A 57,112-nucleotide genomic window follows, 5' to 3' on the forward strand; every position below is an offset into this window, starting at 1 on the left:
CAAAGTGGGCTTCTATATTTTGTTCTATCAATCGAGGCATAAAGGCCCTGATGGTGTTTATCACGCCCCAGACATTAACGTTCAAAGCCCAGCTCCAGTCGTTATCGTGGTAGTCCCAGAGATTGCCAACTTCACCGGCACCTATACCGGCGTTGGCAAATACCAAGTGAATATCGCCATATGCCTCGATGCTTTTCTTAGCTAGTGCACACATGCTATCGGCTTTACTTACATCCGCCACGATACCCAGAGCGTCGCCGCCGATGGCCTTAGCGTCGGCAACAGTTTTTTCGATAGCGCCCATCTCAACATCGGCAATAACAATCTTGGCGCCTTCGCGGGCCAACGCTAAGCCGATGCTACGCCCCACGCCTGAGGCCCCACCAGTAATAACGGCAACTTTATCTTTAAAATGTTCCAAATTCTCACCACTCGTATTGATCTAGAGTTATTGCGACCTAGGCGTAATCACTATATTTAAAATGATTTTTCATTTAAGTAGTAACCTTCCAAATAACCCCTGTGAATACCGGTCTAAAAGATTGTGCTATCAGGCCGCGCGCACCTATCTCTCTCGGACTTAGGGAATAGAAAGTAGAATAATGTTCCGTTTCCCTTTACAAGCGCAACGGAACATTACTTTTTACTCCGGTATCAAACCTGGCCAGCGCGAGCCGGAAATAACATCCACGTACGGCTCAAATGCGACAGGATCCAGCGCCCCTGCCAGTTTGATTTCTCGTTCCTTGAAAATTGGCCACTCGAGGTGCGCTGACAGTTGCTCGCGCATGGGCAGTAGTCTAGCGATGGGGTCCCAAGGGCTGTCCATTAATTTGAGCTGGCCTTTCACTTCTTCGCGGTGCTGGGTACCCTGTCGGGTGCGGACGTCGACAACATGGGGAGGAAAGTCGTAGCCACCTGATACTGCATCTACACTCACAGCACGAGAAACTTTGATCCACCACTCGTGGTTATCAGACTCGGGGACGTGCTCAGCCACTGCTGTCGCCTCACCGGTAAATTCTAAGAAGGTATAACCCTGGTGTGAACAGCGCGCTACCACTTTGTTGCCCAAGCGATAAAAGGTGGTTTTACAGAGATACTTAGGCTGGCCGTTCATGTTCTGACTGATTAAAACGACTGACTCCTGGTCGATGCCGTAGCCCAGTGCGTATTCGCCATCAACGCCGTTATAACTGGCATTAACTGTCACCAATACACCGTACTCGGGTAGGTCAAACGTAGGGACATTGAAGAATGTGACATGTACATTAGGCTCGTCGGTCACTTCGATACCCGGCGGTAACAACTGGGCAATTTTGTCCGCGTCTGTTTTGTAAATAACTTTTAACAACGGCCAGTTAGCAATATCGCCGGTGTTCCCTTGCGGACCTCCTAGAGGTAGTTGTTCGGTCATAATGTACTCCTATTAGATAATTATATCAAATACTACCCGCATCGCGGGTGGCATCATGAAAGCCCCCGGAGGGGCTATTGTCAGAGTCCCGCCAAATTCATTTGCTCCTGGCGATTATCTTCCCTTTCTTGGTTCATAATGTACTCCCGTAAAACTCCGCCGATATCTCTTCTCAAAGTCCCATAGGTCGACTTTTTTCGATATTTGGGCACAAATACAACGTGAATTTGCAATAATGTCTAACGTGAGCTTGGCTTTGCCAGTCTCTCATAACGGCCTCCTTATAGAACTTGCTGGTTCAAAGGAGGCCATTTTCCACTCTGCACACCGTTTTGGCAGAGCCTATTCGTGTTTCACCGCCAGAGGCGGTGGTTTACCAAGATTTAATTACTACTGAAGATACTGATAGCAGCACCTTGGTTGGCTGAAAGGTCATTGACTTAGTGTAAAACTGGGCATCAATAGAAGGCTTGTGAATACAGGCCCAAAGGCATGTGAAAACAGGCCACACCTACCTATCTCATGATATATTCCATAGCACGCTCTAGGATCTTCTTCTGGCTGCCGCACAATCTTTCTGCTTGATATTCGAAGTACAGCCTCATTGAAAGGTGCGACCGGCAAAGTCGCTTTTGATTCTGTTTTACAAACTGGAGTTTTGATGAAACCCGTTATTCCACTAACGGTCCCCCACCCGAACATGCGGTGCTGGTAACGGCGCGGTGTGAAGCTTCAGGGACAATGTACCCACTGGTAATCAGTACGCCGAACCACGAGGAACGGCAGAAACTGCTAGCATCAAGGCGGTGAGGGGCTAGGGACGAGTAGGAACCACCAACACATGTGAATTCCCGGCTTAGGCATCGTCATGAGGAACAAGCCAAAGATGCTAACAGGCTTGTACCAAAAGGTGTGAGATCTGAACGGGGGTCCTATCATACCCCGTCGTGGATAAATAGATCTCCGGCGCAAAGGAAAGGTCCGCCCCTTTCTGAATCAACTGCGAAACAGGGTAAGTCCGTAGAGTCGCCAGAAATGGCAGGCGTGATGTAAAGATCGTTGAGGGTTCTGCGGGTAAAGGAGAGCGGAGAAACAGGTTAAACGCCTACAATTCCGTATCCCGAAGGCAACTCGGGAAGGTAGATGGAATGAGGTTAAGTGTCTACAACGTCTTCTGACCCGCTCGTTCGCCGCCAAAGCTTTGGCGGTCAGGCGAGTTACACGGAATCGTGGAAAGCGTACTTCTGGTGTTGATGGCCGCTTGTGGTCAACACCGAAATCCCGGTGGAATGCCGTTTCACAGCTAAGACACCATGGGTATAAACCCATGACTCTGAGACGGATACACATTTCCAAATCGAACGCCCAAAAACGCCCGCTCGGAATACCTACTATGCTCGACCGAGCGATGGAGGCACTCGAAGAGCAAGCAAGCTAAGCAGATAAACCTCATCCATGTGCTCAACCCAATCATTCGTGGCTGGGCGAACTACCACATGCATGGGGTTTCCAAAGATACACTCAGTCGAGTGGATAACATTATCTGGGAAAGCCTACGTCGGTGGGGCGAACGCAGACACCCTAATAAGGGGGCCAGATGGGTCATTGATCGATATTTTAGGGCCGCCAGAGACGACCGTATGGTCTTCTCTCATGGCCAGATGATTAACAATCACTTTGTTGAAATCAACTTTTCCTGGCTTCGTACCTACCCATCAAACGCTACGTGAAAATTATCAGCGAAGCTACCGCCTTTCACCCGCAATGGGTCTCCCACCTTAATAAACGCAATATGAAACATTCCGTCTTGGAGTTGCCCGGCTTCGTTAGAGACTGTTGAAAGGCTTGAGCTGTATGCATGGTGACAGGCACGTACAGTTCTTAGGGGGGCAGCGGCGGTAACGCCGTTGTCTTACCCGACCGCCATTGCAAATATATCGAAATCACTTACAACTCGAGGAAGCGCTGGAAATTAACACAAATGAGTCAAACGATTCTTAATTAAAAGTCCGGGCGTCTAGGTAAAATCAAAAAAAACCTGCCGATATTGAGAACGCGATAAGACCCATCCCAATGCCGCAGGAAAGCATAATGTTACCACTTCAACTTAACACTCCTCTGAAGGCCACGCCTGGCGTGGGCTACAGAGGAGTTTGTCTTTTTAGGACAGAAAATCCCCAGACCCCCTTCTTCCGCCATCTCGGCAATGAGACGAGTTACGATTTCTCGGTCGAATCGAGATGGTGCTGCAGCTTTTTTCGAAACTTCAACTGCAACATGGTCTCGCCATAGACTTCCTTCAGTTCGCTTAGCTGCTTCTCGTATTGTTCAGCGATACCTTTGGGATTGGCTTCCAGGGCGTTTTCCATACCAGCCTCGGCATCGTCCATCCAGCTCTCGATCTCCGCCTGGGTGAGATCGTTCACCCTGGCCGCCTCCGGAACCGTCGTCGGTACACGATAGATCTTTTTAATCAATTCAGCCTTGCGTTTCGCTCTCCATCGTTTGTTTTTTTGTTCTTGCATCATGGTGAGGCCTTCCGCAATTGCGGCGACTATAGCATGTGCAGTTATTCACTGGGTCATTACAATCTCGTACCGCACAGTTTTGATGAAGTGGCTAGTTGGAATCATTTCGAATGATCGGCCTTCAAGCCTCGCTTGAGCGCGGCGAGCGTGTCGCGCATCTCGCGCACATGAACTTCCGCGTGCGGCGCAAGAAATCCAGAACCATGAAACGCGCCCGGGTAAGTATGTAGCTCAACCGATACACCAGCTTCTAACATGCGCAATGCATAGATAATGGCCTCATCACGCAGTGGATCAAATTCCAGGGCTGATACGTACGTAGGCGGCAAATTGGAGAGATCTTTCGCCCTGCCGGGTGCCGCATAATAGGGAACCGCATCCCCCCCTGGTTGAAGCTTATCCCCCAGATAGAACTTCCAACTATTGACGGCAGAAGGAAGGTTCCAGCCAGGGGTATCGACAAAGCGTTTCATGCTCTTCGTCTCTAAACGATCATCAAGCTCTGGAAAGCCCAAAAACTGAAAGCAAAGAGTTGGACCGCCAAGGTCCCTGGCCATCAAAGTAGTACCTGCGGCCAGCCCGCCACCAGCGCTTGCCCCCATGATACCAATGCGCTCAATGTCAACCTTTAGACTACCGGCATTCTCCGCTAGCCAGACCAGACTGGAGTAGCAATCCTCCAACGGAGCTGGATATGGGTGTTCCGGTGCCAGCCTGTAATCAACAGATATAACGACGACACCAAGCTCCTCTACAATTCTCACACATCCGGAATGCTCTTGATCGAGATCACCAACAGCAAACCCACCACCATGTATATACAACAGACCAGGAACGTCAGACTCCTGTTGTTTTGGACGGTAGACGCGAACTCGGATATCCGGCGCAGTATCCAGTGCTGGTATATATATATCCTCGAATTCCACCGCGTTGGTATCAACTTCAGCCATGTACTCCTTTGCAATATACGCCGTCGCTCTGCGAATTTCTACCGGGTCTGAAAAATCGGTAAATGGAAAAAGATCGACTATGGTCGCAATGTCCGGGTCGTAGTGATAAGTCATAACAGTTCCTCTTTGTCTTAAATGTACCTTTAATGCTGTACTGATCACTTTAGCAGGTGCTCAGCGATTCCCTTTTAGTAACCATACTGGGCACATTCCTGGCCCTGAAACTAGTTGTATTTCCGGTGAGTTTACTAACCGAACACTGTGACTAGCTTTTTTTACCTAATCTATCCGGTATAATACCCAGCAACTAACCCAGCGCAACAATTGATAGCGGGGTACGCTGTATGATGGCTTCATTGCGGTCTTTAATTGCGTTTTCTAAAACTTCCGTCAGAGGAAGTATCCAGAACTTATCGTCGCGAATATCCTGCAATGCAGTTTCGGCGAATTCATCCGGCGAGGTAAATTCAAGCTTGACACCAGTTTTTTCCATGAGTTTCTGCATATCTTCAGCAGATCTAATTGCTGTATCAGTAGGCTTGGCGGGATCATCCGGCAGCTCCGCCGGACGATTCCGAGCAGAGTTATAGATGCCCGTACTCACCGGGTGAGGGCCCGGGAACAGCGCATTAATTTTTACCGGTGAATCCATCATCTGCATCTGAAAATAGAGCTGCTCTGTAATCGATTGTACGGCGGCTTTGGTGACGGAGTAGATCGGAGAGGCAGGAATGTTAATCATTCCGCCGTTGGTTGAGCCAGTGATTACAAAGTGGGCTTCTATATTTTGTTCTATCAATCGAGGCATAAAGGCCCTGATGGTGTTTATCACGCCCCAGACATTAACGTTCAAAGCCCAGCTCCAGTCGTTATCGTGGTAGTCCCAGAGATTGCCGACTTCACCGGCACCTACACCGGCGTTGGCAAATACCAAGTGAATATCGCCATATGCCTCGATGCTTTTCTTAGCTAGTGCACACATGCTATCGGCTTTGCTTACATCCGCCACGATACCCAGAGCGTCGCCTCCGATGGCCTTAGCGTCGGCAACAGTTTTTTCGATGGCACTCATCTCAACATCGGCAATAACAATCTTGGCGCCTTCACGGGCCAGCGCTAAGCCGATGCTACGCCCCACGCCTGAGGCCCCACCAGTAATAACGGCAACTTTATCTTTAAAATGTTCCAAATTCTCACCACTCGTATTGATCTGGAGTTATTGCGACCTAGGCGTGATCACTATATTTAAAATGATATTTCATTAAGTAGTAACCTTCCAAATAACCCCTATGAATACCGGTCTAAAAGATTGTGCTATCAGGCCGCGCGCACCTATCTCTCTCGGGCTTAGGGAATAGCAAGTAGAATAATGTTCCGTTTCCCTTTACAAGCGCAACGGAACATTACTTTCTACTCCGGTATCAAACCTGGCCAGCGCGAGCCGGAAATAACATCCACGTACGGCTCAAATGCGACAGGATCCAGCGCCCCTGCCAGTTTGATTTCTCGTTCCTTGAAAATTGGCCACTCGAGGTGCGCTGACAGTTGCTCGCGCATGGGCAGTAGTCTAGCGATGGGGTCCCAAGGGCTGTCCATTAATTTGAGCTGGCCTTTCACTTCTTCGCGGTGCTGGGTACCCTGTCGGGTGCGGACGTCGACAACATGGGGAGGAAAGTCGTAGCCACCTGATACTGCATCTACACTCACAGCACGAGAAACTTTGATCCACCACTCGTGGTTATCAGACTCGGGGACGTGCTCAGCCACTGCTGTCGCCTCACCGGTAAATTCTAAGAAGGTATAACCCTGGTGTGAACTGCGCGCTACCACTTTGTTGCCCAAGCGATAAAAGGTGGTTTTACAGAGATACTTAGGCTGGCCGTTCATGTTCTGACTGATTAAAACGACTGACTCCTGGTCGATGCCATAGCCCAGTGCGTATTCGCCATCAACGCCGTTATAACTGGCATTAACTGTCACCAATACACCGTACTCGGGTAAGTCAAGCGTAGGGACATTGAAGAATGTGACATGTACATTAGGCTCGTCGGTCACTTCGATACCCGGCGGTAACAACTGGGCAACTTTGTCCGCGTCTGTTTTGTAAATAATTTTTAACAACGGCCAGTTAGCAATATCGCCGGTGTTCCCTTGCGGACCTCCTAGAGGTAGTTGTTCGGTCATAATGTACTCCTATTAATTAGATTACTACTGAAGATACTGATAGCAGTATCTTGGTTTTCTGAAAAGCTATCGTCTTAAAAACACGGCTGATTATAAGATAGTGCAGCAATAGAACTCTGGTGAATACAGGCCCAAAGGCATGTGCAAACAGGCCGCAACTACCTATCTCATGATATATTCCATAGCACGCTCTAGTGTACTGACCCAGAAGTTCGTTGACAAAATCGAGCAATGCTCTCCAAGATCTCATCCGCTGATTTTGTCCAAACAAATGGCTTCGGTTCATCGTTGTACATTTTTAGATATTCTCTGATGGATTTCTCTAATGTTTGTGTTGAACGGTGAGTTCCACGTCTTATCTGTTTCTGAGTAAGAGTTGCAAACCACTGTTCAACTTGGTTTAGCCAAGATGCAGAAGTTGACGTAAAGTGAACATGAAATCGGAGAAGGTGACGGTTAAGCCAATTCTTCACCTTCTCGGTTTTATGTGTACCGTAGTTATCCATTATCAGGCGTAAATCCATTTCCGGCGGCGCGTTCTTGTCGATTGTCCTCAGAAACTTCAGAAACTCGTTGCTTCTGTGTCTTCGGTGAAGCTCACCAATTACCTTTCCTGTTACAATATCCAGCGCCGCGAATAACGTAGTCGTGCCATGGCGCATACAGGCAAGAACGCTATGGTCACCCTGTCTACTGCCTGGAGACCTTTGTGGAGCGAGACCGCTTTGAAGGCACGTGTTACAAAGTCGCCAACTGGTAGTATGTTGGGAAAGCACAGGGGCGCAGCCGCAACGATCGAGACAATTGTCTGTCGGTGTCCGTGAAGGACATTTGTCTTTATCCCTTGCATCGCCGCTATCGCCAACGGTTGTGCGCCTAACTCACTGAACCTGGGACCGTCATGACAACGGACGTCGATTACGCCGACTCTCAGGCCTATTTGTCTCACTTTCGCCAGATGGGGTGCGACCGGGACATTGTCGATAACACCGAAGGACTGTTCAATTTGTTCTGGTACATGCACTAAGGTCGTGTAACCTATTGTTTTTGGATCATCCTATAAATTAGTGGGTCGCAGCTTCAAGTAATAGCTGCAATTTGGCTTGTTCTTTACTTTGTGCGTACCAGCCATTCATGAATATCCCTTTGATTTTCACCATCAATGATCTTCACGAGTAAATCGCACAACTTTCTGGCATCTTCCAGAGAAAGAGGACAAGTGAGTGGAATCCCATCGATACATAAATGATGTAACTCACTATTCTGGTCTGAAATAATTGTAACCCGCATTAGGGGTTTACCTCGAAATTTGCACTAATAAGCGCGATTTCGTTATGCATCGAGCAAGTCCGCTCGTTGTCCCATAGGCAACTCGTTTGGTGATCGACAACCTCTTGTCCTTCTTGGACGGTTGTTCAAGCGATCCATCACCGCTTCAATCTCATCATCCGTGATTTCGTTGAAGTCGGTGCCTTTCGGAAAATACTGCCGGATAAGCCCGTTGGTATTTTCATTGATACCTCGCTCCCAGGAAGCGTATGGGTGAGTGAAGTAAATATCAGCATCAAGACCGACGGCGATCTTCTCGTGCTCAACAAACTCTAATCCGTTATCGAAGGTAATAGTCTTTACCTTCGATTTCAGTGTACCCATGCCCTCTATTGCGGCATTCGCTAGCAAATCGGCTCTCTTGCCGGTTAACCTCACGATCACCGTATATAGTGTTCTCCGTTCCACCATGGTCAACGAAGCGCTCTTGCGGCCCCTGCCCATGACCGTATCACCTTCCCAGTCTCCGATTCGACTACAGCTGTCCACCACCGGCGGGCGATCATCGAACCACTTAATTGAGGCTGATTATGAATTTGAGCAACACACGATTAAAATACCTTTATGAAGCCGCACAGCTAGGCACCATGCGCACCACCAGTGAGAAACTCAATGTTGCCACCTCCTCAATCAGTCGTCAGCTCGTCGAATTGGAAAAAGAGATCAGCTTACCTTTATTTTAAAAAGGTCGCCGCCATTTAAAACTGACTGAGGTCGGTGAATTAGCCTGCCGCTATTACCGGGTAAAACAATCTCAACAGGAGGCGTTTCTACCCCAGATAAAATCACTTCAAAGCATCAATACCGGGAATATATGTATAGCTGTCGGCGAAGCCTATATTTCAGAAAGTTTTAACGATAGGCTGCAGCACTTCATGCATCAATTCCCCGGTATTATTGTTCGCGTTATAGTTTCCGATACCAACAAAGTCGTTAATCTGGTCGGTGACGATCAAGATCATCTGGGTCTAATCTTCGATAAGGCACGCGACCCCAATATTCGATCAAAACTTTCACTACCTCAACCATTAAAGGTAATCGTGCACAGAAATCACCCGCTTGCTGAGCAAAAGAATCATCCACCTAAAATAGCTGTGCGATCACAATATTGGCTTGCCAGAGGGCGGCTACCGTATACGTCAAATTCTCGAAAGAGCCGAGCATGACAGCGGGATATTCATTGAGCCACACCTGACCACCAACTCACTGGCGCTATTGACCGGCTTTGTAAAGTCTGGACATGGTGTTTTGCTCCTGCCCGAGCTGGTAGTCCAGCAACAACTATTATCTGGAGAGCTGCTGGCTATTCCGACCGATAACGATGCACTCAATACAACTGAAATAGGCCTAATTACACGCGTGGGGCACCAGCTACCCACTGCCGCCTATAAACTCATGCTGCACATTGAAAGCTATTTCAATAGCCTGATACGCTAGACCAACAAGTCCCGTTCAATTAGTCAATAACAGCAGTCACTTCAACCTCAATCAGAAACTCAGGCATAGCCAAAGACTGAACACCCAGCAAGGTGTTCGCCGGAGGTAATTCATCACCATAAAACTCGGCAATGGCCTTACCAATAGGCTCTAAACAAGCTGGAGAGTAGTCCACCACATAGGTCCGCATTCTAACCACGTCGGCCGAACTCGCACCAGCCTCTTCGAGGACCGCCTTTAAGTTTTGCATAACTTGACGGGCCTGAGCACCTAAGTCGCTGCCCCCTATGACTTCGCACTGCTTATCCCAAGCCACTTGGCCCGAGCAATGAATCGTTGTTCCGCCCACTGACCGCGTCGCCTGAGAAAACCCAAAGGGTACACTGGTATACATCGAATCAGGGTTAATTGTATCGCGCGGCATATAAACTCCCCTTTACTAAGCATCTATTTAAATTGAACAGTAAATAATAGTATTCGATCAACGATATGAGCTACTAACCGTAACCACTCCTTTGCAGAGATACAGTGCCTTCTGCTTTTTCCAACCACTAAAGCAAAACATACGCTCTCGCGTTTTGTGCTAAAAATCAGAGGTATTCAACCAACTCTAACTGATTATCAAATGGATCAAGCACATACCAGGATTTAGAATCTGGACACGGGGCACCCTGCATTAGAATGGGGGCCGACATCGCCGTACAGCCGTTGCGGGAAAGATACGCAACCACCTCTTCGAGATTATTCACTTCCAGGCACAGGTGCCGGCTTCCAACATCATAATTTTCTGCTGGCTGTTGCCTGCCAACCGGGTTTTCGTATTGAATCATCTCCATCGAGAGGTTATCGGTTATCTTCAGCATCGCAATCTGCAGGCGGGCGCCCGACACATTGATGTGCGCCTCGCTCCAGTCTCGACCATCTTCTTCAGCAGGCATTTCTGCCGCATCAAAAGGCCCCATACGATATTCGAGCTCAGCGCCCATAACGCTTGTATAGAAATCAATAGCCTTCTCTATATCAGAAACTGTCAAAGACACGTGATCAACCCGTTTAAATAAATTTTCATATGCCCCCCTCATAGACCACCTCCAAATAAATGCTGCATTCTAGTCACCAAACTTTCCAAAACTATTCATTTCATCACCAATTTCATTCTCTCAACCAAGCGGACCTTCGGTTATCCAGATGTCAACCATTCGCGCAGTAACATTGATATAGTATTGGGTCTCTCTAGCGTAGAAAGATGCCCACAACGCTCCAAAATAGTCAGTTTTGATTGTGGGATGAGAGAGGCGATTTGTTCATGTTCTTCCGGAGGAGTTAAAACATCGTTCTGTGCACCTATCACCAAGGTGGCGTTTTTAATTTGTGGTAACAATGAAAGAGAATCCGGTCTAGAGATCACTGCCGAAATCTGCCGTTCCAAGGCTTCGTAGCCGACGGAGTCTGCCATTCTAATAACAATTTCTTCGAGTTCAGGATCGTCTTGTTTTTCTTCACTGAAAAGGGCGGGAACAAGGTCCTTCGCTACTTTAGCAAGGCCATCTCCACTCTTCAGCCTTTCCAACATCCCTCGACATGATGGAATTTCATTCACAGGGTCTGCTTCATGTGCATTGGTATTGAGCAGTGCCAGTTTCTCGATCCTATCCGGCGCCTGCCTGAAAAGCTCAAGCGCGACATAACCACCCATCGACAAACCTGCTACTGAGAAGGTAGGAGGAGCACTGGCAAGGATACCGGTAGCCATCGAATGCAAATCACTATGTTTGGTAAGATCGGCAACGATAATATTGGCGCTGCTTTCCAGTGCGCAGATTTGTGGCTCCCACATTAACCCATTGCAGAGCATACCAGGTATCAATACCAGATTTTGTTTCAATTGAACCATAACTTACCTCTTCGCCTCAAAAAAAATCGCGTTTCTTTAACACAATGTCGCGCAGTGGTGCGGCGAAGTCTTCTTGCACAAAACTTCGCCCATCAGAAACAAAACATGTCATTCCAGCTGGACTGAAATTAGTCGAGATTATAGGTAAATTGCACACCGGCCCAACGAGGGCGTCCATAAAACCGTTGTACCTGTCCAAGTCCTGACGGAAAACTGGCATTGTTAGAAATCGAAGTAATGTATTCCTTGTCAGAGACATTCTTGACATACAGGGCTACACCCCATTTTTCATCACTGGACGTATAGGAAAGCCTGGCATTTCCCACTGTGTAGCTATCAATTGTTGTGGCAGGATTATTAAAAATATCAAAGTGATTTTCACTCTGATAATTGAAATCGCCCTGAATTGCCATAGTGCCATCCAACGCCGACCAGCTGTAACGGAGTAGTCCGGTCACTTGAGCTGTGGGTGCATTGGGTAGATCCGTATCTCTTACGATACCTGCGGGGTTTCCTATATCCTCTGCCTTGGTATCCAATATATTGACTCCTAGCATAAAATCCAGTCCATCAATTGGAGAAATTCGTAATTCGGAATCAATACCGGTGACCGCGGCATCGGTATTGAATCCCAGTTGTTCCAACGCCAGGAATGCAAATGCCTGAAAGTCCTGATAGTCATAGTAGTAGACAGAGGTATTCCATTGAGCCTTCCCGTCAAGGAGTGTCGACTTAAAGCCAGCCTCGTAAGCAATGGGTTTTTCTGCACCAAAGGCGATGTTTTCAAATGTAGGGCTGATGCCGGGAGCGCCGAATGGACCATTAAAACCACCGGCTTTGTAGCCGCGAGATATCCCAGCGTAGAGCATCCAGTCCCCATTCACAATCCAATTTAATTGAATTTTCCCTGCGAAATCGTCGTCGTCTATACGGGCATAGGGTGAAATGTCTGGATTGAATGACGTAGTCAGTGGAGCGCCACCAGTAATTACTGAGCCGTAAGTACCTATAGAATCGAGCTCCTTCTCTTCGTCAATGTAGCGCAAACCTGTGATGATGGTTAAATCGTCACTTATATCGTATTCAGCTTGTCCGAATACACTCCAATTGCCGGTCTGTTGGATGTTGTCCGTGAAAAACTGATCCGGAGCAAAAAAATCAACATCCAATACAGTAATCACTTCGTAATCAAGATAGTAAGCGCCGGCCACCCAACGCATATTGTCCGTTTGCCCAGCCAGTCTGATTTCCTGGCTGAATTGCTCGGTATGTGTATCCGTTCCAAAGAAGATCAGTGGCAAAGGTGTGCCGTCTGACTCCTGGTTAAAAGCCTTTTCATGTTCGCTGTAGGCAGTTATTGAAGTAAGAGTCATATCATTGTCCAATGTCAAATCAACTCTTAGAGAACTACTAGCAGACTCACGTTTTAGGCCGATGGGCGCCGCGCCTCGCGCGGCAACATTACCAGTTGCATCTCTGTTTACGGTAAAGGGGTCGCCATCGGCCAGATCATTAAAATCGCCGGGTATGCCAAAGGCCGATGCCGTTATCGGTTGATCGGGATGCAAGACCGCCTTACCGGACCCATCGACAGAAGCGGCTACTGCTTCAAAGTTCCATTGGTTGATCTCTGTCTCGGCTGCTTCAACCTTTAGTAAAATGTCCAGATTATCGGTGGGTTTGAATAGTAACTGACCACGCACAGCCTGGGTGTCAGCCTCGTTGCCATCTTCACCACCAATATTTTTAACAAACGGATCATGTTTGTTGCTAAATCCTGATAGACGCCCATAAACTCGATCAGTAATAGGCCCACCTATCCCGCCTTCAAACCGAACATGAGATTCCTCACCGAGTGACAAGTTCAAATTAGCCGCGAATTCCTCATCGGGCTTTTTTGAAATATAGTGGACCAGGCCACCACTGGCATTACGTCCAAAAAGAGTACCCTGCGGCCCACGCAAAACCTCAACTCGTTCCAAATCAAATATCGCAGTGTTGGCTGCCCCCATGTAGGCGTTGTAAACCTCATCATTATAAGACGCTATCGGTGACTCTTGAATATCCTGGAAATCACCCTGCCCGATACCTCGCATTGACAATGAAGTGATATTGCCTTCACCCCCCGGATTCCCCAGTGACAACCCCGGCGTCAGATAGACTATTTCATTACTGTTATTTAATCCAAATTCCTCCAATTGCTTCTCAGAAAACGCGGTTATCGAAATACCAACGTCCTGAAGGCTTTGCTCACGCTTTTGGGCAGTTACAATTACCTCCTGCAAAATCACTGACTCCTGCCAAAGCTCTGACTCCCCTTGCGCTTGCTGCAACCACAGTAGACCCATCGAAGAGACCAGAATCTGCCGGAGGACCCGTCTTTCACTATGCACTAATATGTTCATGGTTAAGCCTCTCAATATATTATTTTACAACCGTTTTTTAATAATTATGTAAAGGGCAACAACATGTTGGTTTCCAGTACAGCCGACCTTCAAGTTGGCTCCTTATATCTTGTTTCGCACTACGTTTTGTCTAGATCGGCATCAAGAATAACATCTAGACACACTCTATGCTTCACAACAACAATCTAATTTTGTTGCTTTTTTAGCAATATAAGTCAAAAAATGGTGCAGGAAGATCAGAGCCCTGCCCCTGTAACGTGCTAATCCCTAGTTTCATCAAATTGATGAATATACGTTGGTTCTGTCGCAATTCGCGTACTGTGATAACATCACAGCCCTTTTAGGGATGACCGATGAGCACAATATCATTCAAAGGCAGGCTTTTTCGCCGTGAGATGATCCTTCAATGTGTTCGTTGGTACCTCGCCTATGGCCTGAGTTATCGTGATCTTGAAGAAATCATGGAAGAGCGAGGGTTTTCTGTGGATCATAGCACCATTCATCGATGGGTAAATCACTATTCGCCTTTGCTCTTAGCAAAATTTCTGAAAAAAAAGCGTACGCCAGGGGTCCGCTGGCGGATGGACGAGACCTACCTCAAGGTTTGAGGAGAGTGGAAGTATTATTATCGCGCAGTTGATCGCAACGGTGATACCATCGATTTTCTATTAACTGCTAAGCGCGACAAAAAGGCAGCATTACGGTTTCTCTCTAAAGCCATCGGCAATAACGGCAAGTCAAGTCTAATCAATATCGACAAGAGTGGCGCTAATACAGCGGCGATCAAACAGGATAGAAATCTTTTTCCTTCAAGGCTGGATGCGACAGAACCACCGTTAGAGATACATAATCAACCTTGTCAAAAACTGGCCTGGAAATACCACTCGTTATAGTCATACCTTCGATACTTACTTGGAATTGCCCGGAGAGGTGTTATGCCAAATTTACGATAAACACAGCACCGACACTTAATGGAACCACATAGCGAACGAGAAAGTACCAAACTTCAAAAAAGACGGTTGATCCTAAGTTCAACTCATCGACAACGGTCTCTCGAGAGAGGGACCACCCTGCCAGAACAGTCACCATGATGCCTCCCAACGGCATCATGATATTGGAAACTAAATAATCAATTAGATCAAAGAACGTCTTGTCCTTGAATAGTGTGATCATTGAAAGTGGTTTGACTTCTGACCAGATATTGAAGGAAAAGACGGTTGCCAACCCCGCCAACCACAGCGCCAGTCCCGTAAAGAGCGCCAGCTTATTTCGAGACAGAACGGTCACTTCCTCCAGCCAGGCAATAACCGCTTCTAACAGAGTAATGGAAGAGGTCAAGGCTGCCAAAGCCAAAAGCAAAAAAAACAAGGGGCCAAAGATGCTTCCAGCCGGCATCTGGCCAAAGGCTATTGGTAGAGTGGTAAAAATAAGCCCGGGGCCACCAGCGGGTGATAGGCCATAGCTAAACACGATGGGAAATATGGCTAAGCCCGCCAAAATGGCAACACCTCCGTCGGCAGATGCGATAATAATGGCTGCTCTGCCAATTGGAATATCCTTGTCCATATAGGCGCCGATTGTCATCAACACGCCTAAGCCTACGCCAAGCGAGAAAAACGCCTGCCCCACAGCCATAAGGATCACTTGGGGGCTGATCTTACTGAAGTCCGCCTCAAACATAAACGTAAGACCTTTGGAGAACTCGGCCGCTACCATTGCATAGCCAACCAGTAACAACAGAATAATAAAGAGTCCCGGGGTGAGCCAGCGCAGCACTTTCTCCAGCCCACCCCGGACACCTGAGGCTACGATATAGGCAGTAATACCGATAAACAGGATTTGACTACAAATGATGCGTATCGGATCTTTTTGCAAGGCGCCGAAAATGTTCTCAGCCTCATTGGAAGATATGTTCTCGAATGCACCCGTTGTAGCCAGGACAATGTAGTCCACCGTCCATCCCGCAATTACACAGTAAAAACTCAAAGCCAGGAAAACCCCCACTGCGGCCATCACACCATAGTAGTGCCAATTCTTGCTAACAGCCTCGCGTTCCGTTAGAACCTTCATGGTGCCGACGACACTGCGGCCACCGCATCTGCCAATAAGCAACTCGGCTATCAGTGCAGGAACCGAGATGACGGCCAATGACAGAATGTAAATAAGAACAAAAGCTCCCCCGCCGTTCTCCCCCGCCACATAGGTGAACTTCCAGATATTTGAAATTCCCACCGCACTACCGATTGCAGCGGCGAAGAACACAAATTGAGATGACCATTGTCTGGACTCGACTTTCACGTCCACTGCATATCTCCTAACCTTCCATCATTGTTTCCGCCCAAGCAGGATGATCAACCAGTTCAAACGAGTTTAGCTGGCCGAGCACCTTGAAAAGGTACTAAAACTCAAAAGAACTTTTTGTTAAAGCTCAAAATAGCGGATCGTGGCTGATTGGGGATAAATCCATTGGGATAGACTCCCGGAATAATTCTATAAACATCGGTCACCGTATTATCGTCAAACACGTTATTGACTGATAACGAGACTGACCAACCCTCTCCTTTGATTCCCCCCCTCATGTTGGTCAAACTGTAGCTGTCCAGTTCCACATTCAAAGAATTGTCCGGCCGGAATTCCGTGCTGCGTTCATCCACATACATGACATCGGCACCAACGAACGCCGTCATATTGTCACTGGATACCACCCATTCATAGTCGGCACTGAGCGACAAGGTCATTTCCGGAGTATAGGGTATGTCATCGCCACCCATGCCACTTGACGCTATAGGATTATCCTCCACCAACTCCGCATTGGTGAAATTGGCGCTTGCTATCATCTCCAGGCCATCGATGGGATAAGCCGTCAGATCAAACTCCATCCCCTTGATTTCCGCTGCGCCACCATTCCCTCTGAAGGGGAAGGAAACACTGCCGCTGGTCGCCTGGTCTTGAAGCTGAATGTCGCTCCAGTCGATATAGTAAAAGGCCGCATTTGCTACTACTTTTCCTTCAGCCAATGTGGTCTTAATCCCCAATTCGAAGTTCTCAAGGGAGTCCGAACCGAAACCGGCCGGGATATTGACATTGGCGATTGCCGCGGCTGTTTGGTCGTTGGCTCCACCGGCCCTGTAACCCTCCGCCCACTGAAAATAGGTTAATACATCCTCGTTGAGCTGATAGGAAATGTTGAACTTGCCAATGATGTCACTTTCACCAAATGCCAGAGCGGGACCAACACCGGCTCCATCGCCACCGCCGAATCCCGTGACTGAGGTTCCGACTTCATTGATTTCAAAGTCAAACCAACGCAAACCGGCAGTGATGTTCAGTGAACCCGTTATATCCATGCTCACTTCGGTAAATACCGCAACTTCCTCTACCGAGGTCTCTACATTTCTGTCCAGATAAGCCGTTGGATTCCCAGAAACGCGGCCTCCCATCTCGGCGCTGAGAATAGCGCTTCGGAAGTAGCGCTCTTCGTCTTGCATAAATACACCTGCCAATACCTGAACTCGGCTGTCCCAATCAGAAGAAAACCTCACCTCGTAGGACTCCAACTCTCTGTACTTGGGTTGAGTAATCGTACTACGGCCCTCGCCGTCAAACGGAAGACCCAGGAACCTGTCCAGGGCGAGAGACGAATCCCGATTTAGAACCGAATCTCTCTCCAGTTTTGAAGCCGTAGCCGTAATGGTTCCCGAAGCTGTCGAATAGTTCAAGGTCGCATTGTAAATCTTCATATCGTCTTCAAAAGGGTTGCGACTGGCATCCGCCTGCTCGTTTTTCGGAAGGGGCTCCCCGTTATAATTCACTTCATTGAAGTAAGCACCGCCATTCGTTTCCGTATCCTGAGTCGTAGCCATCAGGTAGAGACTCAGTTCATCAGTCGGTTGGTAGGCGAGTGATACTCTGGCGGCAACGGTTGAATCGTTATTAACACCATCGTCGAAGTTGTTGTCAATAAACCCGCCCTTTTCCAGATGGTAGCCTGCAGCTCTGAGGGCCAACTTCCCCTCTACAAGGGGTAGATTCCCTATAACTTCCAGCTCATGACCGAAGTCAGCACTGTCAGTGTCCCTCAGGCTAACCGTCGCCTCCAGTTCAGACTCATAAACATTGGGTTTATTCGTGATATAACGAATGGTCCCAGACAATGAACTGGATCCGAAAGTCGTACCCTGAGGACCTTTCAAAACTTCAACCCGATCAATATCGAAGAGTTTTATATCTGGCTGACGGCCACCGCCGTCCTGGGCATTTTCTCCGGTAATGATCACTTCGTCCAAATACAATCCAACTGTACCCCCACCGGTGGAATTGACCCCCCGAATGATGTAGCGTTTATCTCCAGGACCTTGGTCGAATGTAGCTAACCCCGGAACCATACGAAAAAAGTCACCAAAATCAGAGGCACCCATAGAGTCGAGTTTACTACCACCAAGCGCTTGAACTGAAAAAGGTATATCTTGAATAGCGGCTGCCCCACGCTTTGTTGCCGTCACTACAATTTCTTCGATTGCAAAGTCTGCATCAGCACTTGCGGACCCACTGAAATAAAATGTCGTTGCCGCAACTGCAACCGATAGAGCTGTACGAGTTTTCTTATGAGCTTTCATTACTCTCTCCAGAATTTTGTATATTGTTGTAGCCGTTGGTTAGTCACGTGATTTCTCCTCGGATTCATCGTCTTTCAGATCAAATCCACGCCAAAGAGTTATTGAACATCTTTGATGGCTTCACATTAACAAAGCAGGAAATTTCATCAATAACACTAAACATCTAAACTTGTTGCGTTTGACGCAATTATCTGGCCAATTTACGCCGGCTCATCAGGCTTGTGGGTGATTTTTTTAATCAGAACGGGCTTTACCGGAAACTGTGCCGTAAATGGTCCGACCTCATTTTCAGATGCCTCCCTGTACTCGGCGATAGCTTTAGTCAGCGGGTAATTGCAGTAACGGCCCTGGCATAGCCCCATTCCCGTTCGGCTGATCAGTTTAACCGCGCTCCCTGAGCTGATGCAGGAGTTTTCCGCAAGCGCCTTTTTAATATCGCCAGCTGTGATTCCCTCGCACTTACAGATGTTTGTCTCATCCGACAGCAATTGGTTTAGCAGGTTTCCCGGATAAGACAACTCTCTCAGCAGTCCGGCAAAAGCATTGATATTCGAAAGGCGTCTTCTTACCGGTTCCGCCAGCCTGGCTGCCGCGGTCGAACCCAACACGCCTTTTTTCAACAATACTCCCAGCGCCGCCAATCGCCCCTCTTCGAGCGCTGCATCGGCTCCAGCAACACCCGTGACTTCTCCAGCAACACTGATGCCCGGCACACTGGATTGCATCCACTGATTGTGTCTGACAATCCAGCCTCCTGCTTGTGAGGACCACTCACATTCTGCCCCCGATTGACGAGCCAACTCTGAAGAAACCAGAAAGTTATAACACACGCCCAATCGATCAGCTTCAACCCGTCGAGACTCGTTTTTTTGAACAATACCGTCGAGGCTAATCGACGCAATATCGATACTGGATACCTGCAGGTCGCCATTCGCCCGCACCAGCGACTCCTGAAAGGATACAGGTACTCCGGCATTCCTTAATCGATACAACGTTTTAGCCAGGAACAGAAATTTGCCACTGAATCTGAGCATGGTGAATGGATTTCGTATGATCGATAGCATCCGTTTGAATTGTTGAGCAAAAACCACCCCAACCACATGGCCACCAGCCTGACACACCTGATCGGCGACGATGAGCTGCAAGGGATGCGTACCCACAAAAAGAAAACGTTCCCCAGGTACGATTTGCTGACTCTTTACAAAGGCTTGAATTCCCCCCGTTGCCATCACACCGGGAAGATTCCAGCCGGGGAAAGCTGCCGCCATGTCATGGCAACCCGTAGCGAAAATCAGGTGTTCCGTCTGTATCTCTTCGATCAACACGCCTGTATCCACAACAACCTTGATTCGATTGCTGTTTTCCCCGTTACTACCGGCAGCAAACGTGCCCAAAACCGTGGAACCTAACAACCATCGTATGTTTTTACGCGTTGATGCAGAAGCCAGGACCGATTTTCCTTCGCGATAAATACTGTCCGGCATCCAGCTGTGAACCCTGAACCCTTCCGGGGGTTGACGGAAAATTTGCCCGCCCGGTTTGGTCTGTTCATCGAGCACAATAACATTCAAGCCATGAACCGAAGCAATCTCCGCTGCCGCAAGTCCGGCCGGACCAGCACCCACTATGACCAACTCAGCGTCCATGCCTGCCTCTGATACTCGAGTTATTGAGGGTGTCCACGGAGTCGCCCACCACGACGCTTAACCCCTCTGTCACTGGCGTCATACAAGCGCGAACCCATTGAACCTTCTCAACTCTCTCGTCTTTCTCGGCTTTCTCAGTTTTCTCCTCTCCTGGCCGCGACTGCTGAATACCAACCAGGCACTCGAAGCATGTCCCCATATTGCAGTAAGGACCTCTGCAGTCTCCTTGTCGGTTGCGATTAAACACGGTTATTCCGAATGCCAATAGTGCTGTCGCCAGGCTCTCATTGAGATAAGTCTCAGTGAGATCACCGTTAATCTCAATGGGAACCTTTGCGGGGCGCTCGACCCCGATAAATATTCGTTTATTCATGATAGGCTAGTTTCCCATATACATATTGACATGGCCGAAGCGGGCCGGCGAATAGGGTTGCAATGCTTCAGAAGGTAGACCGGTCAGTATTTCTTCGCTCAACAGGCGGGCGTAGAGAGGGCCAAAAGTAAATCCCGACCCACCAGCAGCCACGTAAAAACCCGGCGTCTGATCCACCTGACCGACGATCGGCAATTGATCGGCTGTGACACCCGTGATTCCCGTCCAGGTTCTGAGCAAGTGTAGTTGATTGACAGCTGGTACAATCTCACTCGCAACACCAAGATTGCTTTTCAGGGCATCCAGGCTTAATTTTGCCGGGGCATTGCTTATCCACTTTCCTGCATGTTGCTGTAACCTGGCCGACCAGCCGCCTCCAATCAGGAGATTGCCATCCTCAACTTGCTTTAAAGACAACTTTCTACCGACATGCTGCACCATGTGCTTTAGGAAAACCGGAACAGGTTCCGTCACGCTCATCATCAATGCAACTGGAAATATGGGTAAATGTATATTGGCCATGGCCGCTATTTCATGGGCCCAGGCGCCTGAAGCGTTCAATACCTTCTCGGCCCGTATCTCAAGGCGCTCACTGGCTTTCTCTCCTGGTCGAATCCGGCTTGATACGTTCCATCCCGCCCCAACTTTGTCCAATCCCATTACCGCAGTATCGGTAAAAAAATCAGCCCCCAATGCTTCCGCTTTTCTGGCAAAAGCCGGCGTCAACAAACGCGGATTACAATGTCCCTCTTCCCTGCAATATAAGGCGGCCTGTACGGTTTCGCCAAGATAAGGCGCACGCGCTAAAGTTTCTTCAGCACTTAACAATTCAACGGCCAACCCGTACCTGTTCTCCAACTTCGCTTTGCGCTCGAGGAGTCTAATTTGCTCACTGGTTTCCGCTACCATCACACCACCAGACATGGATAAACCAATATCGCAAGACAGTTCGTCTTCTAGAGTATTCCATTGCTCGATGGCTGCAAGTGTCAGGGGAATAAGATGCGGCAATTGCGCCTTGAGATGAGTCTCGTTATGAATCAGCCGGTGCTCCAGTTGAAAATGCAGTGAGCCGGCATTTCTACCCGACGCTCCGGCGTTTAGCTGGCCCCGCTCGATAATCGCGACAGAAACGCCGGCTTTCGCCAGGAAATAGGCGCTCGCGCACCCAATAACGCCGCCGCCAATGATGGCTACGTCATAATTCCTCATTCGGTAATCTTCCGACTGCCAGCAGGGTTTTCCTGACTTCATCCACACCGCGTTCATCGAGTGGCAAAATTGGACTACGCGGATAGCCGCCCGGTAACCCCTGCTGATTCAGAGCTTCCTTGAAAATAGCCTGGGCCGATCCGAATTTTCCGGTGTAGTCCGAGTTAAACCAGGCCTGCATTAAGGTGGTGTCCTTTTTGGCAATTATTCTGGCTGTTTCGATGTCGCCGGCCCAAATTGCATTAAAAAAATCAGGATGATCTCGACCCAGAATAGCTCCTGCTCCCATCATTCCATCCGCGTTGTCCTGCTGTACCAAGGTGATTCCAAGATCACTCATCGGGATGCCAAACACGCGAACCTTATCCTTCAGCGCATAAAATACATTCAGAAAGTGCCTTTGGTCCGGCGTGGAGTTTTTTATGGCAACCACTTTGTCCAGTTCTGCCAATTTTTGCAACAACTCCAAAGACATATCCACATTTGTACCTGGAGGCCAGTTGTAAACGCAGATTGGTAAGGAAATTTCCCCACTGACCTCAGCATAAAATTCATAGATTTCATTGTCCGTTAGCTTCATATAGGGAGGAGCTGACAAAAGGATGCCATCGAAGCCAAACCCCTGGGCAAGTTCAGAATTTCTGATCACCTCTGCTGCAGTGTACCCATTGCAGCCGGCAATAATCGTGCACTTGCCTCTCAGTTCGCTACTGACGGTTTCCAGAAGATATCGCTTTTCCTCGAAGGACAAAGTAAACCACTCACCCTGTGTCCCCGCCGTTATTACGCCGTGCATTCCTTCCCTATTGAGCCAGCTGAGCAGCTTTCTCAGGGACTCGCAATCTAATTCACCTTCTTTGGTAAATGGCGTTGTTATAGCAGGAATGTAGCCTCGCCACTGCACCGAATTTCTATCCATTCTTACTTCCTCAATGGAATTACATAAATCCAATCAGCCCGCTATGTTCTCTGCCGACTGACCTTCCACACCGATTTGTTTTCTTCAATAACGCCTTAGACTAAACCCTACCCCCCTCTCTCACAATAGCAAAGGATATTGAAGTTTGTTGCGGTAAGCGCAAATTTGCCTTAACTTAGGACCCAGTGGACCGGATGAAGCAATTCCGTTCATTCTCGCTGGCTGGGTAATATTCAGTTCAACACTCTAATACATTGAAAAGCATGATGTTTTTCGAGGCAACCTGCAAGATCATGAAAGTTAACAACACTCGACTTATGTATCTATACGAAGCTCAGCGCTGCGGTACGATGAATGCCGCTAGCGAAGCACTTGATGTGGCCCCTTCCTCTGTGACGCGCCAGTTGGCGGCATTGGAAAAAGAGCTGGGGATCGCACTGTTTGAAAAAGGTCGCCGAGGGATCAAGCTAACGGAGGCGGGAGAACTTGCCTGTGAACATTACCGCGAGCGATGCTCACATGAGGAAGCCTTTCTTTCACAGCTCGATAAACTCAAAAGTCTGAAAACGGGTACGATAAAAGTGGCTATCGGAGAAGCTTTCCTGTCCGATGAGTTTAGCCGGCTTATTAGTCAATTTATGGCCGACAACCCCGGTATTACCGTGGAAATAAGCATCGGTAAAACCAATCACGTGGTCGAACTTGTCAAAGAAGACGACGTTCACTTCGGTCTTATTTTTGATATACCACGAGATCCGAAAATCCGGATTAAATTAGCTTTGCCACAGCCACTAAAAGTTATTCTACACCCGAGTCATCCGCTGATCAAAAGCAGGATTATCACGCTGTCAGAAGCTGCACAGCACAGAACGGCTTTACCGGATAAAACCTATCGTATGCGTCAAATAGTGCATATGGCTGAGGATGAAAATCAAACATTTATCGACCCGGAACTTACTTCAAACTCTTTGCTGTTATTGAAGGATTATGTAAAAACCGGAAAGGGAATCAGCTTTATGCCTGAGATCGCGGTAAAACATGAACTGTTGACAAATCAGCTTATTAGCAAGCCAACTGACAGCTCTCTGTTCAACGGTACCAAAATAAGTGTCGTTTCACGGCTGGGAAGACAGCTCCCCAACAGCGCCGATTTACTGATGCGGAGAATTCAAGTCTATTTGAATGAATCCATTGATGTATTAAGTGCGTTAAATACATCGGGATAGGCATTTTCCCGGGCTAACTCACAAACTCAGGTTGTGTTGCCAACTCTCGTCAATTCGGAAGAATACCATGGGCGAACCGGTGCTGAGTGTGAGCTGGGATGGGATGGAATCTTGACAGAATTCGTCAAAACCCGCTTAACTGTCTGAATTTCTTACCATTATTCGGAACGACTTAAGTCAGTGGCCTTAGGCCCATAATCCACTCCCAGCTTCTCAAATATCGGATCCTTCACGGTCAGTTCGGCTCTGAGCGTCGCCAGTTCGACTTCAGTTTGTTGTTTCGCCGCTTCTGCATCAGCAAGCTTCGCCTCCATTGCCGATAGGAGGTTCGCTTGTTTGTCAGCCGAAGACTGTTGATCTTTGAGCTGTGCGGTTGCTGAAGCTGACAGCGCTTCAACCTCTTTCAACTGAACATCCAAGTCCATCAATTTCCGGTCGGAGACGACCAATTGTTTTCTCGATCCCTCAATAAGACGCCGGCAATCGTTCGCAAGCGCTTTACGGCTGTTTTAGCGCTTGCGCGCTTTTTGGCGTGACGAAAGAAACGCAGGTTTAGACGCATCTCCTTAACTTCCTTGGCATAAGTCCGTCACTGCTGAATGCCGTGGTGTTTAGCCAGTTTGTTGAAGCGATTAATGATTTTGACCGCTAGCTTCCCATCAGTTGGGTAAGTGATGTACTTTTCTTGAACCGTGGAGTCAATATTGACGGTTTTGTCTTCAATGACATCGCCATGAATTTGAGCCGACATTTTGAAGATTTTCTCTACACCCGCCGCGCCAATTCGTTTACGAAAATGCACCAATTCCGTTGGGTGACATGGTGCCTTGTTCTGAAAGGATTTTAGGCACAGAATGCCTGATAGTAGGGATTTCTTTTCCACTGGAGAACAACATTCTCGTCGCTCAGATTCTCCAGCTGCTTGAGAATCAACAGGCCGACCAAGACGCGAATTGGGATGCTTGGACGGCCTTTCTTGTCAGCGTATGTTGTTCAAAGGTCCGCTCGAAGTCTTCCCAGGGGATCACTTTGGTGAGCATGAGCAATGGGTCAGCGGCATCAAGTTGATCGAGGAGATCAGCGCCAAAGAAGCTCGTTTGCTGGTACTGATCGGTGTCCATTAGCATAGTTATCCTTGAGCATTTCGACCAGAAATTTAGCCCCCAAACCCAGAGCTCATAAGGCCTGGCGGGCTTTTTCAGGGTCGACTATTTAAGCGCCTGAGAAAAACGCTGGGGAAATAGGTTGTAAAAACAACGGCTTATGGGGTACGAACGCGAGATATCGTCCCCTTATGCCAGCGAACTCAATATATCAGTACCCCAAATTAGCCAATGCTGATCAGTGCAGAAGTTGCTGTTTGCGGTAGGTTGAAGGTGAGCAGCCTTCCCAACGTTTAAAGGCAGAGGAAAAGTTACTCTGATCATGAAATCTCAATAACTGGGCGATATCACAAACCGTCAGATTGGCTTGCAGCAGGTATTTTTTCGCCAGCTCGTGGCGTGCGTCCTGTAATAGTCGAGCATAACTGGTACCAGACTGCTGCAGCTTACGACGCAACTGCCGTGCAGATAAATTCATGGATTTAGCAATTTCTTCCTGACTGGGTTCGCCCCGATTAATATTATGGATGATCTGTAACTGAATTTCTGAAATAATTTTATCCTTTTCGGCGTTTTCCAGACTGTGTTTCAGGATCTGTTCGCTAATTTTCGCCAACGCAGGGTTGCAGGTGACTAACGGTTGGGTGAGAACGTTGTAATCGAATTCCAGCTTGTAACAATCTTGGCTATAACGAATGGGCGCCTGAAATAAATCGTCAAAAGCCTGAAAATTCACCGGTTTATGGTGTTTAAAGTAGACACATTTAACCCTGAACTTTGGATCCAGTGCATTGCATACATTGCCCACCATGCCAGCAATAGCGGCATCGAAAGCTACAGCTAAACTATGCTGATCTACATCTGACAGTAATTGTTTTTCGATACTCTGAGAAATTTCGCATTCTATAAAGACTAGCTCCCCTGCACAAGTCATCTTGTACTCCATCACATCGCTGACCAACCGCTGATAGAGGCACATGGCTTCAAAAGCGCGCAACAGGTTTTCACTGCTAGCAAAAAGCATGCCCATGCTCGGCAAGAAAGTAGTAGGGAGAAAAGGGGGGATTCTCAAGCCGAAGGCATCATCGCCAGTAATTTCCACCGCACGGCGCAGCAGCGCAAAAACCTTTACAGCGGGATGGTGGGCGTTGGGATCAAAACTCAGGCGGCTATCGAGGCCCTGTTCATCAAAGAGCGGCTGGCTGCTGAAGCCATAGGATTCAATAGCGTTTGCTATGGCTAGCCCGTATGTAGCAACAACGGTTAGTTTTTCAGGGTTCTTCACTAACTTTGATACCATGGGTAACCTGCACCGATCAGGAATTACCTCTCTCTATAATATTCTGGACGTCGAGAAAAAACCAGCACTGCACCCGATAGCATATGAAAACAGTTGTTTCGCAAATCACGCCGTATACTGTCAGAGCAAGAATGCCTCATCTTCCAGTCCGATCAAGTTATCTGCCCTAGCGGTGTGGCATCGTCTGGCCCTGGCGCAGACAGCATTCGACGGATGAAATCGGTGAAATACAATAAAATAACTTTATTGCATTATGTAATATTATGTCAAGCCGCCTACTTCCCTACTTTCTAAGGCCGGATAAATAATACTTATCCGACCTTGACTAATTTTTGAAGTCTCGTAGAGGGAGGGCAGACATTCGTTATGAATTCGCCATACACGCCGAATATTATGATAGATATATAGACTAGCCGTGGCTTTGACTTCTCTTTGAGCTTTTTCCAATTCCAGACACCGCTACAAGTCTCGATTTCGACAAAAATGAAGAATGGGATGCTACATCATACTTCACCCAAACAAGAGCGCGGCGCAGGGAGCACCCTGGTAAGCGTGGCACAAACCTGGGGAACCTCCCCGCGACCGGAGGCCCCCTCTTGGCGGGGTGCCCAGACTTTATCAACACCCCACCGCTGGTGTAAGTCACTACAATCAACGATAAGCTTGAATCAAGATTTCTTCTCAGGCCAAGGATCTCGCACAGTACCCTTGGTCACTATACGGCCATTGCATTTTTCCTGAATCTTCAAAGCCTCTTCTCGTGGATCATAAAACTGTTTGTACCAACGTCGCACTTGCCCAAAAGGGCCATCACCAATTACTTTTAGCAATTGGAAACAGGGGTTCTTGTTTGCCCAAATTTCATAATCCTGCATCAACGCCAGACGACTCACTTCCTGATATTCGCGCGCGTAGGCAATGCCCTTATCCGGGTTACTGGCATCGGCCGATTTCACTAGCAAAGCGTGCCAAACCCGCACCTGACCGTCCTCAACCGGTGTATGACAAATTTGAATGATAGACTCATAATCCCCCCCCATACGAGACATCAAAATGCCGGGACCTGTATACCATGTGTAGTTTGTTAACACCTCAGAAGCCAGTGTGCGATGACCAGCCGCAAAATCCTGAATAACAATATGGCCATCGAAGACATTTTCAAAATATTGTGCTTCGGAACTTCCATGGATGGGTGTTAAGTGGGCCTTATCCGCAATATTGTCGACAAGCTCAATCGGGTGGCAATCAATTTCTCCCAGGTGATCAATTTTCCACTGCACCCAATTAGCATCATCCCACTCGGGTAGCACGGGGACGTCGTAATCCGGCTGTTCCCCTTCGGGGTCATGCCAAAGGAACACACAACCAGCGCGCTCCACCACCGGCCAGGATTTAACACAGGCGTTGGGGGGATTGGATACAGGGGAGTACGGCACTTCCTCACAATTGCCTTCGGGGGAAAATTTCCAGCCGTGGAAGGGACAGCGAATAGAGTCACCTTGAACCTGCTCTCCATCAAGTACCACGTAAGAAGAGGTGTTTTTAGCGAAGTGTGCACCCATATGAGGACAATAGGCGTCTATCACCACCACACGGCCACTTTCACCCCGATAAATCACCATATCTTGGGCAAAATAGCGAATGGCTTGCGGGGTCTGGTTAACCTCCGTTGCATCGGCGATCATAAACCAGCCCCTTGGAAAGGTGTACTCTCCGAGGGCATATTCTTCAGTACGAGCCATAGGTAACTCCTGTATTCAACGTACAATAAACTGTTTATTAATCTTGATTAGCTATACTCAATACGAGACCGTAATGTTGCTCCGTTAGTGCCAGCTGGCAGGACAAACGGGAGTTTTCCTGAAAGCTATCTACACAAGAGACCACCATCTCTTCTTCTATCCCGCGAGCGCCTACTTTTTCAAGCCAGCTATGGTAAATATAAACATGGCAGGCTGCACAGGCGCGGCCACCGCCGTATGCGGCTTCGATTTCGTCGAAATCATTGTCACGCAGGGCTTCCATCAAAGTTTGACCGACTTCTGCCTGGATTGACGATTGCTCACCAGCAAGATTAATCACATTGAGCGTTGGCATAAATAGATGATTCCTCTCGACTACCCGCGTTTCATATCAATAACGATTTCATACATATAGCACTGATACCACATTCTGACATTGGCGCCACGCTGCCATGTCGATTGGACGCATTATCCACTTTCATCAATGCTTTCTAAAACTATTCAATTTTAATTGTATTTGATAACTAATACAAACTATTATAACAACCTCACACCACACTTCAGCTGTATAATACTCAGAGGAGACGGGCATACCTTAGAACTAGAGCGGCGGAAACCTCACATCCAACTCGCAGGGGCATCTATAATGAACACCACATTTGACAACAGCAACCCCAACGTAGAATCGCCTCTACAGATTGACTCTGATACACAACTTACGTGGGATGACGGGGCCGAAATCGTAGTCGTGGGTTATGGTGGCGCTGGTGTTTGTGCGGCCCTTGAAGCCGGGGAACGAGGGGCCTCAGTGATTACTATTGATCGCTTTGAAGGAGGTGGAGCAACCGCACAATCCGTAGGTGTTATATACGCCGGTGGCGGAACCGAATACCAAAAAGCCAGGGGCGTAAAAAAACTCTTTCATAGTAGAGAGAATCGCCTAATAGTAGACCATTCGGGCGCTGTTATCGGCGTAGAGGTTAAACAAATTCCCAGCAATAGCAAAGCGCCAAAATGCAACGACGTTGCAATAGCATTATCCGTATGACACGTCAGTATCTACCCAAGATTTCTAAAAAAAATCGCCATCGCCTGCGCGAGATAGAGCTTGATAACAGCTGCTCTACCACAATACGTATCCGAGCCAAAAAAGGGGTCATTATTAGTGCCTGCGGCTTTATAATGAACCGTGATATGGTAAAGCAATACGCCCCAAATATATTAAAGCGCTGCCTCTTGGTGACACAGGCTGTGACGGGGTCGGCATTCATCTGGGACAGTCTGTCGGTGGCGTACTTGGACAAATGGATCGCATTTCCGCCTGGCGTTTTATCAACCCACCCATGGCGTGGGCACAAGGCATCATTGTTAATCAGCAGGGCAAGCGATACTGCAATGAACAAGTATACGGTGCTCGACTCGGTTACTTTATGATTGAGAAAAATGACGGCCGTGCACTCCTTATTCTGAACAAATCTCTATTCAAAAGAGCTATACGAGAGGTCGACCCGGGCAAGCTCTGGCTTTACCAATGGGCCCCCGCACTGATGAACATGTACTTCAACGCCGAAAAAGCCAACACCCTGAAGGATCTTGCGGAAATTTGCCAACTGCCAACCCTGCAAACAACAGTCGATGCCTACAATCGCGCAGCCCGAGGTGAACAAGAAGATTAATTCAGAAAATCCTCTGAATTTATGCATCACCTCGAACAAGGCCCCTATTACGCCTTGAATATCTCCATCGACAGCAAACTCTTCCCCTGTCCAAGTCTAAGCATGGGTGGCCTACGCGTGAATGAAGATAGCGGGCTCGTCAAACGTGAAGATGGCACAGCAAGTATCGATAAAGGTCGCTCGCGGGAAATCTACAATAGGTTTATCGAGTCTGGCGGCAACTATATCGACACCGTCAACATGTACACAGACGGCTTATCAGAAGAATTTGTGGGCACAAACCGAAAAGAGCTTGTACTTAGTAAAAAATACTCACTGGCTTTTGGTGAATCAATCGACGTAAATCAATTTGGTAACTCTCAAAAACACATGTAGCAATCCATAGAGGCCAGTTTGCGTAGATTGAATACCGACTACATCGATATTTATTGGGTACACAATTTGGACTATATGACCAAGGCTGACGAGATCATTCGCGGGCTCGAAGACCTGGTGCGCAGTGGAAAGGTGTTATACATTGGGTTGTCAAACGCGCCATCTTGGCTACTCGCCCAATGCAATACTATTGCGGAACGACGCGGCTGGGCCAGTTTCGCAGGCTTGCAATTGGAATACAGTCTTGCACAACGCTCTATTGAAGCAGAGTATTTTCCACTGCTGGAAGCATTTGACCTTAATCTCTGCATGGTCACCGCTCGGGGGGAGGGATTCTGTCCGGCAAATACCAAAATCAAAAGACTGACGGCAGCTCCAGATTCGACCTGCTGGGCATGAGTGTAAGCCAAGCCCATCAAGAGCTACTCAAGGAATGTACCAGAATCGCCAAGAACAATGGCTGCACTTTTCCGCAGCTCGCTCTCACCTGGATAAGACAGGCCAATGGCAGAACTATACCCATTATCGGCGCCTCTAAGGCGAGCCAACTGACAGACAACTTAAAGGCCCTGGAAATCAAGCTCACGCAAAATGAATTTGAGGCACTGGAAATTGCCAGTCGGCAGCCTATACAAGAGCCCTATAATATTTTGTCCAACCCCCACCAACTAGATAGAATGTATGGACCCTACAAAAACAGCATCGCCAATACTCGCCAAAAATTTCCAATCAGCAGGAAAAATGCTTAACAAGCACTAAATGTGATCCAGTGAAGGCCTGACCCCTGATGACACTCAGCTAGAGCCACCAGGGGTGTGCGCCGATCATCACACATTGACCGGCTTGCCCATCTGCCACATTAGGCGTTTGCCAGTCGGCTGTTAATTGTTTGAAGAGTTTTTACCGTTGCATATATATCTTCATCTGAAATCCCTTCGCATCCAGATTTAATCATTTCAACGGCCAGTGGAACGACATCATTTCTGACAGTCTTGCCCTTGTTAGTAAGGGTAACATTGAGACGACGCCCATCCTCCCTGCTTACACGCCGCTTGATATAACCTAAGTTTTCCAACTTGTCCAGCATTCGGGTAGTCGCAGGGCGGTCCTTAAAAGTCAGATCAGCAATCTGAAACTGAGATAGCTCTTTGTATTGAAATACACGATTTAGTACCGCGAACTCTCGGGGTGTAATCTTATAGCCCGCCTTTGAAATCGCATCTCCCAGACTCTTGCCCAGGAGATAACCACTTTGACTTACAACAAACCCAAGAAAGTCATCATATTGATCAAAACATAGAGGGTCAGCAGGTTTATCAACTTTAGCCATATGTCCAGTTTTATTCAGTTTCATTGCAGATATAAACGTATTGTGCAAGCACTCTAACACATTAGTCGATAAACAACTATCATATTTGGGTCTCAGTCATTGGCATGCTCTTCCAACTCCCACATGACGCCGTTAAGTGTCTTGGGGTGCCCAAACATCACCCGCCCCAATGGCAACTCTTCCGGGTCGGCGAAGGTAAAGCGGACACCCTGCTCTTGAAACAGAGCCACTTCTCGATCAAGGTCATCCACCCAGAATGACAGCTGATTAATTCCTTCACCCAATTTTTCGGTGGCCTTAGTAACCGGGGATTCGCCACCAATGCCAGCAACAAATTGGACAAAACTCTCACCCAAATCAAAACGAATCCCAGCTACTACACCTGGCTCGGAAAAACAGTGCGCTGGAATTTCAGTTGCTTCGACGCCAAGCAGTTTGCTATAACGGATGCGAGCCTCCTCCAAATCCTTGACGCGAATAACTACACCTTTAAGTTGCTTTGACATGCTGATTCCTCCTAAACCGTCGGCTTATGAACCTCTAATCGAAATTGGTACGGACCCTGCTTCGCATAATATGTGAGGCCCCAAGGTACCCCATTAACATCGCCGGTCCCAAGGTACAGCCTGCACCTGGGTATTTATCACCCATTATTGAAGCGGTGGTATTCCCCGCCGCATACAGGCCCGGAATAGGGCTGCCCTCCACATCCAACACCTGCGCATCGTTATTGATAACTAGTCCCCCTTTGGTACCTATGTCCCCAGGATGAATAATCGCGCCATAGTAGGGCCCCAGATCCATTGCGCTCAAACAGGGATTGGGCCCTACTTCGAAATCTCCGTACAAGCGGTCGTGGGCATTGCTACCACGACCAAAGTCTTCATCTCTTCCTGTCTGCGCGAAATCGCGCATCCTCTTCATAGTGTTTTGCAGGCCGGCTACATCAATACCCAATTTGTTGGCCAACTCACTAACCGTTGCCGCTTTCTGCAAAGGCCCTCTATCACCAAACATCCCACGATTGAAAAAATCAGGCGACAGGCTCCCCTGCACCATACCGCCAAACATATATTTTTGGCGGTATGCCTTATCAAAAATAACGTATCCGGGAACGCAATCGTGCCCGCGCTTCCGCGCCCCATAAAAGCACTCACCGTAGGAGTTATAGGTGATTGCCTCATTCATAAAGCGCTGGCCTTTCTTATCAACAATGATAATTCCCGGCTTGGATTTTTCAGAAAAAAGTACTGTTGCGCCGCTTTTTATTGACACTGTTGGCGCCCACCAAGCTTCTTTCATCAACCCCAAAGCCGCGCCTATTTTTTTGCCGGCACGTATCAAATCGCCAGTGTTGGAGGTTACTCCAGCAGACCAGGAAGCATCACTGGGCTGAGGCAAGTATTGCTGGCGCATCTCGCTGTTGTGCTCAAAACCACCAGAAGCGAGCACAACCCCCCTGGTAGCTTTGATAATCTTTTCTTTCTCGCGACCAGCCACAGTGACACCTGACACTCTAGCGTTTTCTTTAATCAAAGACGTTACAGGGCAATTTAGATATAACTCAATTCCCCTTTCTTTACAGGCGAGATAAAGTTTTGCGATTAATGCATTACCCTGCGATAGACGTCGATCTCGCTTACCTTTCAGACGACCCGGAATGTCTGCAAAGTAATTCAAGACGATGCGCGCCATGATTTTTCGCCAGCCGGGGACATTGGCAAGGATCTGCATTCCTTCACTGATCGTCATCGAAAAAATGCCCAGGGCCCGGCTGGCTTTTGGCGCCTCGACAAGTTTATACAGTAAGTCGCCTAGCAGCTTGCCATCGGCCGCATCCGGGCCCATGGTTCTACCGCCGGGTTTCCAGCCCTCATAATCCGGGTAGTAGTCCGCATAACCTTTAATAGGCTTGTAACTAACGCCACTGTATGTTTCAACAAACTCCAACATCTCCGGTGACTTATTAATATAATTCCATATTACGTCGTCACTGACCTGGCCTTCAGGAATAACTTTTCGCATGTATTTGAAGGCATCCCCTGGAGAATCTACAACGCCCACCTGTGAGATGTTGGCGTTGTTCGGGATCCAAAGGGCTCCTCCCGACTTTGCGCTGGTGCCACCAAAGTGTTCACTTTTTTCCAACATCACCACGGAAGCACCTTGCGTGGCTGCTCGAAGCGCGGCAACAAAAGCAGCCGCACCGGATCCAACAACAACGACATCGAATGTATCTTTCATATCACTAGTGTCCGGTTAATTTTTGAATAAATTCAATTGGTTAGAAAACATATCATCCTCCGTGAGGTCTGTAGATTTGAAAAGGTCTGTATTGAAAGAGATTTTCTCGAACAGAGTGACGGAAAATAACTGTAACAAAGTGTAGAGCGAGACGTCCAAGTTCAAACGCTTCTTTACGATAGCCACGAGCACGTATACCGAGACGGCAGTCCATATTTGAACCTTGATGGCGTTCTCTGATGCGCCGTAGAACTTTTTGATCCGAAGATATTGCTTGATCCATTTGAAGAACAGCTCTACCTGCCATCGGGCTTTGTACAGCTCGCAAATGATGAGGATAGTTCTTTTGAGTGTAGAATCCCGAGAGAACCACTGTTTGATCGCAGATGATTCCCTGCTCCCGGTCGTTCGGAGAAGAATGAAGCCTTCGAGCTTATCGCCATGACAGGATGCACAGTTTTCGAGAAACAGTCTTAAGTTAGCACCCCTTGCAACACCCCACACAGATTTCTTATCAGCCTTGCTGGTCTCTGAATGCACCACAACCTCTTTGACTTCTGATACAACACAGTCGTCCTTTACCACAATGCATAGCTTGAGTTCATGTTAGGATTCCATTACCTCAGTCGGTATCCCTATGGCCGCCACATCGGCCACAGCGGGGTGCTTTCTTACAACGGACTCAACTTCCGCCGAAGCAATATTACGCCCACCAAATCTCACGGAGTCTTTCTTTCGATCTATAAAATAGCAAGCGCCGTCAACAGCATCACGCTTTAGCAAGTCACCGGTGACAAACCAACCCTTCTTAAAACTCTCTTGGGTGGCTTCTGGCTCGTCGAAATAGCCATTAAAAATAAAGTGTTTTTCCTTTTCACGAATACAGAGTTCGCCAATTTCTCCACCCGCCACTAGGTTTCCCTGATCATCGCGTAGCCGGGAACGCAATAAATTGCTTGCGACAATCCAAAATCACAGAATCGATTAATTATCTGCCGCTCAATTTAAATCAGCATCTGCGCCTTTACTGCTTTTTCTAAAGCGCTAAAAAGCTTCTTGATCCGAACCTACTGCTTTATCCACTTGAAACAAATCGACACGCCAGCGGGCATTGTATAGCGTGTATTTTGCCGTTGGATACGTGTGGAATATTGCCTCTCAGATCCAGCAGTGTGGTATCTTGAACGCCGCTGCGAAACTGCGCTTAAGATTCATCACCCAAGTCCTAAAGTCCTGCCAACAGACTAGCCTATTTAGTTGTATTTGTAAACTATCTGCAGTCGCAGGTACCGTACACTCTTGCTTACGGCTCCACACAATGGTTGCTGATATGTATAAATTCGATAGCGCTGAATAATGAGCTGGCGAAACTAAAATTCCATTTCACAATAAAACGAACTGAATACCACGTATTGAGCATACCCAACTCTAAATCGGACATTTTGGCCTACCGCAATAAATATCCAACTTTTGTAAATATAATTACTACAGCATATGGAAACTGCATATGCTAAAGTAATTTTAAATTAAGGCTATTCCATACCTAGAACTAGGTAAAAACCATTGGCGAGGAGAAAATGAAAAATATCTACGAAATTGATGGCGTCAGACCCGTTATTGCAGAGACTAGCTACGTTCACCCCAACGCCGTCATTATCGGTGACGTGATTATTGGCGAGAATTGCTACATTGGCCCGCAATGCAGCATTCGAGGAGACTACGGGCGAATTACTATTGCCGATGGCGCCAACATCCAGGACAACTGCGTGTTACACAGTTTTCCGGGCAAGCCCTGCTCAGTTGGTAGCAACGCTCATATCTCCCACGGCGCCATTCTTCACGGCTGCACCGTCAAGAATAATGGCTTTGTGGGCATCAACGCAGTGGTTATGGATGATGCCATCGTTGGGGAGGGTGCAATGGTTGCCGCGATGGCGTTTGTTAAAGCAGCCTTTGAAATAGACGACCACTGCCTGGCAGTCGGTCAACCGGCGAAGATCGTAAAAGAAATGAGTACCACCGAGGTGAACTGGACAAGTAACGGCCCGAAAACCTACCAGAGACTGGCCCAGCGATCAATGGCCACCTTAAAACCAACAACGCCACTAACTACAATTGAGGCCGATAGACCCGAACTTGACCTCAACAAAGAAACTTCTAAACCGCTTCACATTCTAAAGAAAAGCCTGTAACGAATAAGAAGTTACTCTGGTAGTTCGAACCGCTATTTAAGCGGTTCAAACAAAACTTAAAGACTACCACATACTTTGCGAAGGAAAGCCGGTAAGGTACGTGCTTATTAGAGAGCACCAGAGCACCTTCCTTGTCACGGATTTGCGTGATATTGATTAAACCCGCTCAATAATGGTCACATTCGCCTGGCCACCGCCTTCACACATGGTTTGAAGACCGTATCTGCCACCTCTTCGCTCCAATTCATTCAACAAAGTCGTCATCAGGCGCGTACCTGTGGCCCCCAGGGGGTGGCCCAAGGCAATAGCACCGCCATTGACATTCACTTTATCTGAGCTGACGTTAAACTCTTTTTGCCAGGCCAGCACAACAGACGCGAAGGCTTCATTGATTTCCACCAGATCAATATCATCCAATGTGAGGCCGGTTTTCTGCAGCGCGTGCTGGGTGGCGGGAATCGGGGCGGTCAGCATCCAGATGGGGTTGGCACCGCGAACGGAGAGGTGGTGAATTTTGGCACGGGGTTCCAGCTTGTAACGTTCCACTGCTTTTTCTGACGCAATCAGCATGGCGGAGGCGCCGTCACAAACTTGACTGGACGCCGCCGCAGTCAACATACCGCCTTCCAGCAGTGGCGGCAGTTTGGCCATCTTTTCCAGTGTGGTGTCCCCACGCGGAGTTTCATCCACTTGAAGTCCATTTTCAAAGCCGTAAATTTCGTTCTCAAAGTAACCCTGCTCAATGGCATGAATTGCACGCTTGTGACTTTGCAAGGCGAATTGCTCCATGTCCTGCCTGGAAATCTCCCACTTTTCAGCGATCATCTCCGCAGATTTGAACTGATCAACAGGTCTCTTACCGTATCGCTTCTCCCAGCCCCGGCTACCGGCAAAGGGGGTTGGAAAACCCAGGTGGGTAGCAATGGTGTTTGCCATACCAATGGGAATCGCCGTCATGTGTTGCACCCCACCGGCGACGACCAGATCATTAGTGCCACTGAGGACAGCCTGGGCAGCGAAGTGAAGCGCTTGTTGCGAAGAGCCACACTGCCGATCAACGGTTGTGCCCGGCACATGCTCGGGAAGCCCCGCCGCTAGCCAGCTTGTTCTGGCAATATCGCCCGCTTGAGGGCCCAGCGCATCAACACAGCCGAAAACAACGTCCTCAACCAGGCTCGGATCAATCCGGGTTCGCTCCACTAACCCCGATAACACATGAGCACCCAAATCAATCGGGTGAATCTTACTGAGCTTTCCACCCCTGCGTCCGGTAGGTGATCTCAATGCGTCAATGATATAGGCAGTTCTCATCAGTGCTGATCTCGAATCGAATTTTAATTAAGTCTTTAACTTTTTTGAACGGAAAGCGCTATTTCGCCGCCGCCATGGACCTCTAGCGCGGCCCCCGATGCATAGGCAGCACCGTCGGAGGCAAGATACAAACAGGCTTGTGCAACATCGCCGGGTTTACCAAAACGCTTCATGCCAATCGTGCTCTCAATAGACTGCATGCTCTCATCAGAACCGTAATGCTCTGCGGTTAATTCCGTCGCCACCATGCCGCAGATAATGGAGTTGATGCGGATTTCTGGCCCCCACTCCTGCGCCAGACTACGCGACGCATTGACCAGGCCAGCCTTGGCGGCACCGTAGGCACTCGTCCCCGGTGACGGACGCAGGTCACTAATACTGGCGATATTGATGATGGATGCCCCCCTTTGCTTGGCAAGGTAACGATGAGCTTGACTGCTGAGGACCAATGGCGCGGTAAGATTCAACGCGATAACTTTTTGTGTAAAACCCACTGAGGCCGTCTCGCTGGGAGCCAGAGGCGACCCGCCTGCGTTGTTGACCAGCACGTCCAAACGGCCATACTGCTCAGCAATTTTGGCCAAAAACGCTTCAGTTTGCTTATCATCCCGGATATCGATGGAGTGGAACGCAATCTTTGGCGACGAAAACGGCTCTTCGGGTTCACGCCGCGCGCAGGTCACAACTTGTGCGCCACTCGCCGCAAAAGCCTCACAAATCGCTCGACCGATGCCACGGGCACCGCCCGTGACAAAGACCACTCGATCGGAATAGTCGTAGCTGACGTTACTCATACCCGTGGCTTACCCACCGACACGCCGCCATCTGCGGCAAAGTCACCACCGGTGCAGAAAGACGATTCGTCACTGGCCAGAAACAGTGCCACATTGGCCACTTCCGACGCCGACGCCATACGCCCGAGGGGATACTTGCCATATGCCGCATTATATTGCTCATCCGTCCAACCCGGGCGCTCAGTCATTTTGGTCCGTGTGGGACCGGGAATAACGGTATTCACACGAATACCATAAGGGCCCAGCTCAATAGCCGTGGTCTTGGTCAGACCACGGATACCAAATTTGGTGGAAGAATATGCCGCCAGCCCTTCCCTGCCTTCCAGCCCCTGGACCGAGGAAAAGTTAATGATGGATCCGCCCCCCGCTTCTTTCATTCCCTCAAGCACTGCTTTCATACCAAGGAAGGTACCCAACAGGTTAGTGTCAACGACCTTTTTAAAGGTACTAACATCGGTTTTTTCAAAGGGCATCACACGGATCATACCGGCATTATTAACCAGCACATTGATCTTGCCAAAAGATGATTCAACGTCGGTAACGGCCTTGGCCCAGGCATCTTCATTACTAATGTCAAACTCAACAAATATCGCTGAGCCGGGCACCTTACTATTGAGCTCGGCGCAGAGGGATTGGCCTTCATCGGCACGGCGATCGGCAATCGCCACTTTGGCGCCCTCGCGAGCAAACATTTCCGCACAGGCGGCACCGATGCCGCGAGCACCACCGGTAATCAGAGCAATCTTATCTTGTAACCTCATATACTGTTACCTGGTAATAATCCGCTCGCCGCGAACAAAGGCGTTGCGAGCCTCTTCGCCGTCTCCCATAAAGTTAAGTTGGTAGGTATAACCCTGCTCCATGCGGTAGTTGGCATCCAGCTCAAATACATCAAGATGATTAAGCGCAGCTTTAGCGAATTTCACAACATCCTTCTGTTTTTTGGCGATGCTGCCAGCCACTTCCCTCGCTTTGGCCATCAGATCTTCCGGTTCTGTTATATAGGCGACACTGCCCCAAGCCGCCAACTCTTCGGCGGTCGCGGGCCGACAGGTTAGCGACATTTCACGCAGCTTCATAGGCGCGACCAGCTTGGCCAAATGAGAAGCGCAACCCAGCGCACCATTATCCACTTCTGGCAGGCCGAACTTGGCCACTTTGGAAGCGATAATGATATCGCAGCTGGCGACAATACCCACACCCAACCCCATACAAAAGTCGTTCACTGCCGCTATAACGGGCACTTTGCAATTGTAAATACTGTGAAACAAGGAGTAGCAAGCTTCCCCAGAACCTAACAAATGATCCCAGCCTTCGACACTTTGCATCTCTTTAATATCAATACCGGCGTTAAAACCGCGCCCCTCAGCCGTCAGGATAATACAGCGTAGGCCTTCTTTTTCACTCAACTCTTTAAATATTTCGTCGAGCTTCCAGGTGTCACCAACGGTGATAGAGTTTACCGGTGGGTGGCTCATTACCACTTCTGCAATATTGTCGTTGATACTGACGCTAATGGTCATTCTTAATTCCTCTTCATATCAATAATGTTTAGGCTCGACGGCAGCTTACCGAGAGTGATTCGCCGGTCATATAGCTGGCGTACTCCGAGGCAAGAAATACCACTGTATTCGCAATTTCCCAGGTCTCCGCGGCGCGTCCAAAAGCCTCGTTTCTTTCAATCAACTCCTGTAAAAAATCGGCGTTCGAGACTTTTTCCAGATAAGGGTGTAGCGCCAAACTTGGCACCACCGCATTAATACGCACACCGTAATCCGCGGCTTCCATAGCGGCACAGCGGGTCAGTGCCAACACCCCGGCTTTGGAGGCGGCGTATGCTGTTTGGCCTGCCTCGGCACGCCAAGCACAAATACTGGACAAGTTGATGATCACCCCTCCCCGATTGGCGCCCTGCATATACCGCAGTGCTGCACGCATAGCACGGAAGGTACCGGTGAGATTGATATCAAGAAGTCGCTCCCACTCTTGCGTCTCGGTGTCAATCAATTGTTTGGTCATGCCCATACCGGCATTGTTCACCAAAATATCCAACCCGCCCATTTCCGAAACCGCTGCGGTGATCAGTGCATCAACCTGCTCTTCTGAGCGTACGTCACAGAGTTGGCGATAAACCTTTCGACCAATCTCTTTTTCCAGGGCTTCGGCATATTCATTCAGGCGGCCCTCATGGATATCCGAGAGCATCACGGTTGCGCCCTCTTCAGCGCAACGCTTGGCGGTCGCAAAACCAATACCGGTACCGGCTGAGGCCGTTACCAGAGCCATTTTTCCCTCAAGTATATTCTTGCCTTGGGGATAGGGGGGTACCTCTTTACTCATCCCTGAAAACTCCTCAACACAGCTTCAGCGCCACTGATAATTTCTGTCATTAATTCGTCACAGGTAGGCACGCTGTCAATCACACCCACACACTGCCCTCCCGACATAATGCCGTGCTCCACCTCGCCATCGACCATGGTCTTGGCCAGCAGTATCGGGGTGTTTGCTGCCATAATCAGCTGCATCCAGCTGTAGTCGTGATTGCGCTTCATAGCCAGTGCCTGCTTAAGCATATCTCTCACTGTCATTTTGGTAGTGCCTTTTAGGCGAAAAGCATTTAGCAACGCTTTTGCCATACCTTGCCAGGCAGGGGTATTCACCAGATCATCAATGAATTCCGTACGCAGAACCCGGTGCGGGTGGCCGTCAATCATACTGGTGACCACGGTATCCCCCGCCGTCTTTTTCAAATACTCAGCCTTTACATTGGCAGGCACGGAAGACTCTGCAGTCAACAGGAAGCGGGTTCCCATATTGACACCCACCGCACCGTAGCTCAAAGCCGCGATCAACCCTTTACCATCAAAGAAACCACCTGCCGCAATAACCGGTAAATCCACGCCTCCGACAATTTGTGGCAGAAGCACGGTGGTAGCAATGCCACCGGTGTGGCCACCAGCCTCCCCCCCCTGCACGATAACCGCGTCCACCCCCCAGCCGGCCAGCTTTTCAGCATGACGAACGGCGCCAATCGAAGGAATACAAACGACCCCCTCATCCTTCAATTTCTTAACCAGTTTTTCACTGGGAGCGAGAGCGAAAATCGCGACCTTCACCCCCTCTTTAATCATCAGATCCGCACGTTCGAAGACATCGGGTGAATCAGAACGCAGATTAACGCTAAAAGGCTTGGTGGTATGATCCTTGACATAGGCGATCGCATCAGCCAGCTCCTTGTAGCTCATAGTTGCCGCCCCAATGGAACCCAAGCAGCCTGCGTTTGAAGCAGCAGCCGCCAGCTGCCCATTGGCAACCCAGCCCATACCAGACTGAATAATGGGGTATTCCACTCCCGTTAGCTGGCACAACTTAGTATTCAGAGCCTTCACGCCAGGTACCCTCCATCAGCAACCAGTGTCTGCCCGGTGATAAATGAAGCTGCTGGACTCACCAGAAAGCGCACGGCCTGTGCAATCTCTATCGGGTCAGCGAGGCGATTCATCAAATTTTGGCCAGCCATATCTTTTTCAAACTTTTCGCGTCGCTCAGGATCTGTCGGCAATATCATGTCTGTTGCCACCGAACCCGGTGTTAACGCATTTACACGGATACCGGTTGGCGCCCACTCCCTGGCGAGGGTATTGGTAAAATTAATTATGGCCGCTTTTGAGGCACAGTAAGCGCCTATGCCCCCCAGTGGTCGGTGCGCTCCCGCTGCCGCGATATTCACCACTGCCGCCGCCTCGCTTTCCTTAAGCAAAGGGAAACAGGCTTTTGAGAGAAAGACCGCAGCCCGAGTGTTGACGGTAAAAATCTCTTCAAACTCTTCGTAGGACAGCTTCTCCACCGTATGAGGTCGCAGTATGGCGGCATTGTTCACCAGAATATCCAAGCGCCCCAGGTCTCGGCGAATATTTTCGGCCAGTGCCTCAGGCTCACCCTGAAGAGTCGCATCATAGGCATAGGCAGTGGCCTGACCGCCGGATTGGCGAACCTTGTCAACAACCGCTTCGGCCGCCTGCAGTTTTCTACCCGTTACGATCACTTCAGCGCCAGCGGCAGAAAAATCCAAGGCCATAGACTCCCCGATGCCTCGGCTACTGCCAGTGATCAGTGCGACTTTACCAATCAAATCGAATCTACTCGTAACTGCCATCTTTAACTTCACTACCTTCACTCGGAAACTGATGCCATCAATACTAGTTGTATTTTATAACTATATCAAGTTGATATTAACTTACTGCGGCAGAGGAGAGCGATATGAGCCGGACGATCGACAAATGCTACAGCTTTCCCCTCCCCATTGAGGAAGGGCCGCTAACCGCCTTCCGCCGCGCGCTGGGTGAACATTGCGCCAGTCGATTGGCCCCGCCGACGTATATCATGGCCACAGACCACTACGACCCCTATTTCGCTCGTCGGCCAACTGGTTAGCAACGCCGATGGAGAGCCTGTTTCATGTGAAGCATGAGTATCGAACTTTTTTCTCCATTGAAGCCGGTATTCGTCTGACCGCCATAACAAAGCTGGGTAAACGTTGGGAAAAATAGCCGGAAAGATTGAATTTATTGAGACCTTGACTGAACTTTCGGATGAGCACGGGAGGCTATTTTCGCGATCGAGTTGGGTGGATGCGAGCACAGAGACGACACATTCCGCTCTGACCAACAGGCAAACCCAGAAAGACTCTCCTGACACGACGGCCGCAGGTATCCCAAAGGTTAAGACCGAGGAAACTATCTCCAATCTCTAGATATAAAGACTTTTTCTTGTCTTTCCCCCGAACACAAGATATTTCCCGGGCCAGGCGAGTTAACACCCGCACACCATCATTCAATAAACTACTGTCAGAAGGTTCATGGATGTCCGCATCAACCACGATACTATCAACGCGAACCGTCTCACAATTCTCTCACTCCTCGCTCAGAGCATGGCGAACGATGGTTTGATTTACTAACTCCCAAGTCTCCGACTTTATGCGGCTGATATTAAATTGCATCGCTGATTTCTTGGGTATCAAGCCTGCCGGTAACCGGGCAAAGCTACGAAAGCTTGAGCTGTCTTCAATATGAAAGGCCAATGCCTGATAACTCAATTGACGGTGCTGTTTCAGCAGCGCACAGTGCAGTACACTTTCGGCCGACATGCCGATTCTACCGGTGTCCTTTACGCCCACCTCAAATACGTCAATCTCAATCATTGGCAGTAGTTCTGGCAACTCATCCAGAGTGACAGAGATCTCCTCCAGCTCACGACCAATCTCGTGTTGGGAGTAAAAATCGAATTTACTTGCCTGAGCGTTGCGGGTCTCTCGCATCGTAAATCCTCTTTTTTGTAGGTAGTTAATGGGTTTGGTCGCGTCTTAACATACTAACTTTTAAGGGGATTTTTTATACCCGCAGAATAATATTTCCTTATTTTTCAATGTGCTAGAGTTCCCGGATGCGCACTATCTAACATTGCTTGCCTCTTTCAGAAACTAATTGCATTGTTTTTATAAGTGCATATCCGCCGGCTCGGCCAGGCGTTTCATCAGGTTTTGACTGACCATCTCCCTCTCAAACCTCTCGCGCCGCACCGGGTCCGTGGGCAGTATCATATCGGTGGCCAGGGCTACCTTGCCATCCAAATTGAATTTACTCTGGTTTTTCGTAACAACCTTCTTGTCACCTGCCATCTACGCAGTACTTGTATTTTACAACTTACTCAAGATAAAATTACACGAGGCATTAAGGTGTGCTGGCCATGTGACTTAAATACCGAGGCCACAACCCAGCGATGCGTTACCGATAAGCTCCAAGCCATTGGCGGGCGCTTCCTGGCCAAGGTTTGGCCCGATGACCGACTGTATACCGACATTTACTCAAGTGTCGATGACAACCGCAAGGTAGGGGCGATCACCAGGAGCCAATATGGCGTGGTAGTGTTTGCCGGATGGACGCGCTACGCGGGCCATCGCGAAAGCGATGTGAAACCACATTTGCCAGCTATCAATGACCAAGCAGGATTTCTCACTGTGAAAAATGTTTTAGTTGTACTCTCACACCCCAACTTGGAAAAGTCTAAAGTCAACAAAGTGCTAACCGATGGCATTACCGGCATCGATGGCGTCACCATTAAAGATATTTATGCCGAATATGGCGACTTCGCCATAGATGTCGAGCGGGAACAGCGCGATTTAACCGCGCACGATATCGTTGTGTTGCAGTTTCCGCTTTACTGGTACAGCTGCCCGGCGCTGCTGAAGGAGTGGCTGGACAAGGTGATGGTGAGAAATTTTGCCTATGGAAAACACGGCAAGGCGTTAGTCGATAAAAAACTGATGTTGGCGGTGACCGCCGGAGGCCCCGAAGAAACCTACCGAGCAACTGGCAGCAATGAATACCCAGTAGAGGAGTTTTTAAAGGTATTTGAGTTGACTGCAAAATTCTGCAGCATGAGTTACGACAAACCCCTGATTCTGCACAATACCTATCGGATAACCGATGAGGATATCGCAGCGCATAGCAATCACTACCGGGATCTCCTTTCCACCTACGTCGCCAGCGAATGACCCCCATAGGCTTTTTTGCGATTAACCATTCATGCGCATTGATAGCAAATGAGGTAACAATCCATGAACACCGCGCATTGCATCTCCGGATTGATTGCGCGAACCGATTTCGATCCGGCTTTATTCCACGATGTAACCTTCAGGATCTGTCGAAAATGGATTGTTGTGGTAACATCTCAGCCCATTTAGGGACGATCGATGGGCACAATTTCATTCAAAGGCAGGCATTTTCGGCGTGAAATGATTCTTCAATGTGTTCGTTGGTGCCTCGCCTACGGCTTTAGCTATCGCGATCTCGAAGAAATCATGGAAGAACGCGGATTTTCAGTTGATCACAGCACTATTCATCGTTGGGTAAATCACAATTCGACTCTGCTTTTGGCAGAATTTCGGAAGAAAGAACATTCCCCTGTAGGTCGTTGGCGGATAGACGAAACCTATCTCAAGGTTCGAGATCAGTGGAAATACTATTACCGCTGCAATCAAACAGTACAATGCTTCTACTCTCAAGAGAGTCAACATTCGCCAATCCAAATACCTTAACAACGTGGTCGAGCAGGTTCAACGACTGATAAAAAGAATAACCAGGCCAATGCTTGGGTTCAAGAATTTCTTCAATACACTACTAACCTTAACGGGAATCGAGCTGGTTCGAATGATAAGAAAATCGCAGATGAGAAAACAAGCGGGAGCGTCAAAGACTCCCGCTGAGACTTTCTATGGCTTGGCAAACTAACCAGACCTGTCATTTGGAGGCCTGACACCCTTTGAGACGGAGCCTGCCAAACTCACCCAAAGTGTAGGCGAGCCCGGCCTAGCGGGTTGCCTTGGACAGCGGAGCCTATCGCTGCTGATAGCGTCTCCGTTTTTGTAAACCTGAACGTCCAGGTTCGGCAGGTCCACCGCGTTCGGATCTATCTTTTCCTCACCAATGACATACACGCCGCAGGATGCGTTGTCGGTCACGGTGTCCTGGATCTTAATCTTCCAATCGTCGATACGGGAGTCGACAATCTCGAAGCAGGGCATAATGCACTCGGTGGCTCGCAGGACATCGGAAATGCGGTAGGCATCTTCAATAGTAATATCCGCATAGCTGTCGGTCGGTGGCGCGAGCGTGCGGCATTCGCGCAGGGCGTTGTAGAGTTCATGCTGAGTTCACAGCGTTGCTCTTCTCTCAGGCTCATGGTATTTCAATTCTCGGCTATCAGGTGTTCTGCAAAAATTCCACGCTGCGTTGGTTAAATAGTTCCGGGTGTTCGATCATCACCCAATGGCCACACTTGCTAAGGGTGATCACTTGGGCGTTGTTACAACCGGTTACCAGTTTTTCCGCCCCGCTTAGCGGGCAAAAACGATCATTGGCACCCCAAAATCCCAGTACCGGGCATTGGATGTCGCCCAGACGGTCAGTCAAGTTAGGCGTACTCATACGTGTGAAGACACTGGGCTTTTGGGTTTTTAAAACGCGGAAGCGCTCCTCGATCAACTCATCAGTGATATGCTTGGGGTCGAAGACAATCAGCTTCAGCACTTCCTTCAAGTAGGTCGGGGTAAATTCCGGTGACCCCAAAGGTACCTTGGTCATGGCCTGGATACCTTCCATATGCTGGCCGTAATAGGGTTGGTCTTCGAGAGCGCCGCAGCCCATCAATATCAAGTGACTCACTCGTTCTGGCTGGGCCAGTGCAACGCCAACACTAATGGCTCCGCCAAGGGAATTACCCACCAGTGCAAACTGTTGCAGGTCCATCTTGTCGGCAAACTCCAGTACCACCTCGACAAAAAAATCAAGGGTGTAATCCAGTTCGGGCTTGTCGCTGTCGCCAAACCCGGGCAGGTCGGGAATAATCACGTCGTAGCCGTTGTTGGCAAAAAATGCGGCATTGTAGCGGAAATTCAACCAGCCGCTGGCGCCAGGGCCACTGCCTTGGAGGAACAGCACCGGGAAACCTTCTCCCATAGTGGTGTAGTGTAGTTTGATACCGCTATTGAGTGTGAGGTATTGGCTTTTGGGTTTTTGGTGTGAATTGTTGGGTAAACGGCGGGATTGCTCCTCGCCGCTCCCCGCAGATCCGGACGTGCGCGATTGACGCATCCCGCTCCTCATTTCATCACTTTCGCAGGTTGAGTGGTCTTGATTTTTGCTATTGGTAGTTCGTACCATTCGTATAACCTCTTTGTACGTTCGGGTGTTGGGTCAGGCCAAAACTCGAAACCGTTTTGTCAGTACCTCCATCACTCGGTCCATGTCCTTTTGGTTTCTCAAAATGATCACACCGTCGTCGGCGAACCGAACGAATGTGGCCTTATTGAGCAGCCGTGGAGCCGCCTGCTCTTCAAACCACTCGTCCAGAACATGATGTAGATACACATTTGCAGGATCGGTGAGATGACGCCACCTTGAGAGGCACCTGTCTCCGGGTAGTGAATCTGGTTTCCTTCCAGCACTCCGGCTTTTAACCACTTATTAATCAGGCGTAGTATTACGCCGTCACCTATTCGCCGCTGGCGTAACTCCCTTAGCTTGCTTTTGTCCATCTCATCAAAGAACGATTTGATGTCCAATTCAATCACGTAACCTCCCTCTGCTTCGCTCAACTCGTGACATACGGTATCCAGCACAAAGCGCTGCAGCGGACTGTTGGTAAAAATGGTGCAACCGCCACATATTTTTTTGCAGTTCCAATACTTCCGCCAAACAGGCGTCTGGCACCGCAGCCGATTCATAACGGTACTGGATTCGTGTGTTTATATCAGTGGCCTGGCCTTCGCGGGCGTCGCTCATCAGCTGCTCGAAGTTGGCAAGCAACTTCATTTTTTGCTACTCAACCAAGGCTTGGGCACGGGCGACGGCCATTCGCGCATGGGGGTCTTCGGCGGTTTTGGCGCCGTCGTTGGTGCCCACACGCTTGGAAGCCATCGACCGAGCGGTGGGTGCGGTACTCGGGGACGAAGGCGTTTTCCACCACAATATCGTTACTGCCGGTGCCCTGGAGGCCGAAAGTGTACCAGGTATCCACAACCTTGTAATCGCTCTTGGGTACCAGGAAGGTGCCCTATTCTCTATTAGTTGCTCACAATCTTTTTCAATTCGAGTTTTGACACTTTCCCCGAGGCATTCAGGGGGAGAGCGTCCACAAAACGCACTTGGCGCGGTACTTTGTAATTAGCCATCTTCTCCCTGCACCAGCTGATCAGTTCACTGTTTTCCAATTGGGTTCCCGGCTTTAACACCACAAAGACCATGGCCACTTCACCCATGCGATCATCAGGTACGCCGAAAACGGCGTTCATGGTAATGTTCGGATGCCCGTTGATAATGTTTTCGATCTCAGTGGGGTAGCAGTTAAAGCCGCCGGTAATAAACATATCCTTTAGGCGATCTGTGATGCGCAGGTTGCCCTGCTCGTCCATCACACCGATATCGCCAGTGTGCAGCCACCCCTCACTGTCGATGGTTTCGGCAGTAGCGGCGTCATTGTCAAAGTAGCCTTTCATCACGTTAAAGCCGCGCAGCACGATTTCGCCAGGTTCGCCGGAGGGCACTTCGTTGTTGTTACCGTCCACACAGCGCAATTCGATATCGGGAATGGCCCGGCCGGAGGTAGTGGCGATGGTCTCGGCGCTGTCGTCGGGGCGGCACATGGTGGCCATGCCGCAACTTTCGGTCAGCCCATAGGCGGTGATTACGCGCTCGAAGCCCAGGCGGTCTTTCATCTGGCGGATCAGCTCGATGGGAATGGCCGCAGCCCCAGTGGCTGTGCATTTGAGGCTTGAAATATCAAATTTATCCAGTTCTGGATGAGCGAGCAATGATTGGAATAACGTTGGCGGACCGGGCAGCACTGAGATACGTTCGGTGGCGATGCGTTTCAATATTTCCCTGGTATCGAATACTGCATGGGGCAATAGCGTTACCCCTTTGATCAGGCAGACCAGGATTCCGGCCTTATAGCCAAAGGTGTGAAAGAAGGGATTGATCGCCAAGTAGCGGTCGCCTTCGATAACCCCCACATTCTCGCCCCAGTTCTTGAACGCGCGCAGGTTCTGGGCATGGCAGGTCATAACGCCCTTTGGGTTACCGGTGGTACCGGAGGTAAACAGGATATCCGAAATGTCATCGCCGCTCACGTGTGCCATACGCTTGTCGACGGTTGTGGCGCTCGTCCTGCTCCCCTTCTCCAGGAAGGACTGCCAGCGTGTATGGGGGGTAGCGCTATCGCGGAAAACCACAATCTCTTCCAGTGCAGGCAGTTCTTCGTTGGCCAACATGGCCGGGTAGTCGCAGTCTAGGAAGTTGCCGACGGAGAACAGCAGTCGAGCCCCGCTGGTGCGCAGGATATAGGCGGTTTCGCTGCCTTTGTTGCGGGTGTTCAGGGTTACCAGAATAGCACCAGCGCATTGGGCCCCCAGTGCGGCAATGACCCATTCCGAGATATTGGGAGCCCAGACGCCTATACGGTCCCCAGGTTGGATGCCGTGGTCTATCAGGGCTGCGGCCACCTGACGAGTCTGTACGGCGAAATCACAAAAACTGAGCCGCGTCTCTCCCTCCTCAATAAACAACTGCTTACCAAAACGCTCGGCGGCCGTGGCGATCAGTTGAGGGATCGTGAAGGCAGTACGGTTTGAAGCTGGATGCAATTCTGGGGGCATACTGGGTTCTCTGACCTTAAGGCGCTTTGTTCCTAAGCTGCAAAAGGTATAGGAATGCTTTCGGGTTGTCATAGTCCTGTTGGACGATGAGACCTATAGGCAAAGCACCGACAATTACTCAAAAACTGCGGAATTAGTGATTTGATCCTATAGAGAAGTTTTGCAGGCTCCGTCGCAAAAAACTCGGTCGGGTGTCAGGCCTCCAAATGAAAGGGATCTGTCGCAATTCTTCAGCTATGGTAGAATCCTGCCCCTTTTGGGGACGACAGATGTGCTCGATTTCATTCAAAGGCAGGCATTTTCGCCGCGAGATGATCCTTCAGTGTGTTCGTTGGTACCTCGCCTATGGATTGAGCTATCGCGATCTCGAAGAAATCATGGAGGAACGTGGGTCTTCAGTTGATCACAGTACCATTCATCGATGGGTATCTCATTATTCGCCTTTACTCTTAGCTGAATTTCGTAAAAGAAAGCGTAACCCTGGGACTCGCTGGCGGATGGATGAGACTTATTTGAAGGTCAAGGGTGAGTGGAAATACTATTACCGTGCCGTCGATCGAGATGGTGAAACCGTAGATTTTCTGTTGACTTCGAAACGAGACAAGAAATCTGCATTGCGATTTCTCTCCAAAGCTATCGGCAATAACGGTAGACCCAGTCTGATTAATATCGATAAAAGTGGTGCCAATACGGCAGCAATCAGACAGTATAATCATGACACTGGAAAGAGGATTAAAACTCGACAATGCAAATATCTGAATAACGTGGTCGAGCAGGACCACCGGTTGGTCAAACGGATAACCAAACCCATGCTTGGATTCAAAAATTTCTTCAGCGCTCAACGCACGCTTGCCGGTATTGAACTGATACGAATGATCAGGAAATGTCAGATGAGAAAACAAGCGGGAGTTTCAAAGACTCCCGCTCAACTCTTCTATGGTCTTGCAGACTAACCGAAAACATAATTGACGAAGCCATTTCCTTGGACGCTATTTGCGACAAAGCCCTACTACGGACGTTCCGCCAGCCTGCCTGTCATCGGGGTCATGCTCCCTTAGCATGCAGACAGACCTTCCCCGGTTTACCTATCTGAACTCAAACGTATTGGGGTGGATGCCGATCGCAGTCTTTAACCTTATCGTGCTGTAAGGTGATGATGCCTAAACGTAGAATTGTGTTATTACGTTTATCCATTACGGAACACATACATATTACTCGGTAAATCGGTATCCCTACGCCTACCTGTAGTAGGGATACGGCGTCATACTGCCTGTTAACTCGTGTAGGCAGTGGCGACGATTCAGCCCATAGATACGGATTAATCGGTTCATGTTCTTCATCCGTCCAATACTCAGTCTAGAGAAGCATCTTGGCTTAACGAATTCGCCTCACTTCCCATTGTCAGCGGGTTACATCACCTCACCAGCATACGGTGAGTCACTGCCGCTCAGACTCATATGCCTGCACAACCAAGCATAGCCATATACGATTTAGCTCTTGCCGTTTCGCATATGTATTTCAGATAGACTCGTGGTCCATTCAAGCATCCGTGCTTGCCCTGAACTCCGGGCACACGGTAGGTTTCGTCAAGTCGGACCCTGCCACCTGGACGACGTTTCCTTTTCTGGAACTCTTTCTCAAGCAGTGGAGAGAACTTGAGAACCCAGCGATTGAGGGTGCTGTGATCCACGTCAATACCGCGCTCTTTCATCATCTCCTCGATGTCACGATAGCTTAAGCAGTAAGCAACGTACCAACGAACACACTGAAGAATAACGGTTTTGGGGTAGCAATAGCCTTTGAAACTGATCACAACAATTCTATCCAAACATCAAACGACGAATTGTACGCCAATCAGGGCTGTAGATGCGACGCAACCCTTTGGCAATGTAGGCCATAGGTGCCACTGAACCACTTCTTATTCTCAACGATAGATGCGACGCAACCAACAGATTTCCCGGCCAGCTCAGGAACTGAAACTCACCCAAGACAACCACAACAACCGCAGCGCGAACGCCGTCAATAGCCACTGCATCAGCTGCCGAAAATGCGCCTCAGACACCAGCGTCAACCAGAGCTTGCCCAACCAGGTGCCTGCAAAACCAAAAGCAATCGCCACCGCAATGGCCAGAAAATAAGGGGAATAATCAAATCCCACCCAAATAAACCCAATGGTTTTGAACACCGACATCATCAGCAAACTGCCGGCAATCGTTGCGATTACTGCATGTCGGGTTAACTGACTGCGCAGCATAATGCCCTGCATCAGGCCACCCAATCCAGTGATGGTGCTCAACCAGGTATGTACTGCGCCTACCCAAATAAATGGCTGCGGTAAGGAAATGGAAACTTTGATGGGAGGGCACCAGACGACCACCAGCAGCATACAGCCCAGCACTAAGGTCAGGGTCTGCTCGGAAAGAAAGCTGAAGGCCTGAGCGCCGACCAGTGCCCCGACCAGCGAACCGATCATAAACGCACGGGTGATGGGCCAGTCGAGATGCGCACGGAAGTGCCAAAGGCGAGACAACTGACCACCCAACATAAACACGCCATTGAGTGGTACCACTACGGAAATCGGCAGAATCAGCGTGGTGCAGGCGAGCAAGACCACACCTCCACCCATCCCGGCCAAGGTACTGACCACAGCCGCCACTAAACTGAAAAATGCCAATAACAGGAGTTCAAACTCGCTCAAATCCACCTCACGCTGCTACCGACCGATACCCGGCCCAGGGGGATTGAACCACATTTCCCCCCTGGTGCAACATGAGAAATATCAAAAAGCAGAGTAGAAATCAGTACTCGTAGGTCACTTCCACACCCCAGGTTCTCGGAGGTGCCGCATACTCAATCTGGAACAGGCTGGTATCAAACCCCAATGGTGCATAGTACTCGTTCTTCAGGTTTTTACCGAACAGCGAGACTCTGACACTGTCATCCGGTGAGGTGTAGGTCACGCTGGCGTTATACACCTCATATTGATCGAGGGTGAACGAGTTAATCTCGTTGCCCGCCCGTTCGTCGGTAAACTGGTAGGCACTGCGGAACGTCAGCAGCCCCGCATCCCCCAAGGGCAGATCATAGGTAAGACTCAGCGAGCGATTCCATTCCGGTACACGTACCAGATCCAGGTCCTTGGCGATCTCGGGGTCGGCGCTGCCATCACCGTTCACATCCAGCCCTTCAAAGGAGTCATACTCCGCCTGGGTGTAACCTACGCTGGCAATCAGCACCAGCTGCTCTGTCAGCAGCCAGGTAAAGTCCACTTCGCCACCCTGAATAACTGCGTCGGCCGCGTTCAGAATTGTCTGACGCGCTTCCTGATCGAGCACCGTGCGTTGCAAGTCGGAAAATTCGTTACGGTACAAAGCCACATTCAGGCGACCGTTACCGTCAAGAAAGTCCCACTTCAAGCCCAGCTCCTGTGCCTGCACCTCTTCCTGATCGTAAGGTCCTGCGGGGGTAGTCGGCGAACCATTGCGAAGGTTAAAACCGCCGCTGCGAAAGCCTTTGGTCCAGGAGTAGTAGAGTTGAGCCTCTTCCGCCAGGCGCCACTGCAGACCCACTTTGGGTGTGAAACTGGTCCAGCTTTCGTCCGGGTTTTGGGAGTAGGTACACTCCGTCACCTCGAAGTTGCATTCCCCCAGACTGGCGATCAAGGCATCCTTGTCTTCGCGGGTGTAACGGCCGCCGAGGGTCAGCGACCATTCATCCGATAACCGGTAGTCCCCCTGAATAAAGGCACCCATCGCCGAATGCTCGAGTTTGCCGTTGGCCGCCTGCAGCACGGCACCACCGAAAATAATGCGCGATTCGCGATAGTCCACATCCTGATCGAAATAATAGAATCCACTGGTAATATCCAGGCGTTCGTTGATGCTGGCCGCGTAGACCAATTCAAAACTCAGCTGATCCTGTGTCGCACCACTGTGGTCCGAGAAGTGGAAAACAGGCTGATCGGTGCCGTCGATATCCGCCCCCATACTCTGTTCGAAATCCCGCCAGGCCAATGTGGTGGTAATACTGCCCTGCTCCAGATCCCACACACCTTCGGCAATCACTTGCTTCCATTCGATGTCGGATTCCGCAGCAAAGTCGTGGGGCAACATTTGATCCTCTTCGACACTGACTTGCGCGCTGCCGGTTTTGTCAATAGTGCTGTTGGCAGGGGCACCGTCGAGCGTTTGATCACCAATTTCTGCAATCAGGTTCAGTGTGAAATCGTCGGTGGGTGTCCAGGTGGCGCTGGGGCGTATCACCAGAGACTTTTCGTCGCCGACTTCGTTACCGGTCGCATCGTTGTCGAAGTAGCCACTGTGATCCTTGCTCAAGATCGCAATCTTGGCCGCCAGCTTGTCTTCAATAAGCGGTGCTTCTGCAGCGATCGAGAGGTCCCTGCGATCATAGTCACCGATGGCGGCCTTGACCTTAAAGCCGTATTCGCCGGTGGGTCGTTTGCTTCTCAGCAAGACTGCACCACCGGTTACGTTTTTGCCGAACAGTGTGCCCTGGGGGCCGCGCAATACCTCAACGGATTCCAGATCAAAAGTATCCGTGAGTGTGCCGTAGGGAATCCCCAGGTACATGCCATCCACAAACACACCGACGGCGGGGTCGTCTGAAATCACACTACTGTTAACACCCATACCACGAATAAAGAACGATGCCGCTCCAGGAACGGTGCCTACCGGGTCGAGTGCCACGTTGGGGGCCATGGCGCCCACTTCGGTCAGATCCTCAACAAAGGCTGCCTCCAGCTGCTCGGAGGACAATGCCGACACTGCAACGGGTACATCCTGAAGTTCCTCTGCAGCGCTCTTGCGGCGCGCCGTGACTTTAATCTCTTCAAGCATGATCTGGGCAGCACCCCTCTTGGGTGTTGCCTTGGCCTCTTTTTCGGTTTGTGCCAAAGCCGTCGGCAGGTATACACCACAGGCACAAGCTATGGTCAGGCTCAGTAAGTGTTTTTTCGTTTTCATCGCTCTTTCTCTCTTCGTTTGTTATATCTATTGTTCAGCGCTGATCAAGCCGATAGCAATTGATAGCGCCCCTTTTCAATGTCTTCTTTGAGTTTGAATTTCTGAATCTTTCCGGAGGCGGTTAAAGGCCATTCACTCACCCCCACCCAGTAAGTTGGCGTTTTTTGGCTGGAGAGCTTTTCCCGGGCGTATTCGCGTAGGTGCGTGATTGGCAGTTCCTCACCACCGTCTTCCAATCTGTAGAAGCAGCAGGCCAGTTCTCCCCACTTGGGATCGGGTACACCCACAACCGCTGCTTCGGCGATGTCGGGGTGGGTGACCATGGCATTTTCGATTTCTACCGGGAACAGATTTTCGCCTCCGCGAATAATCATCTCTTTGACCCGGCCGGTAATCTTTAAAAAGCCCCGCTCGTCCATACAGCCCAGATCGCCGCTGTGTAACCAACCCTCGGCGTCGATGGTTTTTTGAGTGGCCTCGGGGTTGTCGTTATAAGCGTGCATGACGTTGTAGCCACGGATGCAGATTTCTCCGACGGCATTGATTGGCAGCACAGAATTGTCTGAGGGATCACGCACCGAGACTTCAGTATGAGGCAAAGGCTGACCGGTGGTGGTGGTAAGATCGTCAAAGCTGTCGTCGCGCCAGGCCTGTACCGCCACCGGTGAGCATTCGGTCTGCCCGTAGAGCACCTGTACGGCAATACCCCAGCGCTCCATGGCTTGCTCCACCAGTGTCGGGGCCACCATGGCGCCGCCGGAAATAACTGCACGCAACGAGCTTAAATCCCGCCCGGAAACGGCTTGCTCTTCCAACAGCCCTACTAACATGGTGGGCACTGCGAGAAAGCTGGTCACCTTCTCTTGTTCAATCACCGCATTGACCAAAGCGGGATCGAACTGGGCCACCAATACAATACTGGCTCGCACATTTAACGCCGCCAGGGTTCCAATACCGCAACCGCCGGTATGGAACATCGGCATAAAGTTCATCCACACATCCTTGTCGGTTAAGCCCATGCGATCGCCAATTAACAGTGAGTTATTGAGCAAACCGCGATGGTGCAAAATCGCCCCTTTGGGAAAACCGGTAGTTCCGGATGTGTATTGAATCTGGATGGGGTCTTCTGATTTTACTTCGGGTAAATCGGCCTCAGGCGCGTGTGCTTCGCCTGATCCGAACAGTTCTTGAGGGTCCAGCATATTGACCAGGTCCTGCAGCTGCGATTGTTGCTGCTGAACCTCTTTGACGATGCCTTCGATGGGATTGCCGCGATAGCTGGGCACATAGAAAAGTGCAACCGCGCCGGACTGCCCCACCACATAGCTGATTTCCGATGATTGGAACGAGGGGTTTACCGTGACCAGTACCAACCCCGCCATTGCAGCGGCGTATTCCAGAATCACCCATTGCGGAATATTATGGGCGCATACCGCGATGCGGGTTCCTTTTGGATAGCGACCGGCCAACCGGCGGGCCAGGGTTAACGAGGTTTCGTAGAGTTCACCATAATTCCAACGGCGGCCGATGGAGCCATCCAGGCACATCTCGACCAGTGCCGTTTTGTCTTTCGAATCTTCCGCTGCCTGTTGCAGCGCTTGCCCCACGGATTGGGTCAGCAGTGCCGGCCCCGGTTGGGCGGGAAAAAAGGATTCGGTCAACTCAACTCGATACATAGGGTTTACCTTCGCTAAATGTCTGTCGTTATGTCGGTGATTGTTATCTTGGAAATGTATTTAAATGGTAGAACTTGCGCCGGGCAGGGGTAAGCTCATTTCGCGCAAAGGAAGGCTCCGAATGCGCAATTTGACCATTGATCGCCGGGAGGATTGCTAAGCCGTAACCCTCCAGTGATAGTGGCACGAGGTCTCGGTCGGAGCCCGCTGCTACGCGATTTTGAGGTGATGACGGGGAAAGAGGCTTTATTGGATAGTCAGCAGGCCGAGGCACTTTGCCCCATACCGGGAATCAATTTTTCCCGATATTCAGAGGGGGTATCACCGGTCCAGCGGCGAAACGCACGGGCAAAATTACTGGGGCAGGAGAAGCCCAGGCGATAACAGACTTCATTGATGGTCAGGCGTTCGTCCGCCAGGTATTTGTCGGCCATATCCCGGCGCACCACATCGACAATTTGCTTAAAGCTGGCCCCCTCTTCCTGCAAGTGCAACTGCATGGTGCGAACACTGACATTCAGAGACTTGGCGACAAGCTCTTGGGACAAATCCCCCTGAGGCAATTGTTTAAGGACTTTCGAGAACACCTGTGCAGCAAAATTGACGCGGCTGGAGCGGGCCAGCGCTTCAATCACAAACTGCTCGCACACCACCGCAAAGTCCGGGTTGGCGGTGGGCAGCTGGCGCTCAACATCCTCCCGTTCGAAGATAATCAGATTGCGTTCACGATTGAAATGAACGGGGCATCCGAAGTGCTTCTCAAAGGCATCAGCGTCGACAGGAGCGGGGTGAATAAATTCGATTCTGATGGGCGCAAACGGTCGCCCGAACAGCTTGCCGACAAACCGCATCACCATGGCAAAGAAGGCGTCGTAGGATTGATCTTCCGGCCGCGCCAGAATCGGGATGGACGCCAGAAACAGTTCGTAGCCCTCGGCGGTTTGCAAAAGCGCTGTGGTGCCATTGTCGGACAGCAGGCGAAAGTAATTGCAGAGATATTCCAGTGCCTCACCCAAACTGCTGCTGTTGAGCATCAGCG

Annotated in this window: 55 protein-coding genes and 8 pseudogenes (1 of these 63 cut by a window edge); 17 read left to right on the forward strand and 46 right to left on the reverse strand. The window is 49.5% G+C overall.

The genetic code is table 11. From position 1 onward, the window contains the following. The coding region (locus HBA55_RS11820) for an SDR family NAD(P)-dependent oxidoreductase (protein WP_166991046.1) at positions 1-421 on the reverse strand (421 nt) is incomplete at its 3' end. Positions 422-643: 222 nt separating this feature from the next. Then, complete coding sequence (locus HBA55_RS11825; RefSeq protein WP_166991049.1) at positions 644-1,417, reverse strand: acetoacetate decarboxylase family protein; 774 nt, start codon at positions 1,415-1,417, stop codon at positions 644-646. A 1,093-nt stretch (positions 1,418-2,510) separates the two neighbouring features. Here HBA55_RS11825 and HBA55_RS11830 point away from each other — a divergent pair. After that, positions 2,511-2,855: pseudogene (locus tag HBA55_RS11830) on the forward strand (reverse transcriptase N-terminal domain-containing protein); the annotation flags it as partial. After that, a pseudogene (locus HBA55_RS38175) lies at positions 2,836-3,147 on the forward strand (group II intron maturase-specific domain-containing protein); the annotation flags it as partial. The pseudogenes HBA55_RS11830 and HBA55_RS38175, both read left to right, overlap by 20 nt. 486 nt (positions 3,148-3,633) lie before the next feature. On the opposite strand, the gene HBA55_RS11840 reads toward HBA55_RS38175, so the two are convergent. From HBA55_RS11840 to HBA55_RS11860, 5 genes are all read right to left on the reverse strand, one after another. Then, positions 3,634-3,945, reverse strand: coding sequence for a transposase (locus HBA55_RS11840; RefSeq protein ID WP_166991052.1), 312 nt, complete (start codon positions 3,943-3,945; stop codon positions 3,634-3,636). 101 nt (positions 3,946-4,046) lie between these two features. Next, positions 4,047-5,009 carry an alpha/beta hydrolase gene (locus HBA55_RS11845; protein WP_166991055.1) on the reverse strand — a complete coding sequence of 321 codons (963 nt, stop codon included), beginning with the start codon at positions 5,007-5,009 and terminating at the stop codon, positions 4,047-4,049. Positions 5,010-5,202: 193 nt separating this feature from the next. Beyond that, complete coding sequence (locus HBA55_RS11850; protein ID WP_166991058.1) at positions 5,203-6,084, reverse strand: SDR family NAD(P)-dependent oxidoreductase; 882 nt, start codon at positions 6,082-6,084, stop codon at positions 5,203-5,205. Between the two features lie 221 nt (positions 6,085-6,305). Beyond that, complete coding sequence (locus HBA55_RS11855; protein ID WP_166991061.1) at positions 6,306-7,079, reverse strand: acetoacetate decarboxylase family protein; 774 nt, start codon at positions 7,077-7,079, stop codon at positions 6,306-6,308. Positions 7,080-7,270: 191 nt separating this feature from the next. After that, positions 7,271-7,741, reverse strand: coding sequence for an IS630 family transposase (locus HBA55_RS11860; RefSeq protein ID WP_240946049.1), 471 nt, complete (start codon positions 7,739-7,741; stop codon positions 7,271-7,273). Positions 7,742-7,980: 239 nt separating this feature from the next. Here HBA55_RS11860 and HBA55_RS37800 point away from each other — a divergent pair, with 239 nt between their 5' ends. Continuing rightward, a complete protein-coding gene (locus HBA55_RS37800) occupies positions 7,981-8,106 on the forward strand; it encodes a hypothetical protein (RefSeq protein ID WP_277345578.1) in 126 nt (41 codons plus the stop codon). 305 nt (positions 8,107-8,411) lie between these two features. Here HBA55_RS37800 and HBA55_RS11865 read toward each other — a convergent pair. After that, positions 8,412-8,915 (reverse strand): annotated as a pseudogene (locus HBA55_RS11865) (IS30 family transposase); the annotation flags it as partial. 23 nt (positions 8,916-8,938) lie between these two features. Here HBA55_RS11865 and HBA55_RS11870 point away from each other — a divergent pair. From HBA55_RS11870 to HBA55_RS37805, 3 genes are all read left to right on the forward strand, one after another. Next, positions 8,939-9,091, forward strand: coding sequence for a LysR family transcriptional regulator (locus HBA55_RS11870; protein WP_166991068.1), 153 nt, complete (start codon positions 8,939-8,941; stop codon positions 9,089-9,091). A 180-nt stretch (positions 9,092-9,271) separates the two neighbouring features. Then, positions 9,272-9,574, forward strand: a complete 303-nt coding sequence (locus HBA55_RS38180; RefSeq protein ID WP_420821500.1) for a LysR substrate-binding domain-containing protein — start codon at positions 9,272-9,274, stop codon at positions 9,572-9,574. Further along, positions 9,516-9,845: a LysR substrate-binding domain-containing protein gene (locus HBA55_RS37805; RefSeq protein ID WP_338109412.1), complete on the forward strand. Its 330-nt coding sequence runs from the start codon at positions 9,516-9,518 to the stop codon at positions 9,843-9,845. The genes HBA55_RS38180 and HBA55_RS37805 overlap by 59 nt, the downstream gene beginning before the upstream one ends. 19 nt (positions 9,846-9,864) lie before the next feature. On the opposite strand, the gene HBA55_RS11885 is transcribed toward HBA55_RS37805, so the two are convergent. From HBA55_RS11885 to HBA55_RS11900, 4 genes are all read right to left on the reverse strand, one after another. Next, entirely contained in the window at positions 9,865-10,269 is a 405-nt protein-coding gene (locus HBA55_RS11885; RefSeq protein WP_166991074.1) for a RidA family protein, read from the reverse strand. Between the two features lie 166 nt (positions 10,270-10,435). Beyond that, positions 10,436-10,885: a VOC family protein gene (locus HBA55_RS11890; protein ID WP_338109404.1), complete on the reverse strand. Its 450-nt coding sequence runs from the start codon at positions 10,883-10,885 to the stop codon at positions 10,436-10,438. A gap of 140 nt (positions 10,886-11,025) precedes the next feature. Further along, positions 11,026-11,739, reverse strand: a complete 714-nt coding sequence (locus HBA55_RS11895) for an alpha/beta fold hydrolase (protein WP_166991080.1) — start codon at positions 11,737-11,739, stop codon at positions 11,026-11,028. 128 nt (positions 11,740-11,867) lie between these two features. After that, the gene (locus tag HBA55_RS11900; RefSeq protein ID WP_166991083.1) at positions 11,868-14,144 is read right to left on the reverse strand and encodes a TonB-dependent receptor; all 2,277 of its coding nucleotides are present in this window, start codon (positions 14,142-14,144) and stop codon (positions 11,868-11,870) included. 362 nt (positions 14,145-14,506) lie between these two features. On the opposite strand from HBA55_RS11900, the pseudogene HBA55_RS37415 reads away from it, so the two are divergent. Then, positions 14,507-14,929 (forward strand): annotated as a pseudogene (locus tag HBA55_RS37415) (IS6 family transposase); the annotation flags it as partial. Between the two features lie 148 nt (positions 14,930-15,077). On the opposite strand, the gene HBA55_RS11915 reads toward HBA55_RS37415, so the two are convergent. The 6 genes from HBA55_RS11915 to HBA55_RS11940 form a co-directional block, all read right to left on the reverse strand. Further along, a complete protein-coding gene (locus HBA55_RS11915; protein ID WP_166991089.1) occupies positions 15,078-16,448 on the reverse strand; it encodes a sodium-dependent transporter in 1,371 nt (456 codons plus the stop codon). 101 nt (positions 16,449-16,549) lie between these two features. Next, positions 16,550-18,646: a TonB-dependent receptor domain-containing protein gene (locus tag HBA55_RS11920; protein ID WP_166991092.1), complete on the reverse strand. Its 2,097-nt coding sequence runs from the start codon at positions 18,644-18,646 to the stop codon at positions 16,550-16,552. A 314-nt stretch (positions 18,647-18,960) separates the two neighbouring features. Then, complete coding sequence (locus tag HBA55_RS11925; RefSeq protein WP_166991095.1) at positions 18,961-20,406, reverse strand: FAD/NAD(P)-dependent oxidoreductase; 1,446 nt, start codon at positions 20,404-20,406, stop codon at positions 18,961-18,963. Continuing rightward, positions 20,396-20,779, reverse strand: a complete 384-nt coding sequence (locus tag HBA55_RS11930; RefSeq protein WP_166991098.1) for a 2Fe-2S iron-sulfur cluster-binding protein — start codon at positions 20,777-20,779, stop codon at positions 20,396-20,398. Before HBA55_RS11930 ends, HBA55_RS11925 begins: the two co-directional genes overlap by 11 nt. A gap of 6 nt (positions 20,780-20,785) precedes the next feature. Continuing rightward, a complete protein-coding gene (locus HBA55_RS11935; protein WP_166991101.1) occupies positions 20,786-21,991 on the reverse strand; it encodes an NAD(P)/FAD-dependent oxidoreductase in 1,206 nt (401 codons plus the stop codon). After that, positions 21,978-22,910, reverse strand: a complete 933-nt coding sequence (locus HBA55_RS11940; RefSeq protein WP_166991104.1) for a dihydrodipicolinate synthase family protein — start codon at positions 22,908-22,910, stop codon at positions 21,978-21,980. The genes HBA55_RS11935 and HBA55_RS11940 overlap by 14 nt, the downstream gene beginning before the upstream one ends. A 293-nt stretch (positions 22,911-23,203) precedes the next feature. Between HBA55_RS11940 and HBA55_RS11945 the strand changes: the two genes are divergently transcribed. Next, positions 23,204-24,136 (forward strand): LysR family transcriptional regulator, encoded by a 933-nt coding sequence (locus HBA55_RS11945; protein WP_166991108.1) that lies wholly within the window; start codon positions 23,204-23,206, stop codon positions 24,134-24,136. 158 nt (positions 24,137-24,294) lie between these two features. On the opposite strand, the gene HBA55_RS11950 is transcribed toward HBA55_RS11945, so the two are convergent. From HBA55_RS11950 to HBA55_RS38185, 3 genes are all read right to left on the reverse strand, one after another. Beyond that, entirely contained in the window at positions 24,295-24,561 is a 267-nt protein-coding gene (locus HBA55_RS11950; protein WP_166991111.1) for a hypothetical protein, read from the reverse strand. Between the two features lie 164 nt (positions 24,562-24,725). Beyond that, a complete protein-coding gene (locus tag HBA55_RS11955) occupies positions 24,726-25,019 on the reverse strand; it encodes a hypothetical protein (protein ID WP_166991040.1) in 294 nt (97 codons plus the stop codon). Next, complete coding sequence (locus tag HBA55_RS38185; RefSeq protein ID WP_420821498.1) at positions 24,980-25,081, reverse strand: transposase; 102 nt, start codon at positions 25,079-25,081, stop codon at positions 24,980-24,982. The genes HBA55_RS11955 and HBA55_RS38185 overlap by 40 nt, the downstream gene beginning before the upstream one ends. Before the next feature lie 41 nt (positions 25,082-25,122). Here HBA55_RS38185 and HBA55_RS11965 point away from each other — a divergent pair, with 41 nt between their 5' ends. Beyond that, the gene (locus HBA55_RS11965) at positions 25,123-25,260 is read left to right on the forward strand and encodes a hypothetical protein (RefSeq protein WP_166991117.1); all 138 of its coding nucleotides are present in this window, start codon (positions 25,123-25,125) and stop codon (positions 25,258-25,260) included. A gap of 217 nt (positions 25,261-25,477) precedes the next feature. Here HBA55_RS11965 and HBA55_RS11970 read toward each other — a convergent pair whose 3' ends face one another. The 3 genes from HBA55_RS11970 to HBA55_RS11980 all read right to left on the reverse strand — a co-directional run bounded on the left by HBA55_RS11970 (position 25,478) and on the right by HBA55_RS11980 (position 28,636). Further along, positions 25,478-26,524, reverse strand: a complete 1,047-nt coding sequence (locus HBA55_RS11970; protein WP_166991120.1) for an AraC family transcriptional regulator ligand-binding domain-containing protein — start codon at positions 26,522-26,524, stop codon at positions 25,478-25,480. Between the two features lie 683 nt (positions 26,525-27,207). Then, the gene (locus HBA55_RS11975; protein ID WP_206019761.1) at positions 27,208-28,224 is read right to left on the reverse strand and encodes a 3-ketosteroid-9-alpha-monooxygenase, oxygenase component; all 1,017 of its coding nucleotides are present in this window, start codon (positions 28,222-28,224) and stop codon (positions 27,208-27,210) included. Between the two features lie 94 nt (positions 28,225-28,318). Beyond that, positions 28,319-28,636 carry a 2Fe-2S iron-sulfur cluster-binding protein gene (locus HBA55_RS11980; RefSeq protein ID WP_166991126.1) on the reverse strand — a complete coding sequence of 106 codons (318 nt, stop codon included), beginning with the start codon at positions 28,634-28,636 and terminating at the stop codon, positions 28,319-28,321. Positions 28,637-28,927: 291 nt separating this feature from the next. Here HBA55_RS11980 and HBA55_RS11985 point away from each other — a divergent pair, with 291 nt between their 5' ends. From HBA55_RS11985 to HBA55_RS37420, 3 genes and pseudogenes are all read left to right on the forward strand, one after another. Beyond that, complete coding sequence (locus tag HBA55_RS11985; RefSeq protein WP_166991129.1) at positions 28,928-29,329, forward strand: FAD-dependent oxidoreductase; 402 nt, start codon at positions 28,928-28,930, stop codon at positions 29,327-29,329. 256 nt (positions 29,330-29,585) lie between these two features. Beyond that, entirely contained in the window at positions 29,586-29,957 is a 372-nt protein-coding gene (locus tag HBA55_RS11990) for a hypothetical protein (protein WP_166991131.1), read from the forward strand. 117 nt (positions 29,958-30,074) lie between these two features. Then, a pseudogene (locus HBA55_RS37420) lies at positions 30,075-31,081 on the forward strand (aldo/keto reductase). Between the two features lie 110 nt (positions 31,082-31,191). On the opposite strand, the gene HBA55_RS12010 reads toward HBA55_RS37420, so the two are convergent. The 5 genes and pseudogenes from HBA55_RS12010 to HBA55_RS12030 all read right to left on the reverse strand — a co-directional run bounded on the left by HBA55_RS12010 (position 31,192) and on the right by HBA55_RS12030 (position 34,818). Further along, positions 31,192-31,686: a MarR family winged helix-turn-helix transcriptional regulator gene (locus HBA55_RS12010; protein ID WP_166991140.1), complete on the reverse strand. Its 495-nt coding sequence runs from the start codon at positions 31,684-31,686 to the stop codon at positions 31,192-31,194. A 68-nt stretch (positions 31,687-31,754) separates the two neighbouring features. Next, complete coding sequence (locus tag HBA55_RS12015) at positions 31,755-32,168, reverse strand: VOC family protein (protein WP_166991143.1); 414 nt, start codon at positions 32,166-32,168, stop codon at positions 31,755-31,757. A gap of 34 nt (positions 32,169-32,202) precedes the next feature. Next, positions 32,203-33,906, reverse strand: a complete 1,704-nt coding sequence (locus HBA55_RS12020) for an FAD-dependent oxidoreductase (RefSeq protein ID WP_166991146.1) — start codon at positions 33,904-33,906, stop codon at positions 32,203-32,205. 15 nt (positions 33,907-33,921) lie between these two features. Beyond that, positions 33,922-34,336: pseudogene (locus HBA55_RS12025) on the reverse strand (transposase); the annotation flags it as partial. Between the two features lie 176 nt (positions 34,337-34,512). Next, complete coding sequence (locus HBA55_RS12030; RefSeq protein ID WP_166991149.1) at positions 34,513-34,818, reverse strand: acyl-CoA synthetase family protein; 306 nt, start codon at positions 34,816-34,818, stop codon at positions 34,513-34,515. 665 nt (positions 34,819-35,483) lie between these two features. Here HBA55_RS12030 and HBA55_RS12035 point away from each other — a divergent pair. Continuing rightward, entirely contained in the window at positions 35,484-36,098 is a 615-nt protein-coding gene (locus tag HBA55_RS12035) for an acyltransferase (protein WP_166991151.1), read from the forward strand. Between the two features lie 156 nt (positions 36,099-36,254). Here the strand turns inward: HBA55_RS12035 and HBA55_RS12040 are convergent, their stop codons facing one another. From HBA55_RS12040 to HBA55_RS12070, 7 genes are read right to left on the reverse strand one after another with little or no spacing between them, the layout of a single operon-like run. Continuing rightward, positions 36,255-37,409: an acetyl-CoA C-acetyltransferase gene (locus HBA55_RS12040; protein WP_166991154.1), complete on the reverse strand. Its 1,155-nt coding sequence runs from the start codon at positions 37,407-37,409 to the stop codon at positions 36,255-36,257. A 35-nt stretch (positions 37,410-37,444) separates the two neighbouring features. Next, positions 37,445-38,203 (reverse strand): SDR family oxidoreductase, encoded by a 759-nt coding sequence (locus tag HBA55_RS12045; protein ID WP_166991157.1) that lies wholly within the window; start codon positions 38,201-38,203, stop codon positions 37,445-37,447. Further along, on the reverse strand, positions 38,200-38,964 hold the full coding sequence (locus HBA55_RS12050) for an SDR family NAD(P)-dependent oxidoreductase (protein WP_166991160.1): 765 nt from the start codon (positions 38,962-38,964) through the stop codon (positions 38,200-38,202). Before HBA55_RS12050 ends, HBA55_RS12045 begins: the two co-directional genes overlap by 4 nt. A 6-nt stretch (positions 38,965-38,970) precedes the next feature. Then, the gene (locus tag HBA55_RS12055; RefSeq protein WP_166991163.1) at positions 38,971-39,726 is read right to left on the reverse strand and encodes an enoyl-CoA hydratase family protein; all 756 of its coding nucleotides are present in this window, start codon (positions 39,724-39,726) and stop codon (positions 38,971-38,973) included. A gap of 28 nt (positions 39,727-39,754) precedes the next feature. Further along, on the reverse strand, positions 39,755-40,543 hold the full coding sequence (locus HBA55_RS12060) for an SDR family oxidoreductase (RefSeq protein WP_166991165.1): 789 nt from the start codon (positions 40,541-40,543) through the stop codon (positions 39,755-39,757). After that, on the reverse strand, positions 40,540-41,592 hold the full coding sequence (locus tag HBA55_RS12065) for a nitronate monooxygenase (protein ID WP_206019762.1): 1,053 nt from the start codon (positions 41,590-41,592) through the stop codon (positions 40,540-40,542). The genes HBA55_RS12060 and HBA55_RS12065 overlap by 4 nt, the downstream gene beginning before the upstream one ends. Beyond that, positions 41,589-42,359 (reverse strand): SDR family NAD(P)-dependent oxidoreductase, encoded by a 771-nt coding sequence (locus HBA55_RS12070; protein ID WP_166991167.1) that lies wholly within the window; start codon positions 42,357-42,359, stop codon positions 41,589-41,591. The genes HBA55_RS12065 and HBA55_RS12070 overlap by 4 nt, the downstream gene beginning before the upstream one ends. 104 nt (positions 42,360-42,463) lie before the next feature. On the opposite strand from HBA55_RS12070, the gene HBA55_RS12075 reads away from it, so the two are divergent. Then, positions 42,464-42,637 carry a hypothetical protein gene (locus tag HBA55_RS12075; RefSeq protein WP_166991170.1) on the forward strand — a complete coding sequence of 58 codons (174 nt, stop codon included), beginning with the start codon at positions 42,464-42,466 and terminating at the stop codon, positions 42,635-42,637. Between the two features lie 478 nt (positions 42,638-43,115). Here the strand turns inward: HBA55_RS12075 and HBA55_RS12080 are convergent, their stop codons facing one another. After that, positions 43,116-43,520 carry a transposase gene (locus HBA55_RS12080; protein WP_166991173.1) on the reverse strand — a complete coding sequence of 135 codons (405 nt, stop codon included), beginning with the start codon at positions 43,518-43,520 and terminating at the stop codon, positions 43,116-43,118. A gap of 222 nt (positions 43,521-43,742) precedes the next feature. On the opposite strand from HBA55_RS12080, the gene HBA55_RS37215 reads away from it, so the two are divergent. Beyond that, entirely contained in the window at positions 43,743-44,756 is a 1,014-nt protein-coding gene (locus HBA55_RS37215) for an NAD(P)H-dependent oxidoreductase (protein ID WP_206019764.1), read from the forward strand. Positions 44,757-44,954: 198 nt separating this feature from the next. Continuing rightward, positions 44,955-45,492: pseudogene (locus tag HBA55_RS12090) on the forward strand (IS6 family transposase). Between the two features lie 471 nt (positions 45,493-45,963). On the opposite strand, the gene HBA55_RS12095 reads toward HBA55_RS12090, so the two are convergent. The 4 genes from HBA55_RS12095 to HBA55_RS12110 all read right to left on the reverse strand — a co-directional run bounded on the left by HBA55_RS12095 (position 45,964) and on the right by HBA55_RS12110 (position 49,415). Further along, positions 45,964-46,854, reverse strand: a complete 891-nt coding sequence (locus tag HBA55_RS12095; RefSeq protein WP_166991176.1) for an alpha/beta fold hydrolase — start codon at positions 46,852-46,854, stop codon at positions 45,964-45,966. A gap of 176 nt (positions 46,855-47,030) precedes the next feature. Continuing rightward, positions 47,031-47,333 carry a reverse transcriptase domain-containing protein gene (locus HBA55_RS12100; protein ID WP_166991179.1) on the reverse strand — a complete coding sequence of 101 codons (303 nt, stop codon included), beginning with the start codon at positions 47,331-47,333 and terminating at the stop codon, positions 47,031-47,033. After that, positions 47,326-47,574, reverse strand: a complete 249-nt coding sequence (locus HBA55_RS12105; protein WP_166991183.1) for a hypothetical protein — start codon at positions 47,572-47,574, stop codon at positions 47,326-47,328. The genes HBA55_RS12100 and HBA55_RS12105 overlap by 8 nt, the downstream gene beginning before the upstream one ends. Positions 47,575-47,825: 251 nt before the next feature. Further along, positions 47,826-49,415 (reverse strand): FadD3 family acyl-CoA ligase, encoded by a 1,590-nt coding sequence (locus HBA55_RS12110; RefSeq protein WP_166991186.1) that lies wholly within the window; start codon positions 49,413-49,415, stop codon positions 47,826-47,828. 269 nt (positions 49,416-49,684) lie between these two features. Here HBA55_RS12110 and HBA55_RS12115 point away from each other — a divergent pair, with 269 nt between their 5' ends. After that, the gene (locus tag HBA55_RS12115; protein WP_166991189.1) at positions 49,685-50,368 is read left to right on the forward strand and encodes an IS6 family transposase; all 684 of its coding nucleotides are present in this window, start codon (positions 49,685-49,687) and stop codon (positions 50,366-50,368) included. Between the two features lie 623 nt (positions 50,369-50,991). On the opposite strand, the pseudogene HBA55_RS37430 reads toward HBA55_RS12115, so the two are convergent. From HBA55_RS37430 to HBA55_RS12135, 5 genes and pseudogenes are all read right to left on the reverse strand, one after another. Further along, positions 50,992-51,228, reverse strand: a pseudogene (locus tag HBA55_RS37430) (IS6 family transposase); the annotation flags it as partial. 153 nt (positions 51,229-51,381) lie between these two features. Then, positions 51,382-52,113 carry a sulfite exporter TauE/SafE family protein gene (locus HBA55_RS12120; protein WP_166991192.1) on the reverse strand — a complete coding sequence of 244 codons (732 nt, stop codon included), beginning with the start codon at positions 52,111-52,113 and terminating at the stop codon, positions 51,382-51,384. Between the two features lie 100 nt (positions 52,114-52,213). Beyond that, entirely contained in the window at positions 52,214-54,397 is a 2,184-nt protein-coding gene (locus HBA55_RS12125) for a TonB-dependent receptor (protein ID WP_166991195.1), read from the reverse strand. A gap of 44 nt (positions 54,398-54,441) precedes the next feature. After that, positions 54,442-56,073: an AMP-binding protein gene (locus tag HBA55_RS12130; RefSeq protein ID WP_166991198.1), complete on the reverse strand. Its 1,632-nt coding sequence runs from the start codon at positions 56,071-56,073 to the stop codon at positions 54,442-54,444. 257 nt (positions 56,074-56,330) lie between these two features. Next, a protein-coding gene (locus HBA55_RS12135; RefSeq protein ID WP_166991200.1) for an AraC family transcriptional regulator crosses the window boundary here: on the reverse strand, positions 56,331-57,112 show its 3' portion. It continues 256 nt past the right edge of the window; the window shows 782 of its 1,038 coding nt (coding positions 257-1,038); its start codon lies beyond the right edge, outside the window — the gene reads right to left on this strand; the stop codon is at positions 56,331-56,333.

The organism is Pseudomaricurvus alkylphenolicus, from assembly GCF_011683955.1.
GTDB classification, from domain to species: Bacteria; Pseudomonadota; Gammaproteobacteria; order Pseudomonadales; family Cellvibrionaceae; genus Pseudomaricurvus; species Pseudomaricurvus alkylphenolicus.

Excerpts from the sequence above, each read along its gene's own strand:
- HBA55_RS12070 (WP_166991167.1), bottom strand. The coding sequence starts at position 42,359 with ATGGCAGTTACGAGTAGATTCGATTTGATTGGTAAAGTCGCACTGATC.
- HBA55_RS12060 (WP_166991165.1), bottom strand. The coding sequence starts at position 40,543 with ATGAGTAAAGAGGTACCCCCCTATCCCCAAGGCAAGAATATACTTGAG.
- HBA55_RS11935 (WP_166991101.1), bottom strand. The coding sequence starts at position 21,991 with ATGAGGAATTATGACGTAGCCATCATTGGCGGCGGCGTTATTGGGTGC.
- HBA55_RS12055 (WP_166991163.1), bottom strand. The coding sequence starts at position 39,726 with ATGACCATTAGCGTCAGTATCAACGACAATATTGCAGAAGTGGTAATG.
- HBA55_RS11895 (WP_166991080.1), bottom strand. The coding sequence starts at position 11,739 with ATGGTTCAATTGAAACAAAATCTGGTATTGATACCTGGTATGCTCTGC.
- HBA55_RS11945 (WP_166991108.1), top strand. The coding sequence starts at position 23,204 with ATGAAAGTTAACAACACTCGACTTATGTATCTATACGAAGCTCAGCGC.
- HBA55_RS11965 (WP_166991117.1), top strand. The coding sequence starts at position 25,123 with ATGTTGTTCAAAGGTCCGCTCGAAGTCTTCCCAGGGGATCACTTTGGT.
- HBA55_RS12095 (WP_166991176.1), bottom strand. The coding sequence starts at position 46,854 with ATGCGTCAATCGCGCACGTCCGGATCTGCGGGGAGCGGCGAGGAGCAA.
- HBA55_RS12050 (WP_166991160.1), bottom strand. The coding sequence starts at position 38,964 with ATGAGGTTACAAGATAAGATTGCTCTGATTACCGGTGGTGCTCGCGGC.
- HBA55_RS12015 (WP_166991143.1), bottom strand. The coding sequence starts at position 32,168 with ATGTCAAAGCAACTTAAAGGTGTAGTTATTCGCGTCAAGGATTTGGAG.
- HBA55_RS11885 (WP_166991074.1), bottom strand. The coding sequence starts at position 10,269 with ATGCCGCGCGATACAATTAACCCTGATTCGATGTATACCAGTGTACCC.
- HBA55_RS37800 (WP_277345578.1), top strand. The coding sequence starts at position 7,981 with ATGACAACGGACGTCGATTACGCCGACTCTCAGGCCTATTTGTCTCAC.
- HBA55_RS12105 (WP_166991183.1), bottom strand. The coding sequence starts at position 47,574 with ATGAAGTTGCTTGCCAACTTCGAGCAGCTGATGAGCGACGCCCGCGAA.
- HBA55_RS12080 (WP_166991173.1), bottom strand. The coding sequence starts at position 43,520 with ATGCGAGAGACCCGCAACGCTCAGGCAAGTAAATTCGATTTTTACTCC.
- HBA55_RS11930 (WP_166991098.1), bottom strand. The coding sequence starts at position 20,779 with ATGAATAAACGAATATTTATCGGGGTCGAGCGCCCCGCAAAGGTTCCC.
- HBA55_RS11925 (WP_166991095.1), bottom strand. The coding sequence starts at position 20,406 with ATGGACGCTGAGTTGGTCATAGTGGGTGCTGGTCCGGCCGGACTTGCG.
- HBA55_RS12125 (WP_166991195.1), bottom strand. The coding sequence starts at position 54,397 with ATGAAAACGAAAAAACACTTACTGAGCCTGACCATAGCTTGTGCCTGT.
- HBA55_RS12130 (WP_166991198.1), bottom strand. The coding sequence starts at position 56,073 with ATGTATCGAGTTGAGTTGACCGAATCCTTTTTTCCCGCCCAACCGGGG.
- HBA55_RS11825 (WP_166991049.1), bottom strand. The coding sequence starts at position 1,417 with ATGACCGAACAACTACCTCTAGGAGGTCCGCAAGGGAACACCGGCGAT.
- HBA55_RS12110 (WP_166991186.1), bottom strand. The coding sequence starts at position 49,415 with ATGCCCCCAGAATTGCATCCAGCTTCAAACCGTACTGCCTTCACGATC.
- HBA55_RS11845 (WP_166991055.1), bottom strand. The coding sequence starts at position 5,009 with ATGACTTATCACTACGACCCGGACATTGCGACCATAGTCGATCTTTTT.
- HBA55_RS11975 (WP_206019761.1), bottom strand. The coding sequence starts at position 28,224 with ATGATCGCCGATGCAACGGAGGTTAACCAGACCCCGCAAGCCATTCGC.
- HBA55_RS11840 (WP_166991052.1), bottom strand. The coding sequence starts at position 3,945 with ATGATGCAAGAACAAAAAAACAAACGATGGAGAGCGAAACGCAAGGCT.
- HBA55_RS12010 (WP_166991140.1), bottom strand. The coding sequence starts at position 31,686 with ATGAAACTGAATAAAACTGGACATATGGCTAAAGTTGATAAACCTGCT.
- HBA55_RS12115 (WP_166991189.1), top strand. The coding sequence starts at position 49,685 with ATGTGCTCGATTTCATTCAAAGGCAGGCATTTTCGCCGCGAGATGATC.
- HBA55_RS11980 (WP_166991126.1), bottom strand. The coding sequence starts at position 28,636 with ATGCCAACGCTCAATGTGATTAATCTTGCTGGTGAGCAATCGTCAATC.
- HBA55_RS12040 (WP_166991154.1), bottom strand. The coding sequence starts at position 37,409 with ATGAGAACTGCCTATATCATTGACGCATTGAGATCACCTACCGGACGC.
- HBA55_RS12035 (WP_166991151.1), top strand. The coding sequence starts at position 35,484 with ATGAAAAATATCTACGAAATTGATGGCGTCAGACCCGTTATTGCAGAG.
- HBA55_RS11900 (WP_166991083.1), bottom strand. The coding sequence starts at position 14,144 with ATGAACATATTAGTGCATAGTGAAAGACGGGTCCTCCGGCAGATTCTG.
- HBA55_RS11860 (WP_240946049.1), bottom strand. The coding sequence starts at position 7,741 with ATGCGCCATGGCACGACTACGTTATTCGCGGCGCTGGATATTGTAACA.
- HBA55_RS11870 (WP_166991068.1), top strand. The coding sequence starts at position 8,939 with ATGAATTTGAGCAACACACGATTAAAATACCTTTATGAAGCCGCACAG.
- HBA55_RS11855 (WP_166991061.1), bottom strand. The coding sequence starts at position 7,079 with ATGACCGAACAACTACCTCTAGGAGGTCCGCAAGGGAACACCGGCGAT.
- HBA55_RS11990 (WP_166991131.1), top strand. The coding sequence starts at position 29,586 with ATGGATCGCATTTCCGCCTGGCGTTTTATCAACCCACCCATGGCGTGG.
- HBA55_RS12075 (WP_166991170.1), top strand. The coding sequence starts at position 42,464 with ATGAGCCGGACGATCGACAAATGCTACAGCTTTCCCCTCCCCATTGAG.
- HBA55_RS11950 (WP_166991111.1), bottom strand. The coding sequence starts at position 24,561 with ATGGACTTGGATGTTCAGTTGAAAGAGGTTGAAGCGCTGTCAGCTTCA.
- HBA55_RS11940 (WP_166991104.1), bottom strand. The coding sequence starts at position 22,910 with ATGGATAGAAATTCGGTGCAGTGGCGAGGCTACATTCCTGCTATAACA.
- HBA55_RS11985 (WP_166991129.1), top strand. The coding sequence starts at position 28,928 with ATGAACACCACATTTGACAACAGCAACCCCAACGTAGAATCGCCTCTA.
- HBA55_RS12045 (WP_166991157.1), bottom strand. The coding sequence starts at position 38,203 with ATGAGTAACGTCAGCTACGACTATTCCGATCGAGTGGTCTTTGTCACG.
- HBA55_RS12020 (WP_166991146.1), bottom strand. The coding sequence starts at position 33,906 with ATGAAAGATACATTCGATGTCGTTGTTGTTGGATCCGGTGCGGCTGCT.